The sequence below is a fragment of the Shewanella sp. 10N.286.52.A9 genome (assembly GCF_041468985.1).
Taxonomy (GTDB): Bacteria; Pseudomonadota; Gammaproteobacteria; order Enterobacterales; family Shewanellaceae; genus Shewanella; species Shewanella japonica.
Genome location: NZ_JBFRJQ010000008.1, coordinates 1 through 57,671, shown reverse-complemented (window position 1 = coordinate 57,671; position 57,671 = coordinate 1). Strand labels below are relative to the sequence as shown.

The window sequence follows — 57,671 nt, the reverse complement described above, 5'->3', positions numbered from 1 at the left end:
TGCCATTGTCTTTTTACCTAATATTGTGGGTGTTAAAGTTGAGCTGACCATTTTCCTTGAACATGTAGCGATTTCAATTTGTATTTCTCTTGCCGCATCACTGTTAGTGGCAAAGACATTAATCCCATTATTATTGACCAAATTACATTTCGAAATTGATACCGAGGAAAAAGAGTCTAAGTTACGTCAGTTTTATCAAACAAGCTTAACTTGGATTTTAACGCATTCGAAGGCCTCAGGGGTGTTAGCCGTGTTCCTATTAGCCTCAACAGCATTGCCATTGAGCTTGGTGCAACAGGACCAATCAGATGGTGAAGGTAATGACCGTTTATATATTAATTACCAACTTGAAGGCAGACATAACCTCAAAGTCACTGAAGCGATGATCAATCAAATGGAAGACTATCTTTATGCCAATAAAGACGCCTTTCAAATCGACTCTGTATATAGCTATTACTCAGCTGATAGCATTCAAACCACCATCTTGCTATTAAAAGATATCGAAACCCCAATGTCTGAGTTAAAAGCGCAGATCCGAGAAGGATTCCCTAAATATGCCGCCGCTTCACCACAATTTGGTTGGGGAAATGAAAACTCAGGATTACGCATTACATTAACGGGTCGTTCAACGTCTGAACTTATCAAGATTAGTCAGCAAGTTGTACCATTGCTGAGTGCGATTGACGGCTTAGAAGACGTGCGCTCTGAAGTGAATGCAGCGCAACAAGAGGTTGTGATTAAAATTGACCGTGAAATGGCTGCTAGGCTTGACCTAAACCTCAATGAAATAGCCTCTCATATTTCAATGGCACTTCGAGGCTCACCACTGCGTTCATTCAGACACGATCCTAATGGCGAGTTACGTATCGAATTAGCCTATGATAAAAGTTGGCAACACTCTTTAGAAAAGTTAAAACAACTGCCTATTATTCGCCAAGGTCAACGAGTGTATAACCTCGATAACTTAGCTGAAATCAATATTCAACCTCGTTTTGATACGATTAGACATTACAATCGCCAAACAGCCCTATCCATTGGCGCTAATGTCAATGACATCACTACAGAAGAGGCTCAAAAGCAAATTGAACAAGTCATGGAAACCATTAATTTCCCGTATGGTTATGGCTACAGTTTACGTGGTGGGTTCCAACGACAAGATGAAGACCAGTCGATTATGGCCGTCAATATGATATTAGCGCTAGCCATGATTTATATCGTCATGGCCGCTTTATTTGAATCCCTGTTATTACCAACAGCGATTATCAGTTCAATCTTGTTTTCAATCACGGGTGTTTTTTGGGCACTGTGGATTTCAGGTACGCCAATGTCGGTTATGGCAATGATTGGGATCCTTATCTTGATGGGCATCGTAGTAAATAACGGTATTGTATTGGTGGATCAAATAAACCAAATGACGCCAAAATTATCTGACTTATCAGACACCATTATTGCCATCTGTGTTACACGATTACGTCCAGTATTGATGACAGTCGCGACCACTGTGCTAGGGCTTGTTCCTTTAGCCATGGGAGACACTCAAATCGGCGGCGGTGGGCCACCATACTCACCTATGGCCATTGCCATTATTGGCGGGTTAAGTTTTTCTACCGTCACCAGTTTGTATTTAGTGCCTCTTTGCTATCAAGCGCTATATCGAATTCGTTATCAATCATCAGTTAAATTAGGTTTAGCTGACAAGAGAGCGAAAAAGCTGTTACCTTGGACTGTGTAATATGGATGCCTCATGCCTTTGTGCTAGTTAATCTAGCCAAAGGCGTGAATATTAAAACAGGACACAACAGATGAAACTAAGATTGTTCAGTAAATTAATCGCACTATCATTAATTAGCACTGCAGTTTATGCTGATGATGACCGCTTTAAAGATGTTCAAATCACCTCACAGCAACTTACACCCACAACCTATATGTTTACCGGCTCTGGCGGTAATATCGGTGTATCAGCTGGTGCAGATGGCATATTAATTATCGATGATCAATTTGCACCACTCGCAGATAAAATCAGTCAATCATTAAATAAAATTCAACCAGGACAACCTAAGTACGTCATTAATACCCATTATCACGGCGATCATACTGGCGGTAATGCCCACTTTGGTGAACAAGGGATCATATTTGCTCATCACAATGTACTGAAAAGACTCAGTGCCAAGCAAGATACCCCAAAAGCAGCCCTGCCCGTTGTGACTTATTCCGAGGATGTTGCCATTCATTTTAACAATGACACGTTAACTCTGAAGCATATGGGGCCAGGACATACTGATGGAGACAGTGTGGTGTTTTGGAAAAATGATAACGTTATACACATGGGGGATTTATTTTTTAAAGACCGCTTCCCTTACGTTGATTTAAATGGTGGTGGCTCTGTTATTGGTTATCGAGACAATGTTTCAAAGGTTATATCATTAATAGACAAACAGACACAGATAATCCCAGGTCATGGTTCGCTGGCCACTCAGGATGATTTATTAAAGTTCAAACATATGCTTGATGAAAATATTCTATGGATGGAAAAAGAGCTCACTGAAGGTAAAACACTAGCGCAAGTACAAGCAAGTGGCGTACCTGAGAAATGGAAAGATTGGAGCTGGGGTTTTATCACGGAGAAAAAGTGGATCGATACTTTATATAAAGACTTAAAACCTCGCTAATCATCTACTTATTTGAATAAAGCGATTCATTCTAAAACAAGCCGCTTATCAGCGTAGCAGTGACAAGCGGCTTTTTATTTAATGGTACCTAAAGTGCCATAGCACCCAATACACTGGTTTTAAATCTTTACCACCTATACCTTGAAACGGTTTTGCAAAATAGTATAACCATTGCCAAGACTTTAAAAATTGCTTGGCTTGTTGCCAAATAACCTCACCACCAGCTTGTCGATAAGCCGTTATCGCAGCCGAAATCTTTTCTTTATCATTTATGTAGCGGTATAGGCTATGCACATAAACTAATACATCTCGAATTTGTTGGTTCAACAAGGTGCCCTTTTGCTGATTGGCCTCAAAATCGATAAATTTAACTTCACCGGCATCCCAGCTTATGTCGCGTAAAGCCGGTCTTCCATGTGCATGATCCATCAAATGCAAATGAGCTAAACCTTTACTGGTATCATTCAAAATACGCTGTAATTCATCACTGGCTATATCATCACTTTCAAGCCAATCCCTAACCGTGCGCCCTGCATCTTCAACAACGAGATATCCATCGCCACTGGCATGTACCTTGGGAACTGGTGCACCATCGTTTTGTAAAAGTTTCAAAACTTGAGTTTCTTTGTATAAGGCTTCGGCTGAATCAGATTTTAAAAAGCGCATCGCTCCAGATAACTTTTCAACTTGTTTAAGCCAATAGCGCTTACCTTGATATTCAAAATGACTGATACGCACACCTTCATTTAAAATAAGCATTTGTGCGACTTTGTCCTGAAAAGAATGCATTTGAGTCATTTTTTGTCCGCCATACCAAATTAAGTATTCAGTATCTAAGCTATAAGACATAGACTTCAAATTTTTCGAGGTGAACTGGCTGACTTTTACGTCAGTGTATAAATAGTGCAATTACTCTATAATCAGTACCTACATACTAATAACAACAAGTGCACAATAGTTAACCAACGAATTGATATGTAGCATGGGATTTAAATCAAAAAAAAAGCGCCTTAAAGGCGCTTTTTTAATAATGATTTTTTAAGGCTCTAGCGGTAATGCTCGGTTTTCAAGCAACACAGGAATGCCTTCAGTAATTGGATAAGCGAGCTTGTCAGCTTTACAAATCAATTGATCTGCTTCTTTATCAAATTCCAACTTACCTTTACATACTGGGCAAGCCACAATCTCAAGTAATTTTTTATCGAACGCCATGGAGGTTTCCTTGTTTAACTTTGACGACTTGTTCTAGTCTATTCAAAAATGCTTGATCAAAACTTTTATTAAGCTTCGCATTTACTGGCAGATACCACCAGTTTTGTTGTGCAAAATCGCGACATTTAACCGCATCTTTCTCTGTCATTATCAATGGATGCTCTTCAGAGAGTTGCGCTAATACCTGTTTATCAAATGCCTGATGGTCTTCAAACTCATGAGTTTGAACAATGTCGTACCCTAACGCGCTAAGACTATCGAAAAAACGTTGCGGATTACCAATCCCCGCAATAGCCACTGCGGGTTCAGATTGCCAAGATGAGGTATTAGAAGACGCTGCAGAGTCCACCCTTGTTAATGAACACGGTGCTAATTGCATTGCCACTTCATCATTTTGCGCTGAACCACCATTGTTGATCACCCAATCAATAGTGTTTAATCGCCAAATGCCTTCTCGTAATGGCCCTGCAGGAATTAAGCATTCATTACCGTATCGTCTTTGCCCATCTACAATCGCAAGTTCGATATCTCTGGCTAAGGCATAATGCTGTAAGCCATCATCACTAATAATCACATCAACATCAAAATCAGATAACAACTTCTGCGCCGCATCAATACGCTTAGCGCCAACCACCATGGGAACGTTTGTACGCGCCACAATCATGGCTGGCTCATCACCCACATCTACCGCTTTATCGGTTAAATTAACGGCTTTCACGCCATTAATTTTTACCCCGTATCCGCGGCTTATTACCCCAGGCTTATAGCCATGCTGGCGAAGTAAATCAATTAAGTAGATAACGGTAGGCGTTTTGCCACTGCCCCCAGCTGTGATATTACCCACGACAATCACAGGTACAGGTATAGTTTCAGCTTGTTTTATCCCGAGTGAAAACCCAAGGCGACGCAACCAAGTAATAAGCCCAAATAACCAGCTCAATGGCATAAGCAACCATTTTGCCGGATGACCTTGATACCAAATTTTGTTAACTAACGCCTGCATTTAATTACCAAATTGCATTTTGTACAAGTTAGCGTAAACGCCTTCTTGCTCAACTAGCTCAGCATGCGCACCGCGCTCGACAACTTTACCTTGGTCGATAACAAGAATTTCATCTGCAGATTCAATCGTTGAAAGTCGATGTGCAATAACAATGGATGTACGGTTGTGACGTAAGTTATCTAACCCATGTTGAATGGCTTTTTCAGATTCAGTATCTAAAGCCGAGGTTGCTTCATCTAAAATAAGTACAGGCGCATCACGTAACATAGCACGAGCAATGGCAATCCTTTGACGCTGTCCACCCGATAGCAAAACGCCATTCTCACCGACTTCGGTATCTAAGCCTTCTGGTAGGGTTTCGATAAACTCCATTGCATAAGCAAGTTCAGCGGCTTTAACAATTTGCTCTCGAGTCACTTCACCTGGGTAGGCATATGCAATGTTATTCGCAATAGTATCGTTAAATAAAGTCACTTGTTGTGATACTAAGGCGACTTGATTACGCAAAGACTTCAATTTGTAATCATAAATACTGACATCATCTAAGGTAATATCACCTTCAGAAACACCAGTGTAAAAACGCGTCATTAAGCTGGCAATGGTCGACTTACCTGACCCACTTCGGCCAACCAAAGCAATGGTTTTGCCTTGTTTTACTTCAAAATCAATATTGGTTAACGCTGGCTTTTCAGTGTCTGGATAACTGAATGTCACGTTATTGAATTTCAAGTTACCTTTAACTCGTGCCACTTCATATTCACCCGTATCAGATTCAGGGGCGGTATCAAGTAGCTCAAACACGGTTGTACACGCTGCAATACCACGCTGAAATTCAGCATTCACTCGCGTTAAGTTTTTAATTGGCTGCAGCATCGCCATCATAGCGCCTAAAATAGCAGCAAAAGTACCCGCGGTCAGTTCTTCTTTTAATCCAGGAAATGTTGCGGCATATAATACAAACGCAAGAGCAAATGAGCCGATAATCATAATCACTGGCTGACTGATTGCTTGGGCGACAGCTAACTTCATATTTTGATGACGGTTAGAATCATTCACCTTGAAAAAACGATTAACTTCCGTTTTTTGACCACCAAACGCCAATACATTTTTGTGGCCTTTGATCATTTGTTCTGTCGTCGCTGTGACCCCACCCATAGCTGATTGGATTTGCTTAGAAACCTTGCGAAAGCGTTTACTGACAAGGCTTATAACTATCCCCATTAATGGGCCAATCACTAATATGCACAGGGATAATTTCCAAGAATAAAAGAACATGATGGCTAACATTGCAATGACTGTAATCGAGTCACGTACTATAGAAATAAGTGCACTGCCGGATGCACGGGCGATTTGTTCAGTATCGAATGTAACTCGAGAAATTAAATTACCACTGTTTTCTCGGTCAATATAACTGACAGGTAAGCGTAAATAATGTTCAAACACTTGCTGACGCATATCCATGATTAACTTAGCACTCATGTAGGATACACAATAGGTCGATACGAAATTCGCAATCCCCCGAAGTGTAAACATACCAATGACCACAAGTGGCGCCATTAACATAATGTCTTTGTTGGCATTAAATCCGCCGTGGGTCGGAACTTCTACGCCACCAACGACATTAGGCGTTTGACTAAAGCCTTCATCGATAAAAGGTTTAATGAACGCAATAAAAGCGGCGTCGACTAAGCCGTAAGTTAACAGACCTAAGATTGCTAACAAAAACATTCCTTTCATCGGAATGAGATAAGTAAGAAGGCGTTTAAATACGCTCGACATTTCGTTATTAGTTGTTGTCATTGATTACGTTAACACTTGAATAGCAAACAAAGGGTTATTCTACTCTGCTTTAACTTTCTCACCAAATCTAAACAGGCTGTTATACCAAAATGGCGCAATATCTGAACGATATTCACGAATAGCATAGTTTGATGGTTCAAAATCTATACTAATCTGACCCGCGTCACCGCTAACAAGTGTTTTAGCTCCTTTAAGTTTGTAACGATTTTGAATATCTTCTTTAGGAAATCCATATTGATTCGCGTAGCCTGCGGTAAAAATAACATGCTTTGGTGACACTGCATCGATAAAGTCTAGTGTAGACGATGTTCGACTCCCATGATGCGGTGCAAGTAACACATCAACGGGGGCTAAAACTTCTCGCTTAAGGAATTCATACTCAGTTTCTTTTTCAATATCCCCAGCCAAAAATAGCCGCCGTTGAGTATCAATAATATAAGCAGCACAGGAGCGGTTATTATCATTACTTTCAAGTGTATTAATATGCATCTCAATGGTTAAGTTAAGCCACTTTATTTGGTTATTTTCGCAAAGCAAATGTGCTGGCGCTTCATTAGCCAGCTCAGAGCTTACATTAATACTTTTATCGATAACGGCTTGCTCTGCTATGACAATCACCTCTGGGTAATATTTGGTTATGACATTTAACCCTCCTGCGTGGTCATTATCATTATGGCTCACAATGACGTAATCTAATTGAGTAACCCCTTTTGCCTGTAACATAGGGACAATAGCTCGCTCTGCATAAGAAAAACTCTCCCCATACGCGGCGCCTGTATCATAAAGTACACCACGATTGCCCTGCTGCAGTAGTACCGACATGCCTTGAGCTACATCAATAACATGCGCTTGCCAATGAATCGGCTTTAGCGTTGAATCTGTAATGATTGGCTCATTATCGGCGTGCTGAAATGGATCAATGTGATGTAAAGTCCAATGCTGCACTGTCAACATGACAAAGGGAATACACAATAAACTTGATACGACTCGCCATGTTTTATGCACTGACCATTTTATTAAAAATAGTCCCAATATGAAGAAAGCCACACTAAAGATGAGATTATCTGGCAACCTCACTAAAGCGAGTGGCCAAGCGTCACTAAAGCTAATTAACCACTGAAAAGGGCTAAGTGACAAATCAGCTAATTGCATTACAGTTTCGCCAAGTATGTACGACCAGTTTTGTGGTATGGGCATTATCATCAACAGTAAATTGAGCACCAAAGCAATAATGCTTAATGGAATAACCACAAAGCTAAACCAAGGCACCATAAGGAAATTAACCCAAATACTGTGAAATGAGAAAGTGCCAAACAATACCGCTTGCACCAAACCTAAAGCTAATGCCAACCGCCATTGCACAGCCCAAAATACAACAAAAAAAGCCTTACTTTGACTGGTTAAACGTCTAAACCTGGTTTGGTGATCTTGAACAAAACGCTGATAAAGGCTTAGTTGTTCCCTATTAGAATCAACACTATCTATACAATCAGTGCTATCACTTTCTTGTGAAAGCGCGGTTTGTTGTTGAAGCGAGGTATAGTCAATGGTCAATAAAATAATGGCCAGCGCACTAAAAGACAGCCAGAAACCAGCACTTAAACTCGCGAAAGGATCAATTAATAAAACAGCAAATAACGCCCAAATGAGTCGCTGCCATGTTGAAGCATATTGATTGACCATGGTGAGGACCACAAGTGCAAGCAACATCACCAAGGCACGTTGTGTTGAAATGGCAAAACCAGCTAAATAGCCATAACCCAAAGCAAACACAGTTGCTATGAGCATAGATAAAAGCAAGTTTCTGCGACTAGAATGCGGCCAACATGTAAACAGTATCCCACGTGATAATAATAGAAAAAGTCCAAAAACAACGGATAAATGCAAGCCAGAAATAGCCACTAAATGCCCAGTTCCAGTTTGACGTAACTGTTGCCATTGCGGCTTGGATAATAATGATTTGTCGCCAAATAGTAACGCCTGCATAACAGCGCTATTGTCTAAGCTCCTTAATACAGGTGTTAGGTTATCTATGATTGTTTGCCTAAAAGGCGCAAAATAGGCGACTAACTCCCCTTGCTTCACCGTGCCTTTTGCGACGATATGACGGCTTAATAGGTACTTTTGTTGATTAAAACCACCTTGATTAAGCGGGCTGGTAATCGGTTTAAGTCTGGCATTTAACAGCCAAGTTTGACCGACTTTTAATTCAGGCGGTTGCTGCCAAATGAGTCTATAGTAGTGGTCATAAAAGCGACTTTGTTCAGAAAGCAGCCGAATATCGAAACTTATCCAGTCGCTGTTTTCGCTAACTAGTGATACTATCTCTGCCTTAAATTGTTTTTTGACAGGGATATTTGATTCTTGTGAAGAAAATAGTGAATTAAAACAAATAGAAACTAGCAACACTCCAAAAAGTGTTCCACTGATGAACGACCACTTTTTAAAAGTTACTAACACTATTATCAAAGTGATAGACGCCATCCATATAGGAAGTAGGCTTGGCAGCAAATTGCTAAAAAGCATACTGGCGCAAAAACCATAAATGAATCGATTTATCATTGATTAATTAAAGACAGTAATCGCGTATATGCCAAAAAAATTATTACAAAAATTTATGCCGAAGCCTGAAACAATACGTAATCATAAGTATTTACGTATATTTGGCAGCTTATTAAATGATCCCAATTTATGGACGTTGAATCGAAAATCAGCGCCAGGATCATTTGCTATTGGCCTTTTTGTTGCTTGGCTGCCTTTACCTTTTCAAATGGTTATTGCTGCAGGTATGGCCATTTATTTCAAAGTTAATATTCCCCTCGCCGTTGCGCTAGTTTGGTTAACTAATCCGATTACCATGCCGTTTATGTTTTATGCTGCCTACCTATTAGGTGCAAATATCCTCGGGATGGATACGACTGACTTCGCATTTGAAGCCAGTTGGCAATGGGTTGAAAGTTCAATCGGTACAATCGGTCCACCATTTTTGTTAGGTTGTGTTATTTTGGGGGCAATTTTTGCGTTAATCAGCTTCTTTGTGATTAAAAGTCTATGGAAATATTCGATACTATTTAAGTGGAAAAAAAGAAGCTAACCTAAACCGTGATATTGAATGAAAAGCCAGCATTTAAGCTGGCTTTTTACTTTCTAAAATCGACTTTAAGCAAGTGTGATTGAAACGAGAATACATGAGAGTTAGCTGCACATATTTATTCAGATGCTGATAATTTTCGATAAATCAGTACCACTAAGTGCAAACTTAACAGTCCAGAAAATGCAATGCAGAAAAACAGTAACGCAATCGATTCAACCAACGTCGGGTTATCAGCATAATTCCACCACCACAACGGCCAACAGATAAGACTCAATACAGTAAGTTGCATCATACACGCTCGGCAACGACCTATCTTTTGCTTAAAAATGGACTCTTCACAGTCATTGCAAGACATCACCACTCTCCTTTATATACTTCAAGCAGACTCATAGGAAAGGTGCTCTTTATTTAATAGTGCAAACGCGCATTCATCCCCCCATTTTCCTTTAAAAAATATGTTTTGTATAAAATGCCCTTCTTTTCTAAAGCCAAGCCGCATCAATAGTGTCATTGACCCACTATTTTCAGCATCAGTTGTTGCGGTAATTCTATGTTTTTTCAATACAGAAAATAAATAATCAATCACTGATTTCATCGCTTCAGTTGCGTAACCTTTTTTTTGTGCCGTTCTTGCTAAGGTAAAACCGACTTCAACCTGCTGCTCATCAACAAAATGTAGTGCGATATCACCAATTAACTGTTGCGAGTCTTTTTCAATCAAGGCCAATTGAAACCAAAGGCCTGCAACACCGAACATTTGGTAATCCATATTAGAATAAAACCGCAGGGCATCTTCTTCAGTGTAATCATTCCAGCTTTGGTATTGAGCAATGATGGGATCCGCTCGATAAGCTGCAAAATTAGCTAAATCATCAGATTGAAAAGCCCGTATTGTTAATCGTTGTGTATTCAATTGCGGTACTTGAATGGGCTTTTTAGTTGTCTTCATTCCTAATACCTTACCTTTTGTGAATGATTAATAGGTTAAGCATGTTTAATTCTAGCCACTAAAAAATCCACTGCTGCTTTGACTTTTGGCACATGGTAGCGGTGTTTTTGATAAATCAAATATACGCCAAAATCTTCACTTTGAGTGGCTGACAAAGGTGGCTCAAAGTGTAACTCAGTTAATTCACTACTGGCTAAAAACGGCGATAAAACCCAGCGTGGCATCATCAAAATACCTTGATGTTGTTTTGCCTTTGCAATTAGCCACTCCCCCACATTGCTAATCGCTGCAGCTGGTGCTGATACGTCTTGCCACTGACCATTTATTTTACTCAGCCAAGGTACACGACCATTTGGTGAGCGATAATATAACCCTTTATGATCTTGCAGCTCTGATGGATGTGTTGGCGTTCCCATTGTGTCGAGGTATTGCTGAGTTGCAGCAGGGATAAATTGATTGTCCATTAATCTAATCGCCATAACGCGATCATTTGGGGCATAACCACCTCTAATAGCGATGTCTACATCATCACGACCAACCGAGGACAATTCATCACTAAGCTCAATATCTAAAATAACTTTTGGGTATAAGCGAGAAAACTCATCTAAAAGCGGAATAAGCACTTCTCTGCCGATACCAACCATGGCGCTTATTCTCAGCTTTCCCATTGGCTCTGTTTGATACGTTCTTACTGCTTCATTGCTTTGTTCAAGCTGCAGCAAAAGTTGTGATACTTGTTGATAGTACTCTGCGCCAATCTCAGTCAATGATACGGCTCTAGTTGACCGTTTCAATAACGTCGCACCTAAGCTTGTCTCAAGATCTGCCACTCGCCTTGATAATGAAGAAGCAGGTACCGAAAAGCTTTTGGCTGCGTGAGTAAAACTGCCAGTTTCTACCACTTTGATAAAATATTTAAGCGCTCTTAATTGATCCATACCCCACCCATTATTGTCATAAAAGCAATAAAGAAAGACAATTAGCCCACTATATCTTATTAATAATCAAAGTAATAATACTGTTTATCTTATTCACACCGATACCTAATTATCGATCTCATTGAAGGAAGCAAAATGAGTACATTTACTGCAATTAACTTAGTCAAACGCCCACAAGGCGGACCAATTACTCAAGATATTTTTGAAATCGTATCCTTACCAATGCCAAAGGTTAACCCGGGGGAAATTCTCGTAAAGCAAAACTATATGTCACTGGATCCCGCTATGTTTGGTTGGATGCAACCAGATACTGACAGCTATATCCCCCCGGTAAACTTAGGTGAGGTCATGCGCAGTAGTGGCGTTGGCGAAGTCGTTGAAAGTCATCATCCTGATTTTAAAGTAGGCGATCGAGTGATGGGTATGATGGGTTGGCAAGAGTATTTCCACAGTAACGGAAAAGGCTTAAATAAAGTAGATGCACCTTTACCTGATGAAACTATTCTATCCGTGTTCGCGCTTCCAGGGCTTACAGCAACACAGGGGTTGTTCAATGTTGGCAAACCTAAAGTGGGTGAAACAATAATAGTAACAGGCGCTGCGGGCTCTGTCGGTTCTATTGTTGGCCAACTTGCTAAAGCAGATGGACTTCACGTCATTGGTGTTGTTGGTAGTGATGAAAAAGCCAATTGGATTGTTGATGAGCTGGGATTTGATTCAGCCATAAACTACAAAACAGCTGATTTAGCAGCAGAATTAGACAAGTTAGCTCCACAAGGTATCGACTTATTTTTTGAAAATACTGCAGGTCCAATTCAAAGCCTGATAGTAGACAGAATGAACCCTCACGGACGCGTAATGGTTTGTGGTCTGATTGCTGATTACAGTAAACAGACACCTGCGCCAGGACCAAGCTGGATGAACATTCTAAAAAGACGTATTACAGTGCAAGGTTTTACCATGCCAGATCATTATTCTGAAGTACCAAGCTTACTGGAAAAGCTCACTCCCTACGTGCTGCAAGGTAAAATCAAACACAGATCGCATATTCTGGATGGATTAACGTCATCTATTGAGGGGTTAAACTTATTCTTTAGCGGAGAAAATAAAGGAAAATTGATGGTAAAACTCTAGTTTTACATTAGCTTTCCAAGATAACGATCGCGTCTAACTATCGCGCCTATGTTTAATTAAACATAGGCGTGTTACTAATTAAATTATTTTCTCTAAAACTTATTTCGATTAGGAATAATGTCGATAGTGGAACTGAACTGTTCAAGTAACGTTTTTACGACTCTTTCTGAATCAGAATAAATTTGATCTTGGTGATTGGCTTGCAAATAATACAAGGCGTAACTTAACTGCGATGGTAACAAGCTTGCTAAGCGTTTCGGCGCTTCATAATAATAATGGTCAGGATAGTAATGGCAAGAAAACTTGTCTGCTAACAAGATGGTGTTTTCTTTTTGTAAATAATGAGACAGCAAAGAATGCGACTCTGAACGATATTTAAACTTAAAGCCTTTTGTCAGATCATTATTCTCTAAAATTGGCTGTAAGCGGTTAATGCCCGAAAAAATAATCCCAGCAAAATCATGATCAACAAAGCCAGTCTTTTGCATGCCATCCTCAATCCATTGATTCGGTTTAGCAGAAATAAACACAGCTTGATTAATCACAAGTGGAATTTGTCTGATTTCTTTTGGTGCATTGATTGGAAATAAGTTCAAACCAATGTGCACATCTCCATTAATAATTTGGTCTAAGCTATGATCATTCCAGTGAGTAAAATTAATCTTAGCTTTAGGTAATACCTTCTCAACTGTATCCATTAACGCTTTTGCAATCACATCAATAATCGGACTCGCAATTGAAAAATTAATTTCTCCATCAAAGTCATCTTGATTGAGAAAATCTTCAGGATAGAATCGTTTATCTAATTGAATAAGTTCGCTTGCTAACCCTTCACCTATTTCTGTGGCACGCACAGTCGGCACTAACTGCCCTTGCCCTTTGATAAACAAAGGATCACCTGTGGCATTTCGTAATTTGGACAAAACTTGGCTTACTGCAGATTGGGTTATACCTAATTTGGCCGCCGCAAGTGTTGTACTACGAGAGCGATATAACTCATTAAAAATTCGTAAGTAGTTTAAATTAATTTGTTCTGAATACTTTCTATACACACGCCAATACCAAATCAAAATTCAACACTGATATTAGCATAGCTTATAGCTGTTATAAGTAGCACTCGTCACATATGTTAACTAGGATTTGCGTCGTCTATTTAATAACGTAATCCATTTCACATATGTATCCAGGGGGAAGATAGTGACGACGCAGCTCAATGAAGCAGTTTTTTGCAAAGAAAACTTTGCTACCGTATTAAGACAGTTTCGTAAATCATACCGCTTATCTCAGCAATCACTTGCCGATGATTTAGCGACTAACCATAGCTTATTTAAAAACATCAATCAGTCAATGGTCAGTCTATGGGAAAAAGGCACTATCTTGCCTTCGCTAAATCGCAGAGTCGGTTTAGCCAACTTCTTCAACCAATGTTATCAGTATGACGAACATGAATTGAAAGTGGTTATCAAGGCACGTAAGCACAAAACTGCTATCAATGAAAAACCGAATATTTATAATTATAATATCAATCAAATCAAAGAGTTCTGGTTTGATGAAATGACTGAAGATGAGAAAGCATTAATCTATAACGCACATGCGTCTCAAAGTGGATATGACTTTAATGAAACCATCGAGCACATTGACTGTAAAAGACTAAAAGTAGTCTGCTTTTACTACAATAATTCAATCATCGGGCATTTGGCCTTTTGCGCAGCACAAAACGGTTTAATTAAGTTAGCCAGTGTGGTCGCTATCGATAAAAACATTAAAATGAATATCTTTAAATTCATCCAGACATTGTCATCTGACTTAATGTTAGTTATTCCAAGCTTTATTAAATATTACAGCCATATGCTCAATGATATTTACCTTGAAGAAATTAAAAATGACTCACCTATTACACTGCACGCTGGTAAGAGTGAGGTTGTTTTCAATAACCCGTTTGTTAAGCACGTTTTAGACGGTAATGATGATTTAGCCTTGCTTCGTTTCGAACAGCACAATGACTAATCAACCTGTTTTTCTCTGAACGATTTATTGCTAATCGATTTATAGTTAGTCGATTTATAGTCAGCCGATTTATAAGAATTACGCAAAAAAGTATAGCGCCTTGGATAAACGATGTATCACAAGTCGCTGTCTTTTCTGTGTAAACTTTACCGGTATGAACACTACCCAGATTCATCCAACAGCAAACTTAATCACTGAATTTAAAATTGAAAATACATCAATAACCACTATTACAACTTAGCTTAATTAGGCGTCTACCATCTTATCAGCACTCACATTAACTAAGTCAGCCCAACTTTCTAGAACATTTATAGCCTGGTGACAATGATAACTGCTGCACTACTTCAGATAGATGTTCAGATAGATGTTCAGATATATGACTAACGTGTTGAACTATCTAATGCTGTTAAAGCGAATAACATCTTTATGTAAGCCATAAGCCATATTTACACCTGATGTATGATTTATGAAAAACTGAATCCAACCGTTATTAATTCCAGCTTCCCAGTCATTAATTTCACCGTAACGATTTAAATAGCGATTGACCTTTGAATTAATGCCTTCTTCAGTTTCTCTACCTGCCGAATCGTTATACCAAGTTGAAGTTACGATACCGTTTCTCTCATAGAAACCACATTCCCAATTATCAAAGACGATTTTATAAAATTCACCTTCTTTATCAGTACGCTTTTCTATTTCAGAAGAAAATGACTCAAGTATTTTTAAACCTTCATCTAAACTAATCCCTAATGGAATATGTGGTGACTCTAATTGCATGATACTCCTTACGCATAACGCCACGCCAAGCGTGCAAAAAAATTGTTTGAGGAAATAAGCAAGGAACATACAAGGCTAACTGTATTTGGCCGTTCTTGAGCGCCTTGAATGTGAATTTTATTCGTGATATTTACGAATGACAGCCACTTTTCCATCCTCAATTTCTAGTACTTCCATCATTGTTTGAGAGTACTCAATAGGCTGATTATTTTGAGGGTGAATACCTTTAGCGTAGTCTTTATATCTAATGGCAATAGCTGATTGATTGAAAGTAAATACGTCTAATAATTCAGCTTTGTACTCAGTATGAGCACCTAAATAGAATGTCATCCCTTTACGCATATCACTTTTACCAGACGGTAAGCGAGAATCATCTGTAACCCAAGGCAGATGCGAGTGACCAACATCGTCGGTTAATAATGCTAAATATTCTTCTAATTCTTTTTTTGTAGCTGTCGGGCTTTGCGTGGCGACCATTTTATCAAAATACAACTTCGCAAACGCATCGAGATCTATTTTTGAATCATTAGCTAATAACGAACCGGAAAACAAAATAGTCAATGAAAGTATCAATAGTTTGTTCATAAGAAGTCCTTTTCTAAGATTTACATAGCGCCTACTAATGGACGCATAAATACCTGGCTAAAATTATCGACGTATAAGCGCAAGCCAAGCGTTTTTCGTCCTTTTGGGTAACTTGTTAGTTGCCAACAACACCTATCGAAATCAAATAGACATATAGATACGGAATAACTAAAGAACTAAGAAGAACTAGCACCCCAATATAAAGGTAATAAGCTTCTTTTTCTGTTTCAACATAATCATAATCCTGTTCAACTTCAGCAAACTGTTCATCAGCATCTTTGGGTTCTACACCATCTGCAATTGCGGCTTCTTTCATCTTTGCTATCTCTTTGAGCATATTTTCATGCACTTCCATAGCAGATTTATGAATATCGGACTTAAACTTATCATAATTTAGATAATGCCTATGAGCATGATAAGCCCCAAAAAACCGTAGCAAGTGCACAAAGTACTTAAGAGTTCTGAGTTTTGAAAATCAACAATATTATAGGTAACTAGGAAAATAGAAACAGCAGAAATACCAGACAAGGTTTCACCGGAAACTTATTAAACTGTTTTGATTTTATCCTTATCAAAAAGGTTAAAAATGGTTCCGGCAACGATTAAGCCACAATAACAAAATGCCCAAATTGGCACTAAACTCTCCTTGGCAACTAACGCCCAGGACAGCGGCGAGTAAAACTGGCGCTTGTTTTGCGGCTTTTTGCAAAACAAGTGACAGTTTGACGAGTCTGTTGCTGCTTGTTAAGTGGCATTTGCACGATCTATCTCTTCTAGTTTCTTTAAAGCAAACCGTCCTCTTTCAGATACTGCTTGGGACTTATCTGATGCAAACTTTTCAGCATAATCCCTAGCAATGTCTCCAATATTTGATAGATCTCGTATCAAAATCTCTGCTGAAATACGCCTTACAATTGAAGACCTATCTTCCGAAGTGAGGTTGAGTAAAGTTAGCAATGATGTTTGAACACTTACTTCCCGTTCTGCGACGATAGGTTTTAGCCTACCTTCGCAATACCTTATATCTGTCCATTCCCATTTTCTTCCTTCAATCCATGATATCTTGCCTTCAAATAAGCTACGGTAAGCTTTAGCACGAACCGAAGGCTGAGCTGCTCTACTCGCAATATTTTCAATGTTTTTATCAAGAATTGGTGTTCGACCAAGTTGAGAGAATAGAGAAGGCATTGGTCCAGAGGTAGATGAAATCAACTTTGATCTTAGTGATTCAGCTATTTCTTCGTCACAAATTATTTGTAAGAGAACATTTTTATCTTCTTCCTTAATCCTGCCCCATGAATTCCAATTAGATAGCACGATACAAAGCGCTTCAACAACAAATTCTGGGGTAGTCGCCTTTGCAATCTCAGGAAGCTTTTCCCTTGCGGCCTCTCTAACTTGAGGCACCCAATCATTAAGCCTACGCACCGCAAGAGAAAAAAAGAAAGTATTCGGTGCTGCCCCAGATAGGGCTCGAAGCGCTTTTTCACGCTTGTAACCATCCCAGCTGATAAGATCAAGCCAAGTTACTACTTCCTTGGGTTTTGACCATGCCTTCCATTTAGGGGGAATAGATTCCCTTATAGCTATAGAGAATTCTGAACGGATAAACCGCTCCCAGTAGTCAAAACTCGAAAGAGGCAACTGAGACGTGACTTCAATTAGTTCAGACATATCAGCGACGACTTTGCTACCCGAGTTTATCGAGCTAGCAAAAGTTCTCACTGCTGAAATAATCTTATCTTCCATAATCTGTGATTGTTGCACGTACTATTCTTTGCCTCTTAACACCGTATTAGCGAGAATTCCGATAAACACCCTTAGGTACTTTACCAAAAACTTGATCACTAGCAGCTCTATTTATTAATAATTTTAATAACTTAACAGCCACTATTATCTAAATCAATCAGCTTAATTAAGGATAAAAACGAGAATGGAGTTAACCGAGAATTATTTTGGGTGATTATGTAAGTAGTTTTATTTTAAAAAGCAATTATTTCAGCAACTTAAAAACCTTTAAATAACAACTGAGAAGGTTTATTTATTTTGGATTAAGGCATTTATTATATTTAATGATAAGAACCATTAACAATGGGCGATAATTAATTCAATGACTTACCACATCAAGAAGAAGCAATTCTCGAAAACACGAGGTTTGAGTGGGTTGCAATTCCTTCTGCACTATTAGGTTAATGTCGTGGCTACACTCGCGAGAAACCATGTCTATTTAATAACTCGCTCATTTAATATCATCGGGGAATAATAGTTGCGACACTAACTATACACCTGTACAACCGCCGCCAATTATACACAAACATATACACGTGTAAAGCAAAGGTATTAATCCTTGATTAATGATCAAAGTTTCCTTTACCCAATTTGTCTCCACATGGAAGTCCGCTTTAAAAACCGCTACCCGGTTGCTCTAAAAACCTCAGTTCTTCTTCTGTAGATTCACGGCCTAACAGCATGTTTCTATGAGGGTATCGTCCAAACCTTTCGATAATCGCTAGATGTTTTAGCTCAAATTGATAATTAGACTCCAAGCCATCTTGTTTAAATAACGTTAATGCTTGCTGGTGAATCGATAGTGATTCGCTGTGCATGAAAGGCATATACAAAAAACTTCGCTCTGTCGGCTTGAGCCGTTTATCGTCACCACAATGAATAGCTTCTTGCGCCAATACTAAAGCCAGTGAGTCAGAAGCAAAGGCTTTGGATGAATCTCGATAAAGGTTTCTTGAGAATTGATCTAATACAATGATTTCTGCTAAACGACCTAACGCAGTATTACGCCAATGGAATAACTCTCCGGCTGTAGCTTGACGGTGAAAATGATTAAATTGTTGCTTAATCGTCGCATCAAATTCCTTGTCTTTTTTAAACCATAAACCCGAGTCAATATCAGTAAACCAAAACTGAATAATGTTGGCAGCATCGCCATTCAATTCATGACTTATTATGCAATTACTCATCAACTAATCCTTTATTGTTTTATTCGTCATTTATCTTCATTTTCATGACTAATTTCAGTAACTCAACAAATATATGCTAGGTTTAATTTAGACACTTAGTCATCTTTTACTAAGTCATTTGATAGTAGGAATTATGGACCTAATATGGCTAATACTCCCGACACGTCTTCCAGCAAGTCTATCAGACAAGATCCTCTTATCGAAAAAGTGCTCAAGCGCAGTCCTTCAAATATTGCAGAAACCTTTACTGATGAACAGCTCAATGCAATAAAAATGGCCTTAGGCCCAAATACTTGGGGAGGCCATTTTTTAGATAGTCGAGGAACCTTTAAATTTCCCTTTATCAAATGGCGATTTTATTACGTTTTTTTACTGGGCAAAAACAAGCGTGCTTACACCCGTCGAGAAAAGAATATGTCAATGTTAATGATGTTTGCCACCATCGGAGGGTTTATTTTGATGAGTACCTTATTCGGCTTATTACTTTTATATCTATTGAAGTCTTGGTTAGGTATAGACCTATTTCCTGACACCTCTTTAGGTATTTGGGATGCTGTTAAAAGTCGATTTGAATAGTGAGGCAACAAAATAAACGCGCCTCAGCGCGTTTATTTTTGCCTTTATCGGCCAGCTAAAGCTGTAGCAGGTGCTATTTTTGTTGCTTTATAAGCGGGGTAAATTGTCGCTAATAAACTCATGACTAACCCCATTGCCACAACAACTATGACATCTTGCTGTTGTAGTTGAGAAGGTAAAAAATCAATAAAATAAATATCAGAAGCGAGTAACTGTATTCCTAAAGTTTGCTCTATTGCACTGGCGATAGCACTCAGGTTCGTTGCTAACAACACCCCAATTACAGCGCCGATAGTGCAGCCTAAAAAGCCATTCAACCCACCTTGCATAATAAATATTGACATTATTGCTGGTCGTTTTAGGCCCATGGTCATCAAAATAGCAATTTCAGAGCTTTTGTCCCTGACAGCCATCACAAGCGTAGACACAATATTAAAACAAGCCACAGCAATCACCAGAGCCAGCACCAAATACATTACCATTCTCACAAGTTGAATATCTTGATACAAATGCCCTTGTGAGCGAGTCCAATTATTTAAATGTAAGTACTGACTTTGGGCATAGCCTAAATCTCGAGTAATGCGTGGCGCACTAAATACATTATTAACCGTGATCCTAAGCCCTGTTGCTGAATTGGCTGGCAGTTTAAGAATGTTAGCTAAATATGCCATTGAAACATAAGCCTGTGTTGACTCTATTTCGCCACCAACATCATAAACTCCCGCAACAATAAAGCGATGACTCTTTGCTGCCGACAATGTATTTGATTGGCTCATATCAGGTGTATACATGGATAAGGTATCGCCAATATCTAAACCCAATTTATCGAGTAACGAACGACCTAAAACGATATTATTTTCAGCTACTGATAAGGTATTCCATGTTTCTTCTGGCATAAATTCAGCAAGAGTTGAAACTGACTGCTCATATTTAGGCTCAATACCGTTAAGCACAATTCCTTGGAAACCACCCGGTTTTTGCACTAATCCCTGCATTCTGATAAATGGCGCTGTAGCAACAATATCTGGCATGTGTGTGGCTGTTTCAGCAATCGCTTGCCAATCATGTAGCGGCTCATTAACGCTTAACAACTCACCATGGGAGACCACACCTAACAAACGTTGTTCTAATTCTCTTTCAAAGCCATTCATTGCAGAAAGAACCAGAATTAATACAGCCACACCAAGGGCAATCCCTGCTGTAGAGGCAAAAGAAATAAATCCAATAAAACCATTCGATTGTCTAGCGCGATAAAATCGCCAACCTATCGTTAGCGGTAATAAAGACTTCATTAATGCTTGTCCGCTGCTGTTGGTTGAACCGAAATATCAGCCATGTCTTGTAGAACTCCATCTTTCATGGTTAGCTGGCGATCCATTTTCGCCGCTAATTTATAATCATGGGTTACGACAACAAACGCTGTGCCAAGTTGATGGGCAAGTTCACGAATAAGCTCGTATACACTATCGCCACTGCTTGCATCAAGGTTGCCTGTAGGCTCATCAGCCAAAACAAGTTTAGGTTTGTTGATTAACGCTCTAGCAATGGCTACACGCTGGCGCTCACCACCAGATAGTTGTGCGGGTATATGTTGAAGTCGATGACCTAGCCCTACTCTTTCAAGTAATGCCTGCGCTTCTTGTAACGTTTGTTTTTTATCACGACCTTGAATGAAGGCTGGCATCGCCACATTTTCAATCGCTGAAAATTCAGGCAATAAATGATGAAACTGATAAATAAAGCCTAAATCCTGATTGCGAATTTCAGCTTGTCTTGAAGCCGATAAGGTATACAAATTCTCACCATCCAGTGTCACTTCACCCGATGTTGGAATATCTAAAGTGCCCATAATATGCAGCAAGGTACTTTTACCTGAGCCAGAACTCCCCACAATGGCCAGTTGTTCACCTTTGTAAACACTCAAATCGACATTTGACAGCACTTTTGTTGTCGTTTCACCGTCATGAAACTGTTTACAAACTTGGCTTACTTGCAGGATCACTGGGGTTTTATCATTCATTATTCATATCTCAAAGCAGTGGCAGGCTGAACCCGCGCAGCGGTTAATGCTGGATAAATTGTGGCAATTAATGTCATTGCTAGCGTGCCCACCACAATTATACTAATTTGGCTTAGTGATACCTCAACAGGTAGCATTTGCCCTGCGCCTAAAACTGATATGCCCAGCACATTTAAAATAATATTCAAATTCAACGTAATCATTACACCCACAATTGCACCAAGTGCGAGGCCAATAATGGCATTCAGTGAGCCTTGAACGATAAAAATGTTCATCACTGCTTGAGTAGTTAAACCTTGTGTTTTTAACACTGCGACATCGGTAGTTTTGTCTATCACCATCATCACTAGCGCTGACACAATGTTAAATGCTGCAACGGCAACAATTAGCGATAACATCAGCGACATCATGTTCTTTTCCATTTTAACGGCTGCAAACAAATGTCCGAACCCTTCACGCCAATCACGAGTGGTAATTGATATGCCTTGTTGAGCGAGATCTGCAGTGATTTTCTCACCCACTTGCGGCGCAGAAAACGGATCAGCTAAATACACTCTTAGCTCGTTAATCTCTTTAGGGTTAATTCGCATTAATCGCCTTGCATCTTGGTAATGAACATACGCAAGTGCGGCATCAACTTGTGATCCCATTTCAAATACACCAGCCACGGTAAATTTACGCTGACTAGGTACTGGTCCTAACGGAGAGTAAACCACTCCATCACCGCTTAATAATCTGACTTTATCACCAATATTAATAGACAGTTTACGGGCTAATTCACTGCCTAAAACAATGTTATAACTACCGGCTTGTAGCTGCTCAAACGCACTTGAGTAGGTATTTGCGATAATTGCAGATAAGTCCTGTTCATATTCTGGAAAAACCCCATACACTTGAACAGCACTGATATTTTGATTGGATTGCACCATCGCCTGGGTGGTTACTGATGGGGCAATGCCATGGATACCATTTTGTTGAACAATAATACTGGTATCACCTTGCCAATCATTAAACCCAGCTTCTGAAACTAAAGTTAATTGCGGAACTGCACCTAAAATACGCTGTTTAAGTTGACCTTCTAGCCCATTCATCACAGAGCTAACAATAATCAGTGCAGCAACACCTAAAAAGATACCTGATACGGCAAAAAAGGTAATGAAGGATGCGAACGCATTCGCTTTTCTGGTTCGCCAGTAGCGATAGCCAATGAATAATGAAAACCGAAAGTTCATAAAGGAAACGGCACCCCGAGTGTAGAAAGTAAATATAACGGCTTAGTGAGTCTATTATGCATGAAAAACAGCCGTTTATTTACGTAAGCAGGCTAAAACTTGCTAAATGATAAAGATGGGCATGATAATAGGGGTATTAGTTTGATAAATAAAGAGGCAAACCTTGTTCACTGAATCTAACGCATATTTTACTGTGCCTCATCAATTCAATGTTTATTTGGAAACTTGGCCTGAATCTAACGCTATCCCAACAGAAGAGGATCTTCGCTCAATGCAGTCTGTCGGGCTTAAGCTGCTGTCAGAAGTCAAAGAACTTGAAGCCAATTGCTTATTGCAGCTACGTCAATTAGATAATGAAGCAAAAGCTGTGGTCGACTTTTTAAAATTACAGTCACGTAAAGTCGATTTAGTGTTACAGCATGTGTTAGAAAAAGAAGTGCAATCGGGTGAGCGTTATCAAGGTACCCAATTTGGTGGCAGCGGTATAAGCATCGTCAGCCCTGCTCCCCTTACCATTGGCGATTACTTTAAATCTTCGATTTACATCAGCAGTGAACTCGTTGCGATATTATGTTTATGCCAAGTCAGTCAGTGCCAAAGCACCGAAAACGGCTACCTTGTAACATTCGAATTTAGCCAGATACTCGACTCTGATGTAGAGCAACTCGTCAAAGCCAGTTTAAATGTGCAGCAAAAAATGTTGAAAATGCGAAAACAAAGTCGCCAACAAGCCTCTGACTAATAATATTTGCCTGCAACTTGTTATTGGCTAGCTTATAATAGTAAGCCAATAATAAAGGCAATGAGGATGCTTGCTTTTATTCATATCCGTTACCAATACTTTTACTATTGAGTCCCTTATTAGTATCGGCTGGAACATCACACATTGACAGAAGTAAACTTAATAATTCAATGAAGAATTTTAGCGTTTTAACACCGCCTAGTGTAAAAAAAGGCCAACAATTTCAGACATTAGCAACACTAGGGGGCGTATCTCAAGCCATTACCCTGTCGAGTTTAATTCAGCAACATTCTGGCACAACTCTGATTGTCACAAGTGATACGCCAGCAGCGCTACAACTTGAAGTTGAACTCGGTTACTTATTGTCTCATTACGACGTCAATGTCTGCTTGTTTCCTGACAGAGAAACCTTGCCTTACGACAGTTTTTCACCGCACCAAGATTTGATTTCTCAACGGTTAGAAACCTTAGCACAAATGAGCCAAACACAACACAATGTTATTATTGTGCCAGTTAACACGCTCATGGTTAAACTGCCGCCTAAATCATTTTTAACTGCAAATGTCATGTTGCTGAAAAAAGGCGACACTTATAGTCTCCAACAAGTAAGACAACATTTAACAGATACGGGTTATTACATTGTTGACCAAGTATACGAGCACGGCGAATTTGCGATTCGTGGTTCTATTCTAGACATTTTTCCGACGGGGTCAGATCAACCATTAAGAATTGAGTTATTTGACGATGAAGTCGAGTCAATTCGATACTTTGATGCTGAAACCCAGCGTTCTCAGCAAGAAATAGACGCAGTAAGAATGCTGCCAGCAAAAGAGTTTCCTACTGACAGTGCCGGAATCGAAGGCTTTAGGCAGCGTTACCGTCGTCGATTTGAGGTCATCTCAAAAGAAGCAGAGTCGGTTTACCAGCTCGTGAGTAGAAACCTTATGCCTGCGGGTATTGAGAATTACCTACCACTGTTTTTTGATGAAACAGCCAATCTGTTTGATTATATTCCAGAGAACACTCAGCTCATTACACTGGGTGATATTGAACAAGCAAGTCAGCACCATTTAAGTGAAATCAACAGCCGCTATGAAGACCGTAGAGTTGATCCTTTACGCCCCTTACTCGCGCCACAAGAACTGTATCTGCTCATCGATGAGTTATTTGCACAATTCAAGCGCTATCAGCGCTCGCAATTTGCTCTACCTAGTGATGAAAATGACAAAGCGCAACACGCTAGTGTGTCTGCGCTGCCTGATATCAATGCCAATCACAAACTCAAGCAGCCATTAATCAGTCTGCAAGAATATAATCAAACACATCAACAATTGGTGTTCTGTGCTGAATCAGAAGGTCGACGTGAAGCATTAATTGAGTTGCTAGGCAAAATCGATATTAAGCCTAAGTTGTTCAATCATTTAGATGACTACATCAAGGCAAAAGATCCTATTGGGTTAATTGTCTCGCCACTATCACGAGGCTGTGTTATTCACGATACGCCTAAAGGTGATATCAGCGTTATTTGTGAAACTGAATTATTCGGACAACGGATTTCTCAGCAACGACGTAGAGAAAAACAAAAGCAAGTCAGCTCTGATGTATTAGTCAAAAATTTAGCTGAATTAAAAGTCGGTGAACCTATCGTTCACCTTGAACACGGTGTTGCGCTATATCAAGGCTTAGTCACACTTGATACTGGTGGTTTAGTCGCTGAGTACTTACAGCTTGAATATACTGGCGGCGATAAATTATATGTTCCAGTATCTTCACTGCACCTAATTAGTCGTTACAGCGTGGGCGCCGATGAAAGCCCAACCTTAAATAAACTAGGTAACGAAACGTGGGCTAAAGCCAAGAAAAAAGCCATTGAGAAAATTCGTGATGTTGCCGCTGAATTACTCGATGTTTACGCCCGAAGACAAGCCAGACCTGGCGATGCAATGAAAATTGAAGCTGAAGAATATGCCCAATTTTCTCAAGGTTTTCCTTTTGAAGAAACTGTCGATCAAGAAACCGCAATCGAAGCTGTGCTTGACGATATGCAAGCGCCAATGGCCATGGATAGACTGGTTTGTGGTGATGTCGGTTTTGGTAAAACTGAAGTTGCTATGCGAGCCGCTTTTGTCGCGGTCAATGCTGGCAAACAAGTGGTTGTATTAGTACCAACCACCCTGCTTGCTCAGCAGCATTATGAAAACTTTAAAGATCGGTTTGCAGACTGGCCTGTCGTCATTGAGGTCATGTCACGTTTTCGCTCTGTAAAAGAGCAAAATGGGGTGCTTAAACAATTGTCAGAAGGCAAAGTCGATATTGTTATTGGTACCCATAAATTACTCCAAGCTGAAGCCAACTTTGACAATTTAGGCTTACTTGTCATTGATGAAGAGCATCGATTTGGTGTCCGACAAAAAGAAAAAATTAAAGCACTACGGGCAAATGTTGATATCCTGACATTAACAGCAACCCCAATCCCACGAACCTTAAATATGGCAATGTCGGGGATGCGAGATTTATCTATTATCGCAACCCCACCAGCAAAACGCTTAGCTGTAAAAACCTTTGTTCGTGAGTACGATATTGCAACGGTACGTGAAGCTATACTGCGGGAAATACTGCGTGGTGGCCAAGTTTACTTCTTGCACAATAATGTCGAAACCATTGAAAAATGTGCCCAAGACATTCGCGAATTATTACCTGAATCTCGCGTCGTTACCGCTCATGGTCAAATGCGAGAACGTGAACTTGAGAAAGTCATGTCAGAGTTTTACCACCAACGATTTAACGTATTAGTATGTACAACCATTATTGAGACCGGTATCGATGTACCTAGCGCCAACACAATCATTATCGATCGTGCTGATAAATTTGGGCTTGCACAATTGCACCAATTACGGGGACGTGTGGGTCGCTCGCATCACCAAGCTTATGCCTATTTAATGACGCCACATCCAAAATTAATGAGCGCAGATGCTCGTAAACGACTCGCCGCAATTGATGCCTTAGAAGATTTAGGCGCAGGCTTTATGTTAGCCACACAAGATTTAGAGATTCGTGGTGCGGGCGAGCTCTTAGGTGACGAGCAAAGCGGCCATATTTCTAAAATTGGTTTTAGTCTATATATGGAAATGCTGGAATCAGCAGTTAAAGCATTAAAAGAAGGCAAAGAGCCGTCGCTAGCTTACATGCTAAATTCACAATGTGAGATTGAATTACGTATTCCAGCCCTACTCCCTGATGACTATGTGTCAGACGTTAATATGCGTTTGTCTTTATATAAACGTATTGCCAATTGCGAAACTGAAAAAGTGCTAGATGAACTCAAAGTTGAATTCATTGATAGATTTGGTCTACTGCCAGATCCTACTCGCAACTTAATGGAACTAACCTTATACAAACACCAAGCAACAGCGTTAGGCGCCAGTAAGATTGAGATGCATGCCAAAGGTGGTAGCATAGAGTTTAATGACGACCATAAAATAGATCCTATGTTCATCATTGGTTTATTACAAAGCCAGCCACAAATTTATCGAATGGAAGGCTCAAATAAGTTAAAGTTCACTATCCCTGCTGAAACCAGCAAACAACGTCTAGACTTAGTGAAGACGTTACTAGAACAATTAGCTCAACACCGTATTGGAGAAACCCACTAGTGCTGCGTAACCTTGTTATATCAATTGCCGCTATCACAGCGATAAGTTCGTCAGTAAGTGTTCAAGCCAAGTCTTGGTTTGAAGTCGAAGTTTTCGTGTTTGAAAGACAATCTAACAGCCTAGAACAATGGCAAGAAAATGCCGCAGTTGCGCCTAATCGCAAAAATGTCGACTTAATTACCCCTATGATCAGTAACGACATCACTGGTGTTGCATTAGGGTTATCAGGCTGCACATCAACAGACTGGACGAGTGGTGAAGTTGATTGCCAAGATCCATTGGTCAGTGCCAATAAAACCACCTTCCCAAGTCAGGTGCCTTTTTCTATTGCTGCCGATGAACCTCAAGTCGCCTATTTAGGTGAAGGGCCAATTTTATTAGCTGAGTCCCAGAGCCAATTTGCCGAGATAATCAGCGCTGTAAAGCGTGAACGAGACGTGCGTAGTTTATTGCATATGACATGGCAACAAGATATGCAGTCCCGCAACCGTGCCAAACCGATTCGCATCTACGCAGGTAAAGATTTTTCAGAACAGTTCGAATACGCTGGCAACCCAGTCACAGAACAGCAAAAAGATGAGTTTTCAACTTTTGATTTCAGTTCATCATTTGGCAGCTTTATTGATGAACCCAAAACGACCCCAGTGTGGGAGCTTGATGGCAATATCAATATTTACTTAAGTCATTATTTATTTATCGAAACACGACTGGCGCTTCGTAAACCCATCCAAAAAGAAGTGGTGCAAAATGATTACTATCAATACAGCACCCAAGCGGAAAATGAAAAAGTATTAAGTCCATTTTTGCAATCTATCCCTATGGTGCAAAACAGACGAGTAAGATCAGGTGAAATCCACTACTTTGACCACCCTAAAATGGGGATTGTGATGCAAATTAGAAAAATGGAACAACCGACAACCACTAAGCCAGAAGATCTAGTTTTGGAAGAATCGCTTGAGGAAAGTGCTCAACCACTTAGTGATGATACTCCGACATTGATGACTGAAGGCAATGCAAACCATGAATCATTAAAGTAAGCGCAAAACTGATTGAATCTAATATAGTCTGGTCAGATGTTGAGCAAACGATTCCGTTAGCATGAGTATCACTAAACCGAATGCACATGAACAAATCTGTTTATGTCATTCGGTTTTTTATTGGCCAGTTTACGCTTGTGAGTGTGTTATTTGATTGGCAAGTTGCTGGGCTTTTTGCCAACGCTCCTCACAACCTAAGGCGCTCATGACTTGTTCCTTATTTGCTTTAAGCTTGGTCGCATTAACACTTGGTGGTGTTTGCGGCCATTCAAAATTAGCTAAAAGCGTGTTAACGCCTTCGGGGTCATTACACACTAAAATCATGTCACAACCCGCTGTTAAAGCCGCTTTAGCCCTACCGAGATAATCTCCCGCAAAAGAAGCTCCTTTCATACCTAAGTCGTCAGAGAATATCACTCCATCAAATTCAAGCTCTTGCCTTAATACCTTTTGCAGCCAAAAAGAAGAAAAACCAGCAGGATTGGGGTCTAACTGACTATAAACCACATGCGCTGGCATCACCCCATTGAGTAATTTTTTTCCCATAAGTTGCTTAAAAGGGACCATATCATGTTCAAATATTTGTGCTTGGCTTCGATTGTCTTCTGCCATAGCAACATGGGTATCCGCTTTAACACTGCCGTGACCAGGAAAATGTTTTCCTACTGCGGCCATCCCTGCTTCATTCATTCCTTCAATAAACGATTCAGCCAGCGCGCTCACTTGACTAGGTTTGGCACTAAAACTGCGTTTACCAATCACATCACTAATGCCGTTTACATCTAGCACTGGAGCAAAACTTAAATCAATGTCACAAGCAAGTAATTCAACTGCCATCAAAAAGCCCAGTTCTTTACTCCAGCTTTGCGCAAGTGTTATGTCTCCAGCGGCTGCGGGTAATATATCCCCCATGGCAGGAATAAGTGAAAAGCCCTCTCTAAACCGTTGTACTCGGCCACCTTCATGATCAACAGCAATCAATAATTCAGGACGTATTTGCCGAACAGATTTAATTAAGGCAATCAATTGTGTTTTATTAGAAAAATTGCGGGTAAATAAAATAATTCCGCCAACTTGTGGATGCGAGAGTAAGCTCGCCTCTTCTTCGCTAACGCTATGGCCAGCTAAATCCATCATTAAATAACTCACGAGAGCTCCTGTTTATATTGGCAGTACAACCTCATAATTGTTCATATTTATGAATAGTCACCCTTGAGCTCCCCCTTGCAATAACCTCAACTAATGTGAAGTATGTCGCATAAAAAAATCTAATGAACGAACTCGTAAAAAGTATGGGATACTCAGTAAAATAACTATCGTGATTTGAACCTAGATTATGTTTAAGCCATTAATCTAAACATGTTTAGTGGCGACTATTATGCAGAGAAATCTCCTATAGAGAAACAGTTAATAACGAAAACAACCCGCCTATTACTTGTTTTGTTATCTGCATATAGTGACACATTGGCGCAGGCTCTTATGCTGACAAATCTATCTCAAACGACACGACGAATATAATAAACGACTATAATAAAAAACGACTGAATTAAAGGTTGATAACAATGATTAGTGTATTTGACATGTTTAAAATCGGTATTGGACCATCAAGCTCCCATACTGTCGGTCCAATGAAGGCTGGTAAGTTATTTATGCAGCACTTAGCTGCACAAAATATACTTGCGCAAACCGATGAATTACGCTCAGAATTATTTGGCTCTTTAGGCCAAACGGGTAAAGGTCACGGTACAGGTAAAGCGGTCATTCTTGGATTAATGGGCGAAGATCCTGATACCGTTGATACTGACACCATCGACGCCATTTTAGAGCAAGTATCAGCCAATCAAACCCTAACGATTGCAGATGGACGAACAGTCAAATTTACCCGTGATAACGGGATTACTTATCATCGTCGTAAAAGTTTACCTGCTCACGCCAACGCAATGACGCTATATGCATATAGCGAAGGCAGCTGTATCTATGAACGTACTTATTATTCTGTCGGTGGCGGTTTTATTCTAGATGAAGATGAAATCACCCAAACGAATGCCTCACCTGCAACACCGATAAAATCAGCCCCTTATGATTTTGATTCAGCCACGCAACTTCTTGATGTGTGTTGTGAAAATGGTTTAAGCATTTCGTCATTAATGATGGCCAATGAACTGAGTATTGCTTCTGAAGAAGAGGTAAAACAGGGCTTATGGGACATCTGGCAAACGATGAAAAACTGCATCGAACGTGGTTATCAAAAAGAAGGTATGCTACCTGGTGGCCTTAAACTTCGTCGACGTGCACCCGCTTTATATCGCCGCTTACAAGCCGAAGGCCGTAATAATATGGATCCATTAACAGCAATGGATTGGGTCGATTTATTTGCGTTATCAGTCAATGAACAAAACGCTGCAGGCGATCGCGTCGTCACCGCTCCGACTAATGGCGCAGCTGGCATCATTCCAGCAGTGCTTTGCTACTATCACACCTTTGTGCAAGAAGTGGACATTGATGTATGTTGTCGTTACTTACTCACTGCCGCTGCTATCGGTATTTTGTATAAGAAAAATGCTTCTATTTCTGGTGCTGAAGTGGGTTGTCAAGGCGAAGTGGGCGTCGCTTGTTCAATGGCAGCTGCAGCACTAACAGAAATTATGGGCGGCACTGTAGAGCATGTAGAGAATGCGGCAGAAATCGGTATGGAGCATAATCTTGGATTAACATGCGATCCTGTTGGCGGATTAGTGCAAGTACCATGTATTGAACGTAATGCAATGGGCGCTGTAAAGGCGATTAATGCCTCTCGTATGGCGTTGCGTGGCGACGGTAACCATAAAGTCACACTTGATAAAGTGATAAAAACAATGATGGACACCGGTAAAGACATGCGTAGTAAGTACAAAGAAACGGCCAAAGGTGGCTTAGCAGTCAATATCGTTGAGTGTTAACCTATCCACAATAAATTGTTTTTTGCGGAGTCACCAAAAATGGTTCCGCATCCCTCTCCCAAAGCTCACTTTCGCTTTTTTTGCTCAAATCATGAACGCTACGATTGTTTTTTACATAAAAATGCCTTTATATGATGAAAGCATTCATCAATAAAGAGTAATCAATGAAAAATATTATCTGCGATATCGATGGCGTTTTACTGCACGACAATAAACTGATCCCCGGAAGTGATAAATTTATCCACAGAGTGCTCGAGCAAGGCAATCCACTGGTTATTCTTACCAACTACCCTGTTCAAACAGGAAAAGATTTACAAAACCGCCTTGGCGCTGCTGGCATTAATGTTCCTGAAAGTAGCTTTTACACTTCTGCAATGGCAACGGCGGACTTTTTAAAGCACCAAAAAGGCAGTAAAGCATACGTTATTGGTGAAGGCGCCCTGACTCACGAGCTTTACAACGCTGGCTTTACGATTACTGATATTAACCCTGACTTTGTGATTGTTGGTGAGACTCGCTCATTTAACTGGGACATGATCCACAAAGCGTCCCGTTTTATCGCTGATGGTGCTCGCTTTATTGCTACAAACCCCGACACTCATGGTCCAGCATACAGCCCTGCTTGTGGCGCTTTATGCTCACCAATTGAACGCATTACCGGTAAAAAGCCATTTTATGTGGGCAAACCAAGCTCATGGATAATACGTTCGGCGCTAAACCACATTAAAGGCCACTCAGAAAATACCGTCATTATTGGCGATAACATGCGCACCGATATATTGGCAGGTTTTCAAGCAGGTCTTGAAACGATTCTAGTCACCAGTGGTGTCAGCCAAATGGCAGATATCGACAAAGAACCGTTTAGACCTAATCATGTGTTTAAATGTGCAGGCGATATTGACGTCGTTTAATTTCCGACAAAAACTCCATTTATCTACTCAAGTCATCCACTCAGCTAAAATTAGCCTCTTAGGTATCAAGATCTCTGAGGCTAACTAGCATAATCCCATATTTACATCAGCAAAAAAGTTATTTAACAGTTTAAATAACTGAATATTTCTCTGATTAACATTAGGTAACATAATTTCAAGCCTTCTCTATTGAATGCAATATAGGCTTGATTCATTATGCCTGCTTAGTAAAACCGCATTTCTACTACATTGAGCGGTTTTAACTCGGATTAAGACTAAAAATAACAATAGGACAACCTATGAAGCAATTGCTGCCATTTTGTGCGTTAGCACTCATCACGGCTTGTAGCCCACAAAATGCCCCTACTGCTCCGAACCAAGCGGAAAAAAACACCTCTGCGGTATCTACAGATACAAAAGTAACGTTTGATGAATCTCGTTTTAGAAACGATATCAAGACCTTATCATCAGATGAGTTTGAAGGCCGCGCCCCGACAACAAAAGGAGAAAAACTCACCCTTGATTACCTATCTGCAGCATTTACTGAAATGGGTTTAACAGGCGCTTATCAAGGCAGCTTTTTACAACCGGTTCCTTTGGTGAGTTATACCGCAAGTGAAGACCAAGCTATCAGCTTGGCGGGCATTGATATGCATTATCGCCAAGATATCGTACTGGGAAGCCGTCACGATAAAGGTGGGGTTAATATTAAAGATGCGCCTTTGGTGTTTGTTGGCTACGGAGTTAATGCACCTGAGTATCAATGGAATGATTATGAAAACCTTGATATGAAAGGCAAGATAGCGGTCATTTTAGTTAACGATCCAGGTTTTGCTCACCCAGAGTCAGATAAATTCAACGGCAAAGCAATGACGTATTACGGCCGCTGGAGCTATAAGTTTGAAGAAGCCAGTCGTCAAGGTGCATTAGGTGCAATCATAATCCATGATACGGCTCCTGCATCTTACCCTTGGTCTGTTGTTGAAAACAGCTGGACTGGTGCACAACAAGATCTTGTCTTAAATCAAGCCGAGCAAGATAAACGCGTTGCTGTTGAAGGTTGGATGACTATGGAAAGCGCTAATGCCTTGTTCAAAAAAGCTGGTTTTGAATTGGAGCCATTAATGGCACGTGCTGCAGATAGCGCGATACATCTTGAGTTAAATCAAACCGCAGATATTCAATTTACCAGCAAGGCTGAATACGCAGACAGCTATAATGTGGTTGCAACTCTTGAGGGAACTGAAGCAAGCGATGAACACATTCTATTTACAGCTCACTGGGATCACATTGGTATAGACCCAAGCAAAGATGGCGATAACATCTATAACGGTGCATTAGATAATGCCTCGGGAACAGCTGGGATAATGGAAATTGCACGTCAATTTGCTGCACAAGCCAAAAATGGCCAAGGCGTGAAACGTTCATTAACTTTTATAGCAACAACAGGTGAAGAACAAGGGCTGTTGGGATCGCGTTACTATGCTTCAAATCCAATCTACCCGATTGATAAAACCGTTGCGGTATTCAACCTTGATAGCACTAATGTTTATGGCAAGACGCAAGATTACACCATTGTTGGCAAAGGCCAGTCAGAACTTGAGCGCTATTTAATTGATGTTGCAAATAAACAAAACCGTCACGCTACTCGCGAACGTAACCCTGCATCAGGCGGATTTTTCCGCTCAGATCATTTCAGCTTTGCAAAATTAGGTGTACCAGCGGTATTTGCTGGTGGCGGTAGTATTCCGCTAGATGACGAAACTGCAGAGTATAAAAAAGCGATGCAACAAAAAATGAAAGGATGCTATCACAGTGTTTGCGATCATTATCATGAAGACTGGGACCTTTCTGGCGCTTTACAAGATTTAGCCGTGTATTTTGAATCAGCGAAATCTTTAGCCAATAACGATGATTGGCCTGGCTATTATCAAGGTTCGGAATTTAATTCGCTTAGACCAGCAAAGGACTAACCTTTGCTAATTTTGCAGGAATTAATAACGTATTGAGTTAATCGCACATTGAATTAATCCTGCAATGAATTAATAGCATTGGCCTTTAACAATATAAGTCGTATTAACAAGTATCTTTAATTAATATCCCTTGAGTTTGTATACCTCAAGGGATTTTTTGTATAAAACTACCTCAAGCCTCCCCTATTAAAATACCTGAAAAATTTAATCACTTTCGATTCCACAATCTTAAAATTCTTGGGCTATCTACCCAGTCAAAATAAATATTCATCAATGGTAGCAACAAAAAAATAGATAAACCTCAAAAACAAGGCCAACAAAAACAGATTTAACCAACTAAAAACCCAATAATATTGACGATTATTCAAAAATTACAGTTGAACCTTGAGAAAAATGCTGTCAAAGTAATTTCCAGATAAAGATTATTAAGTGTAGATATAGCGATTCTGGAGCCAAATTATGTGTTCAATTTTTTCAATATTAGATATTCAATCAGACGCAAAAGAATTGCGTCAAGTGGCTTTAGAAATGTCTAAGCTACTGCGCCACCGTGGACCCGACTGGTCAGGTGTTTATGCTGACGATAAAGCAATTTTGGCACATGAACGTTTGGCGATTGTTGACGTTGACCACGGCGCACAACCGCTAATTAGTGAAGATGACAACATTGTACTGGCAGTAAATGGTGAGATTTATAACCATAAACAGCTAAAAGAAGAGCTAGGCGAAAAATACCGTTATAAAACAAACTCAGACTGTGAAGTGATTTTAGCTTTATATCAAGAATACGGCGTCGAATTTTTAGATAAACTAAACGGAATTTTTGCGTTTGTGCTTTACGATAAAGCACAAGATGCATTTTTAGTTGGCCGTGATCATATGGGCATTATCCCGCTTTATTCTGGTCGTGACAGTCTAGGTAACTATTACATCGCATCAGAAATGAAAGCGTTAATGCCGGTATGTAAAACAGTAGAAGAGTTTACACCAGGCCATTACCACTATTCTAAAGACGCAGGATTAACCCAATACTACCAACGTGATTGGCAAGATTTTGAAGCAGTAAAAGACAATGCCGCGAGTAAAGAAGAATTGCGAGATGCTTTAGAAGCTGCGGTTAAACGTCAATTAATGTCAGATGTACCTTATGGTGTATTGTTATCAGGCGGGTTAGATTCATCAGTTATTTCGGCAATTACGCAAACCTTTGCTAAACGTCGTATTGAAAATGACAGCGAAACCGATGCCTGGTGGCCACAGCTACATTCATTTGCTGTTGGTTTAGAAGGCGCACCAGATTTAATCGCAGCTCAAAAAGTAGCCGATGCAATTGGCACGATTCACCACGAAATCCATTTCACCTTCCAAGAAGGGTTAGATGCGATTAAAGAAGTTATTTATCACCTTGAAACCTATGACGTTACGACTATTCGTGCAGCGACACCAATGTACTTAATGGCTCGTAAAATTAAAGCGATGGGCATTAAAATGGTGCTTTCAGGCGAAGGCGCTGATGAATTATTTGGCGGTTACTTATATTTCCATAAAGCACCTAATGCACAAGCATTCCACGAAGAGTTAGTACGTAAACTCGATAAATTACACCTATTTGATTGTTTACGAGCAAACAAAGCCATGGCGGCTTGGGGACTAGAAGCACGTGTTCCATTTTTAGACAAAGAGTTTATGGATGTCGCTATGCGTATCAATCCTGAAGCTAAAATGTCAAAAGAAGGTCGTATTGAGAAAAACATTTTACGTGAAGCATTCGAACATGCATTGCCACATGAAGTCGTTTGGCGTCAAAAAGAGCAATTCAGTGATGGTGTTGGTTACTCTTGGATTGATGGCCTTAAAGACATCGCTGCAGAGCAAGTGGATGATTTACAGTTAGCCAACGCTAAATTTAGATTCCCGTATAACACGCCAGAATCAAAAGAAGCCTATTACTATCGTTGCTTCTTTGAAGAGTTCTTCCCATTAGAGTCAGCAGCAGAAACAGTACCGGGCGGGAAAACGGTCGCTTGCTCTACACCTGAAGCATTACTTTGGGATGAGAGTTTACAAGGCATTAATGACCCTTCAGGTCGTGCTGTTAAAAACGTCCATGACAGTGCTTATTAGTTGTTATAAATAACCTATTGATAAAAAAGCCATCGACTGTCGATGGCTTTTTTATGCTTGTTTTTATGCTATATTTTCAATGCTAGTTTAACAGTTACTTATAAACTCAATATTTAAAGGATTAAATAATGTCAATTAATGCCGCTTTTATTGGACAATTACTCGTGGTGCTTTGGGTGCCATTTACCATTTTTATTACATGGAGCAGTTATAAATTAGGGAGTAAAAAAACCTCTTCACCTAAGTTAGCCACAGCGATTGGCTTCTTACTCGCATTCTTTCCACCTTTAGCACTAATTTATATTGCAGTTTTAGTCATGATTAAAGATAATTCGCCTTTAGAACCAGTAAGTTGATATCTGCAATCTTATAATCACTGCTCCAGCTATTTTTAAAGGTTTTCCATGTCTGATGTGACAATTTTTCATTTAGAAATGACCCATGCAAGTCAATTAAACGCAAAATCAGATGCTAAAGGTTTAATTGTCACTAAAGCCAAGCTTCCCCAGTTTGAATTCAATCGGTTTCTATATCAGTTTGTTGGGGAAGCGTGGGAGTGGACCGACAAATTGGGCTGGTCAGAGCAACAATGGAAAAGCTATAGCGAAGATCCTCACTTACATTTGTACGTTGCTTATTTTGAAGGTTCACCAGCAGGCTATTTTGAGTTGCAACAACAATCCAACGGCCAAGTTGAAATAATGTACTTTGGACTAGGAGTAAGGTTTATCGGTAAGGGAATGGGTGGCTACTTACTTAGTGAGGCTATAAAGCAAGCTTGGGCACTACCAAATACTAAGCGAGTATGGGTACATACGTGTTCTTTAGACCATCCTAGCGCCTTAAAAAATTATCAGGCTCGTGGGTTTAGCTTATTTAAAACTGAGACTGAGCAATAACAATATTTTGAAATAATGAGATAGAGCAATCACTTCGTCGTCTCAACTGCTACTTAGTTTGCCCTCACAAATGTTTGTAATGTATCGGTGGGTTTATCAATTAACCACTTCAGAAGGTAATCATTCGCCTAGAAGACAATTCATTTAGGCGGCGCTAATCGTTGAGATAGCACCTGTATATGCTCTCTTTTTTGGTTGTCGGTCATTTTATGCCACCCCAATATTTCATCTAACCTTCGGTGACAACCCAAACACACATCTTGCTCATCTAAACAGCAATTGCCGATACAAGGTGAATTAACGATCGTATTTTGTTGATTTTCAGCAATGTTATTAGTCTTTAAGTTGGCCATTTTACTCTGACCAAACGGCATATTCGTTGCCATTATTATCACTAAAATGAAACCTTTTCCCACCAGGAAAGCTAAATACAGCTTTAGTAATCAATCCACCAGCAGCCAAAATTTTACGTTCACTGGTTTCAAGGCATTGACTATAAAGCACGATTAACGGACAACCTTTTTCAAGGTTAAAGTGAGTTGATGACAAATAGAAACCACCATCAATGCCAACGTCCAAAAAGCAGCTGTATTCAGGGCCATAATCTTTAAAGTGCCAACCAAAAGCGTCAGAAAAAAACGTTTTTGTTTGAGTAAGGTCGTTAACCGGTATTTCTAAGTAATTGACTTTATGATGATTTGACATAAGAATTCCCTTAGTTATTGGCGAAATGGTCATCCAGCCCAAATTAAGCGATAAGATGTCGAAAAAGTTGATTCTGATTATCCAAAATAGTGGATTTATCAACGGATGTCGAATAACTCAACTAAACTTACTGTCCAGATTGATGAAAATAATGAAATAAAAAGCCACCTTAGTAAAGGTGGCTGAGGTAATATTATAAGCATTTAAATAGCGCCAAATACACACTTAACAGAGGCTGTGAGCGTGTTAAATAACGAATTGTTATTAGGCCTGAAGCACTGCTGCAATTGCCCCGATGACACCGCCAAAAACACCGCCCCACACCACTAGCCAGCCCAAATGTTTACGTATCATTTCTTGAACAATATCTTTAACCATTGTTGGAGTTAACTCATCCAAACGTTGATCGACAATGTTAGATACTTTAGCTTGCAGATCAGCCATCACGTTGGGCTGTTCTAGTTCATTAACTAAAATCTGATTGAATTCTTCACTCTGTGTTAGTTCAGTTAATGACGCTTTCATCTTTTCAATAAAAGGCTCTTTTAAAGGTATTAGGGCCTCAGTACCACCGAACATCGACAGCATTCCGCCAAATGAAGAGTTTTCTACCGTATTAACTAACGCATCAAATGACGGTTCAAGATCAACTTTGTCGATCACTGGCGTTAAATCAATGGCTGATGCACTGTTCTCTGTTAACAGGCGGTCAATATTTTCTTGAGTAAAAAATTGCGACATCATTAAATGCTTAATGCCTGCTTTAAACTCCTCAAACCGTGAAGGGATCACACCAGAACCATACAAACCAGGGACTTTTTCAAAAAGCATATGCACAGCTAACCAATTTGTTATCGCACCAGATAACGCAAATAACCCTATAGTGAACACCATAGGTAAAGCGGCAACATAACCTACCAATACAAATAATGCAGCAATGATGTTAGTGACTAAACTCTTATTCAACCTAAAACCCTCAGACATAAAAAAACCTTTGGCATTTTATCAATTTCCAAAGGCTAGATGCTAGTTTACAAGCTAATTAAATCAACGCTCACTTACATATCGGAATGGTATAAGTACATCCCTTCTGTCTCGGTCATGTTAGTTAAGTTTTTCTCGAGTTCGTTATCGAGCACTTTAGTTCGTTTAACCAAAATAACCTCAGTACCATCAGCTAATAACTTGGCCTTAGCAATGAGTTTAGCGGCAATGCCTTCGCCACGTCTGGCTGAATCAACATAAACATCGTCAAAGTACCAAACAGGTTTTAGCAATAAAGAAGAATAAGACGGGTAAAGTTGGATGAAGCCAAGGCAATGCTCTTGTTCCCAAGCCAAAAATATCATCGAATCATTTTCTTGTAGACGAGTTCTCACAAAATTTCGACAATTTTTTGGTTCAGATTTAAACCCCATACTTTGACGGTATTCATCAAATAAATTGACCAATACATCGGTATCAAACTCTGAAGCCAGGCGGATTTGCATTGTTTCGTCCTTGAAAATGTTGTTGCTGTTCACTTGCCATCCTTTATCGCTACTGAATGATACAGCTCAATTGCGAAATAAGTCAGATGAGAGTTTATTCTACTGTCATAGCAGAACAGTCAGCTCAATTTTAAAATAAAAATCTCATTAATACATTAGCTTAAATTGAAATACTACTTTTGTCCATTTAAAAACAAAAGTGAATCTTTTTTGTAAAAATATTTAAACAAGCAAGTAACTGAACGATAAATTAGATAAAATGTCAAAATATTCACTGTCTAAAACCAAAAGAAGCAGTCGTACTATGATGTCGTTGTTGACTAAAATGAAGCTCGCCTATTCAAATCGCCCTCGTTACCAAAAGGCTGCGATAACAATTTCATTTATTTACTTATTATTTATTTTGACTTTAGGTTTACTGGTTCCGTTTATTGCCTCAAAACAGCTTCCAAAAATTCTTGAGGAACAACTTGGCAGACAAGTAAGCCTTGAAGATATTAAAATCAACCCATTTACTTTTGAAGCCAGCTTACATGGTTTTTCTATTGCGGAGAAAGACAGCACAACTGACTTCATTTCTATCGAAACGCTATCGGTTGATTTTCTCTTTTGGCAGTCGTTATTTAATCTTAACGTTACATTAGATTATCTCACTATTGAAGGAAGCCAGTGGGCAGTCACCCGCCTAAATACCCCTTCAAATCAATTTAACTTTTCCGATATTCTCGATACTTTAGCGGCTAATAACAACAGTTCGGAACCAACAGAAAGCGACAATCAAGCAACGCCGATAGCACTTCACCTTAACCGATTTGAGTTAAACAAAGCGCGTGTTAACTTTGACGATAAGGTAACACAATCAAGCCTTACCTACCCTAATATCACAATTAACGGTCAATTGATTAAAACCGATGCCTTACTGGCTAATTCAGTCGATGCAAATAAAATTAGCCTGTCTATCACTGATGATAAAAAAGGCGTTTTAGCGTTAAACACTCAATTTCAATTGTCGCCTATATTAGCCAATGGTCAGGTTACATTGACTCAAATTACTTTGCCGCAATATTGGTCATTCATTGACAGTATGTTTGATGTGTCATTAACGTCAGCAAACTTGAATGTTTCAACTGATTTTGCCATTTCTGAACCAGTGGCCGCTCAACTTGAGGCAAATGTCGACTCATCAGAATTACCCGTTAATATTGAGCTCACTAATACTGATATTGCACTTGATAATATCGTCACAAAAGATACTGAACGTAATGTCGCAACCATAAGTTTATTAGCATTAGAAGGTCTTAGTGCTTCTTCTAAAGACAAACTCATCGATATCCCATTATTAACAACCAACAATGCTGACTTTTGGTTAACGGTTGCGCCTAAACGAATAAACTTAGTTGAGTTGTTCACTCCTAAACAGCAGCAAGCAGTTAATACACAAAGTAAAGATAACGCACCGGATAACCAAGCTACGGCCAATAATCTCAAGAGCCATGACAATAACAACAGCGCGCAACAATGGCTGGTTACGCTGCATCAATTCAAACTTAATGATTACCAGTTTGAACTCACAGAAAGTGTGGCAAACAAAACGAGTAATTTCTGGAAGATATCCAATATCAATTTATCAACAGGTGTTATCAAATCAGATTTATCTGCTCCGATTGACTATCAACTTGATTTATCGATTAACGACCAAAGCCAGTTCGCCTCACAAGGCCAGATCGATGCGAACTTGATGAGCATTGAAGCTGATATTGATTACCAGAATATGGATCTCACCAAGCTACAACCTTACATTGCTCCTTTTATGAATATCACCTTAGAGGATGGTTTATTTAATACAAAGGGCCACGTAAGTGCCAACAATCAGCAAAAGCTCATTTTTCAAGGGCAAGCATCGGTATTAGATTTAAAAATAAAAGATAACGTATTAAAGCAGCCCTTACTCAACTGGGATGCAATGAAGATAAACCAGCTTACATTCGATAATTTAGCAAGATCATTATTAATCGATGAAATCCAATTTAACCAGTTATTTAGTCGCTTAGTCATTGCTGAAGACAGAAGTACAAATATTGCTGACTTAATCGTACAGCCAGCCAGTAAGGGGGTTGAAGATATTGACCAATCAGACACGGCGTCAAAAGAAGCGCCTATTGATGTCGAACTCAGTTCAACAGGCTCAACTGAGCCAGCTTTCGCTATTAGCATTAACCGTATCGGATTAAAAGAGAGCTCTGCTTTCTTTGCGGATAACTCACTTACACCTAATTTTGCTTCAGGTATTGAGCAGCTAACAGGCGAAATCACCCAAATTTCAACCAATCCACAAACAAGAGCATCAGTGAATCTTGAAGGTAAAATTGATAAGTATGCGCCTGTCACTTTAAAAGGGGATGTTAACCCGTTACTTGCTAATCCATATCTAGATCTTAATCTTGCTTTTAACAAAGTAGAATTAACCTCAATCAATCCTTATTCAGGAACCTATGCTGGATATTATATTGATAAAGGCCAACTCTCATTGGCTCTTAACTACAAGCTTGAAAACAATCAATTAGTCGGTAGCAATCATTTAGTTGTTGATCAGTTACAGCTAGGTAAGCCAAGTAATAGTTCACTCGCGACCTCACTGCCAATCACCCTAGCTATTGCTTTATTACAAGACAGGCACGGGGTGATTGATTTAGGTGTCAATGTAGATGGTGACTTGGATTCTCCAAGCTTTAGTTTTGGCAGCATCATCATGACGGCCATTACCAATGTGATAACTAAAGCGATTACGGCCCCATTTTCGTTACTTGCAGGTCTTGTTGATAGTGATGAAGAAATGGATAAGGTAAGTTTTGAATATGGTCAAGCCATCATTGATGCCAATCAACAATCGACGCTTAGTAAACTAGCAAGTGCACTGAATGACCGTCCATTATTGATGCTAAACATTAAAGGTAGCGTTGATTTAGTTAACGACCAACAAGCGCTGCAGCAGCAACAACTGCACAGTAAACTAGCTGCACTCGCCAAGCTCGATATAAGTGAACTGCCAGCCAATTTATCTGCGAGTCAATTTCCAACTCAAGGTGAGTTAGTGACAGCATTAATGAACCTATATCAAAATGAAACTCAACAAGATCCACAACTCATCAAACAACAAATACAAGCTGAAGCACCAGAAATTACAGCAGAAGAACTAGCAACAAGATGGCATATAGCGCTGTATAACTTAACGCTAAATCAACAAAACGTTAGTGAATCTGCACTGGGTCAACTTGCCCAGCAACGTGCTAAAGCGGTTAAAACCTATTTGGTTGAGCAAGCACTGATTGACCCAAGTAGAGTGTTCATTCTTGAAAGCCGAGTGCATATGGAAGAATCAGAAGCACAGGCAATACTTACTTTAGATGCTAATTAACATTACCGAACACCTAATCCTAGTAATGCAATTGAGCCTTAACCTGCAAGGATAAACACGTTAAGGCTCACAAGTGACTATTATCTGTGAATAACATCACGTAAACTGTCGCTAAATTTGAATGTAAGTGCACTTTTATATGCTGCATTCATCCACAAATATAATTAAATTGATTCATCCAGTTTAAAAAGGAAGCAGTATGTTTGTTATTCGTTGGATCCTCGGTCGTATTATCTTATTAGCTAACTTTATATTTCCAGGTAAAAAACGTCAGCGCCCAGTTGCAGAGCAAGCAAAAATCGATGAGCAAACAAAAGGTTTAGCCCTTTACCAGTACGCGGCATGTCCATTTTGCGTCAAAGTACGCCGTGCGATTCGCAGACAAGGTTTAGAAATAGCGATTGTCGATGCCAAACAAGATGCCAATAAGCAGCAGCTCATTGAGCAAGGTGGCCAACTAAAAGTACCTTGCTTAAAAATAGACAAAGATGGAAAAACTCAGTGGATGTATGAATCCAATGACATTATTGCTTACCTAGAAAAGCAATACGCATAGTCAAAACGTCAGTAAAACCTATGGTCGCAGTTTACTTTTGTAGACTGCGATATAGCTTCTTTACAGGCGGGATAACACCTTGTTAATTGACACTCTTCTCACCAATACCGAAGTGCTCAATTCGTTATAAATAACTATCAATAAAAATAAATTTCGTTTTTAATAGACCCAGTTGATTTTAGAAATAGGTAAAGGGATATTCAGGTGCTAAAGATTTTTGCTATTGCAATCAGTATTGTTTTATTAACTGCATGTACTTCTGCCCCTTTGGAGCCTGAAGCTTATGCAGGACAATTCAAAGATAAATTTAGCACTTCCATAAAAGGTGAAGGTATTAAGCTTTTTACTTACAAAGCAAAAGTTGCAACGGCAAGTGACCGTGGCATTGAAGACCCACTCCCCCATCAACAAAGAATCGATCGCCGCCGCCAAAACGCACGAAGTTATGCCATTGAGCAAGAACAACGTGCAGAACGATTAGAGCTTTGGGGTCAACAAGTTGAAGTCGGTTTACAAAAAACCATCGACATGACTGGTTACTGTAAAGAAGGTTACATGATCCTTAACCGAAGTGTGAGTGAAGGCCGTGGAGAAATCCGTGGCGAATGCAATGACGGCGCAACTGCTGAAGATATTGAAAAATTCAGCCGCAACTTTTAATTAACGCCTTAACTTCAAACACCCATTTAATGTATAGCTAAGTATCCTATTGCTTAATTAAAAGCGGCATTAACTGATTCAACACTGCTTTATTCGCCCACAATAGATTATATAAGTAGTTTAACTATATCCTGCAGCCAGTTTGAGCTAAACTTAGCTTAATCATTTAAAGCAACTATGAGGCACTCTTATAGTTGTGAGTTAGACAGTAAAGTGCCACCGGCACCATTAAGCGAGTTAGCAAGTCCCATGAACAGAAAACAGCAAATGATCAAAAAGACCGCTAAGCGGGCTAAAGCGAAGCAAAATAAAATCGTTAAAGATAACCCACAAAAAAATCCAAAAGTGGGGTATATCTCGAAAGCCGTTCGCGCTCAAATGGAATTAGAAGAGCAGCAGAAATTAGCTGAAGCGGCACAAGCTGAAGCCTCGCCTGAACAAGCCCAAGCTGAAGAAAAGTAACCGCAGTATTTGTTATCTAAATAGATAATAATAAAGCCCAGAAACGTCATAGTTTCTGGGCTTTATTATTTAATAGGCCTTATTTTGAAATATAAGTTACTTATCTTTTGATGATAAAGGGTTGTCTAAATCACCATCTCGAATAATCTCTTCACACAAAGGCTCTTCATTTAACTGGGCTAAATGCACATAAGATGACGATTGCGGTGAAGAGCTAGGACTCATTTCCAGTTCTATTTCACTGTCTTCGGTTTGTTGGGCTTGTTGATGCAGTTTTTGTTCATGCTCTTTATTGGTAATTTTATCAATGAGTCGATAACCAACCCAAACCCCACCGATACCAAATAAAATAGAGCCAACCGCCTGTCCAATAAGTACGCCATACACCCCACCAATTTGGGCGCCAAAATACACAAATGGAATTGTACCTATAGTAGCTTTACCTACATTAAAGAAAGTTGAGTATTTCGCTTTGCCCAAATTGTTAAATGAAGCATTAGCAACAAATAAAATGCCATTAAATATAAAGAAGATAGCGATATAATTACAAAAGAATAAAATCAGTTCCTCAGCCTCTCCTTGCATATCAAATGCCGACACAATTTGATGTTTAAGGGCAAATAAAATAATCGACACACCTAATACAAATACCACACAAAATTGAATGGCTTTTGTTAAGCTTTCTCTAACTCGGCCAAACTCAAGTGCGCCATAGTTTTGGCCGATAATTGGCCCCACTGCGCCACTAAGAGCAAAAATCATCCCAAAACACACAGGAATTAATCGCCCTAACACTGCCCAACCAGCTACATAACTATCACCGAAGTCTGCAATGGCTTTAGTTACCACCGCATTACCTATCGGTGTCGCCACATTGGTTAGCATTGCAGGTAAAGCAATGGCAAAAATAGTTCGAATATCTTCCACAAAATGTTGGCGATTAAATTTACCCAACATTTTATGTTTAACAACAATACCGCGAGCAGAAATAACAAATACCGCAATACGAGCAAATACTGACGCTACAGCTGCCCCTTCAATTCCCATACTTAATGCAAAGATGAAAATAGGATCAAGGACTAAGTTAACCCCACCACCTGCAAGTGTAGACATCATAGAGAGCTTAGCATCACCGATTGCTCTTAGTGCCCCACCAAGCGCCATCGCTAAACAAATAAAAGGTAAAGAAGGAACTAAAATGCGAAGATAACTCTCAGCAAGTACAGCGGTTTCGCCAGTAGCTCCTACCAATGCAAGTAACTCAGGAATAAAAATAAATACAGTAATGGCAACAAATACACTGGTGATTAACGAGACAACGGCACTGTTTAATAGCATCCTTTTAGCCAGAACCATGTTCTTAGCACCAACGGCTCTCGAAACCAGTGCACCCAGTGCTATCGACAACCCTATGCCGATTGATGTCGTAAAAAATGAAATAGCGCCAGCATAGCCAACCGCAGCAGCTAACTCCACTTCGCCCAATAAACTTAAGAAAAAGATATCTAATAAATCGACCACAAACAGCGCTGAAATTCCCACTGCCGCCGTTGAGCTCATGACTAAAATGTGCTTTAAAATCGACCCTTGAACAAACTTAGCTTCGGTCATGATTTCCCTTCTGATTGATGTTGCTCTAATTCACTACCACAGTGATGACAAAATAAAGCCTGTAAATTATGGCCACGAGTACCACAATTGCTGCACTTTCTTAAATCTCGCTCAGCAACCATTTCATGTGATATTTCAGCGGTTAATATTCCTGTAGGAATCGCAATAATTGAATAACCAATTAGCATGGTAAGTGAAGCAATCGCCTGACCTAAATTAGTCTGTGGCGTGATATCGCCATAACCAACGGTTGTGATAGTCACTATGGTCCAATACATCGATTTTGGAATTGAAGTAAACCCATTTCCAGGTCCTTCAACCACATACATTACGACGCTTAATGCCATTATGATCAAGCTCACTGAAAAGAAGAAAATAAACACTTTCCTGCGAGACTGAATCATCGCTTTTAGTAGCAAGTTTCCTTCACTGAGGTAGCGCAATAATTTTAATACTCTAAATACCCTAAATAGCCTTAATATCCTGAACGCTAATGAGACGTTTGCCCCTGGGAATATCAATGCTAAAAAACTCGGTAAAATCGACAGTAAGTCGACAATACCGTAAAAACTACGCATATATGCCCAGCGGTTGATTGAGCCATAAAGTCGCAACAAGTATTCAATCGTAAATAGCCAAGTAAACGCCCACTCAGCATAGTAAATTGCTTGGCCATATTGTTGATGATAACTGTCGATGGTATCTAAAATTATCAGTAAAACACTGAATAAAATACAAATGATGAGTCCGATATCAAACCATCGACCTAGCTTAGTTTCCGTGCCAAATATGACAGAGCGTATATGCCGTTTTAATGGCGTGTCTTGCTTTTCTTCTGACGTCATAGTTCACTCAAAAATGACCATTAATTAAGTACCGCATAATATGAAAAATACGGTATTATCTTTGTAAATAATAAATTCATTATGACAATTATTGATGCTTCTGCTAGATTGCTTAACGAATTAACCTCATGTTAACACTATTAATAATAAACATATCGAAAAAACTGCTTTTGGAGACTTCATGTACTTGGTTAAATACCTCTTTTTGCTCGCCATTATCACGCCTACTTTCGTCAATGCTTCAGTCGATCAACTTATTAAAGCAAAAGTAGACCTCGTCGTGGTGAATAAATCTGAATCAAGTATGTCGATTTACCATCAGGGTCAAAAGCTAAAAACCTACCGCATTGCCATGGGCGATACCCCTCAAGGACATAAGCTTAAAGAAGGCGACCAACGAACGCCTCAAGGAAGATACACGTTAGATTATAAAAAATCTGATAGTGCTTTTTATAAATCTATCCATATCTCTTACCCAAATGAAGAAGATCGCCTGCGAGCAAGTGCCTTAGGGGTCAGTCCTGGTGGCATGATCATGATCCATGGCCAAAACCCCAACTCACCTTTAACACCTGAGCAAGCGCAACAGTTTAATTGGACCAACGGCTGTATTGCTGTAACGAATAAAGAGATGGACGAATTGTGGCGAGTTATCGAAGAAGGAACTCCCATTGAAATTTGGCCTTAGCCAGTTCGTCGTTTTTCCACCTTATAACCATAAAAACACCTTCAGGATCCCTAATGAATTATGCTCAGTTACAGCAAAGCTGGCCTGAATTTAACCAGCGTATCACTCACTTCCTACATCAATTAGGTTTAGCAGACTTATCTCTAAAGTGCGATCATTGCGCCCTGAGAGTTAATAGCAAGGAGAAAGCTGAATTACTTGTTGACGCATTTGAACAAGCTGGTCAAGTGATCTCAAACAATATGATTAACGGTCGTCCTATCCTAATCATAAAATTACATACACCAATGCAATTAAATGGTGCTAGCGTGCCATGTGTCGAGCTGCCCTTTCCTTCAGATAAGGTTTACCCTCAAGAAGGCTGGGAGCATATTGAACTTGTCTTGCCCACTACAGCAACCACTTGTGAAGCACTCATCTCGGATTTATCAAGAAAAGTCCCATCAATAACGGCTATTATTGAAGGAAAAACTGATATCAAAGTGAAGTTAAGCTCACCTCAAGGTGATAATGAGCGATTAGCAAACCCTACGGTTGCTTTTAAAAAAGACGGTATTTGTATTAAAGTTCACCCTCATAGCATTGAAACTATTATTGCTAGTGAGCAATAAGGTCTTACTTTATTCGCCATTAGTCATACAAAAACACTAGCCACAAACTTGTAAGCCTGACCCTGTGGCTAATGTTTAACATGTATTTAATAGGATAGGTTTATTTAATGAGCAAAGTAACCTTGCCAGTTTTTTGTTATGACTTGAAAGTGTTCAATACAAAACGACTTTCTATCAACTCGATAATCCTTTTCAATTTCATTCAGTAATGCCGGATACTTTTCTGGTTCAGAGCCATAGACTAAACACAGGCTTGAAAAGTACCTTTGTAAATCAAAACTATGCTCATCGATATACTCACCTAGCTCATAAAAATCAGGGCGGTGCTCTGATTCTAAAGCAAACAAATCTGCTGCATTGAGTAAGGCATCATCGCCAGCATCAATATAATTAAGCATGATAATAGCGGCAAAGTTATCTGCAGCATCCTCTTCTTTGCCCAATATTGGAATACCATTATCAGCAATATAAGCATGAGCAATCTCATGGAGTAGCGTATGTAATAACGCATCAACTGCGGCTTGCTCCGCTGAGTCAGCAAGCTCGGCCATATAAGCATTTTGACTAAAATAGTCTATTGAATCGACGATAAATGAGTACGGGATGTGAATGGTGTGAGAGTTGGGGTCATATAAAGGGCCATCTTGGCTCCCATACTCAATCTGCAGAGGATTGTTAAAAGTGAAGTAGGTTTCAGCCAATGCTTGTACTAACTGATTAATTTCACTTCTTTTTATTATACCTTGATAACGTAAATCAGCTTTACTTGCAGGCAAATAAGTTACACTCATTTTCGCTTTTTCAGATGCTAAGCTGACACCAGATAACAAATAAATCGGTATTATTAGGGCGAGCAATAATTTATTCATAATAATCTCCTTACATCGCCCTGTGATAAATAGCTACACTTAGCAGCTGCTTAACTTACTATTTATATCAATATCTGTATCGGTAATATTATTCTTTTATAGCTTTCTCAGCAGCTAATATTTCTGACATTGGTGGCACGACGGTGACAGGATCTAAACGCATTTGATACCAATTTATGCGCCAATCAAGGTGTGGGCCAGTAGCGCGTCCTGTTGCACCAATCTCAGCTAAATTTTGCCCTTGTTTCACTACATCACCGACTTTGGCATACAACTTACTTAAATGCAGAAATGTAGAATTAATACCATAACCATGATCAATAATAAGCGTGCCGCCTGAATAAAACATGTCAGGTTCAGCTAGAGTAATCACGCCATCGGCAGGTGAAACAACAACGGTTCCTGTTGGTCTTGCCACATCCACACCATAATGCGGATTGCCTGGTTTACCGTTGTATACACGCTGGCTTCCATAAACCCCTGATATACGCCCTGTAACAGGCCAGATAAAATCCTGCATGAACGCAGTTTGTTCACTAAATGTATTTCTTGCCGTGCGAGTTAGTTTCGCATCTTTAGCAGCGCGTTCTTGTGCAGCTGGGTTCGGCTTCATTATTTTTTTACTGATGCCAGTGACGCGATCAATTTTGTATTCTTTTGCTTTGACCGTCATTGGTTTTAATTCAGTTAATCCGTCCGGATATACCACTTCGAGCATTTGCTCTTTAGCGGCATCTCGTTCAAATCCAAACGCAAACTTGCCTTGAGGCGTCACTTGAATCGCTTCGCCATTAAGTTTTACAACACTACCTTCAGGAACAGCGCCTCGGATCAGTGCACCTTGTTCAAATTGTCCCTGAAGCTGGATTTGAGCATGAGCGGTAAAAGCGATAAAACTAGCACTCAGCAGTGAAAGCACACAAAACTTTTTACATTTATTGTCAGACATGTACGATGCATTCCTAATGTATATGTATTCTATTTAGATTCAGGTCGTTAAAGAATTAACGAATAGGCATCTTCTCAGCCAATTTATACAATAGTATGGTTTTAAACTAATAGATTCAAACTGTTAATCATGAGCGAAAGTTAACCCATTCAAGACAGCACTCTTTTTAGATAAAAGATAGATTAAAAAGAGAATAAAAGGATTCTTGTAAGGCTAAAAAGAACTAATCAGGGGATGTTGATTTGAAAAATGTATAAAGCTTAATAGAGCATCTTGACTCTATTAAGCTTTGTAAAACAAGCTACTTAACAGCAATAGCACCTTTGCCAATACCTTCAAAGGCAATCACTTTAAATTCTGACTCAGGTGACTGTTTTGACATAGACTCTGCTAAAAATTGTGCCAATAACTCCACTGTGGTGTCATGGGGAATGATGTCACAGCTAGATTTAGGCATAGCAAGCTGAAAGTCACCTTGGGGGGCTTGATAGTGAAAGCCGTAATGAGTTGCATCATTCACTTTAGCTTGCTTTGATAAAGACAGAGTGCTGAGATCAACAATATCTTCTTCACTTCCTAAATATATATCTTGCCATCTATCGGCCCAATATTGATCCCATTTAGGTGCTGCAATACCGTTTTCAAATACAGTAATTGGACTACGATGTCCGTGGGCGATACGCTGGCAATTGCCGTCGTGCTTTCTAAGTCCGTGACTGTAATGGTAGTAAGGCGTATCTAACACTTCATTACGAAGCGTTAAGCTAATACCTTCAACATTATCAGGTAAAGCTTCACGTAGCGCTTTGATTAAGAATGAATTAACACTTTCAAAGTCAATCACTTCGGTAGGCACAAGTGCAAATGCTTGTGACGGACACGCGAGATGAATGTCACCTTGTTGGCTTGAAAAATCCATCCAAACTCTGTCACCCTTTTGCTGCCATCTCACTTCACTGCATGCTGTAGGAATTAATAGGCGGTGGTCTGCGACATCATCGATGGTATTTTTAATGGTTTTTTTAACTTTTGAAAAGTCCAAAACCATATTCTGCTCATCCAGACCGCCATCAAGCAATACATCGACAATCCAGCTTTCTCCCACCATGCCGCGAATTGGACACAAATAAGAGAAATCAATAACGGTTAAATCTTTTACAAACAATTGCATTAAAGCTCCTAGGCAGAAAAACAGTCCGCCTCAGTCAACGTATCCCAATATAGCAATGGCTAAAGGGAATAATAAATATTGTTGGCTATTCTAAACAAAACAAGCGCTAGGAGCGAGTAAACAAGCTGAGAATATGAAATTGTTTTCAAAGGGGCTTATTCTATTTTGTAACCCACACCATAAATTGAGTGAAGTAAGTCAATTTGAGTTTGGTGCATTGTTAGTTTGGCTCTTAGGTTTTTAATGTGGCTATCAATGGTACGAGAACTCACTACGCGGTCATCGACATAACAAACTTGCATTAAACTATCACGGCTATGAACTACCCCAGGACGTTTTAACATGGTTTGCAGTAGTCGAAACTCGACAGGGGTTAACTCCACTTCGACACTCGAAACAAAACACTTAAAGCGCTGGATATTGATTAAAATATGTTTATAAGCAATTTCATCTTCACTAATTTTAGGTTCAACATCTATCCGACGTAAAATAGTTTTGACTCTGGCAACGACTTCTCTGGCTGAAAACGGCTTACATACATAATCGTCAGCGCCAACCTCTAATCCGATAAGGCGATCAATCTCATCTACTCTTGCCGTGAGCATTAATAAAGGAATAGATGAGAATTGGCGTACTTCTTTGCAGATCGTTAAACCATCTTTATGAGGCAACATGAGATCTAAAATAACAAAATCAATATTGCCATTTTTAATGGTTTCGACAGCGTGAAGCCCATCATTTAACACCTGAGTCTCGAAGCCTTCTAACTCAAGGAAATCAACGAGTACTTGCGCAATTTTTTGTTCATCTTCAACAATTAACACTTTCATATTAGGGTAATCTGTACTCATTATTTTTTATGACTCTTTTTGCAAAGGTAAAACAATTTCAATACATAGGCCACCTAAATTAGATGGTCTTGCGCTAATCAGCCCTTCATGAGCCTCAACAATATTTCTGCTAATCGTTAAACCTAGACCTGCACCATTATTTCGCCTAACTCGTGAGCTATCTTGCCGATGTAGAGGGTCAAATAAAAGTTCGCACTCTGATACATCGACAGACGGTTTTGTGTCATTAAATACAATCAATAGACGTTCTTTCTCAGTGATGAGGTCTATAGATAGGCGCCCAGGGCTATCAGTGTAGGCAACTGAGTTTAAAATCACATTGGCTAACAATTGCCGAAGCCTCATCGCATCACCAGTGATAAAAATGGGCTCATCAGCGGTAAAACTCACTGCGATGTCTTTTTCACTGATCTTATCTTCTAGTGATAGTAATGTTTCATTAATACATTGGGTAATATTAAGAGACTCAAACTGATACTTTAAGCCACCAACATCAGATAAAGAAAGCTGATATAAGTCGTCAACCAAATGCTTAATTCGCATCACTTCCTGCTCTAGTGAAGTCAGTTGCTGTTGATTAAAAGGCCGGATGCCAGCTTTTATAGCGTCGATTTCACCACAAAGAATGCTCAATGGCGTTCGCAGTTCATGTGAGATATCGGCAAACCAACGATTTTTGGCACTGCGTGTATTTTCTAAAGTCACAGCAAGGTGATCAATATCATTCATTAGCAGCCCCAGTTCGTCTTGACGGTCTAAATTAAATCGTTCTGAGTAATTACCCTTAGATAAATGAGATATCCCTTTTACAACTTCTCTTACAGGCATAAGTAACACCCGTGCCAATAGCCATGAAATAATAATGGCTAACGATAAACAAAGTAGACCTATCCAAATGCTGGTCCATATTTGTTGCTTCGCAAACGCCTTAGCCGAAATACTATTTACTTCAAAAATAGGGTTACTGTATAACGTGGCAACGACCTCATCGTTATATAAAACAGGCATGCTGATGCTGCCATCAATATCGTCAAATGCATCACCAGCTAAACGCTCACCCGCTGGATTATATATTGATGTTGGTGGGCCTAGTCTTCTGGGCGGCCCTGCTTTTCTAGCATCTCGTAAATGCGGTGGTGGCCCACGCCTTACTCTTTCTTCAGGACCCGAATCAACGCCTTTGATAGCATCAACAAAAAGAGGTCTAGGAGGTAATTTCCTGTCACCATTGGTAACTAACTTTAATGGGTCTGCAGAAAACACTCTTAACAAGGTATTTAATTGTTGTACAGAGACGTTATCCCAACTTTGGCCTGATTGACCATATAAAGAAGAAAAAGAATTGGATAATGTATGTAATCGTTCTTCTTCTAAGGAATGAATGTAATTAACAAAGCCTTGATCAAAACTCCACCTCGCAAGTGATAAGGTTGCGATAAGAACAATACTGGTCAGCCCAATGAATGCTAAAAAAAGTTTTTGAGATATCTTCATGAAACCAAACCCAACAAGCTCTATAAAATTACCCTAAATGATTGCATCTACATTTTGAATCAAGCACATAACTTGATAAATTAACGGATAAATTAGGAAACAGTTCAACAGTATATATAGCTTACACAAATCCCACTACCAAACCTTTAAAACTCCATAAAATCTGCACATTTTCTACATACTTGATTGTTACTGTGTTTATCAATTTAAGGCAATAAGGAACTCAAATGATTAAAACACTTAAAAGCTTTACCGTATTGAGTCTGGTTTTGTGCTTCTCATCCGGCTTGATGACTGAAGCTGCTGAACGTCAAATGCGTAAACCGCCACAAGAAGCGTATGACATCTGTGAGGGAAAAAATGAAGCCGATGTCGTCACCATTACAACCCCAGATGGAGATGAAGTGGAAGCAACGTGCCAGCTAATGGATGATGAATTGGTTGCAGTGCCTGATAATCATCCACAACGCGGCCGCTCTAAAGGAAATAGAGGTTAACATGCAATTTGAAGTATGTTTATCTGGCAGGAATGTTAAAGTCAACCAATGGAATAAGACTGATAACCATAGGCGGCTAACGCATCAATTACACATACTAGATATAACAGATGATCATATTCATGCTGCGGTTAACTCGCTTTCTGAGGTTGAGCAAACATCAATCTCAGAAAAGCTTACTTTACTAAATATTGCTCAACAAAGTGGTCTTAGAATGTCTATAGAAGGATTAAAGCCACATGTAAGTAACTTATCATATCAAGACTTGGCCACGGTTTTTGTTGATATTTTAAGGCAGATTAGTCAGCTAGACTCAGATTTATTCATGCCTAACTGACTAAAAAGCGTTCAGAATAATAGAATGACAGCATGGTATTAGTGGCTAATAATGCGAAGATGACACCGATGCAAGACACTATTACATTTGGGGCAGTATTGGGGTCAGGGTTGCTGGTAATTGTGGCTTACTGAAAAAGTAACCTTGTGCTTGGTCGCATCCATTTTCTAACAAGAAAGCAGCTTGTTCTTTCGTTTCCACACCTTCAGCGATAACGGTCAGTTTTAATGCATGCCCCATCGCAACTATCGCTTTAGCAATCGCAGTATTGTTACTGTCATCAGGAATATCCGCGACAAACGATTGATCAATCTTTAGTACATTGATCGGCAATTTTTTTAAATAACTTAATGATGAATATCCGGTTCCAAAGTCATCAACAGATAACTGAATACCCATATTTCCTAATCGCTTTAGATCGTTAATGACTTTCTCAGGCTCATACATCATACAACTTTCTGTGATTTCTAGTTCAAGTCGATTAGCAGGAAAGCCTGTGTCAGCAAGCACCTTTTCAACATCGTCAATAAAACTTGAACGTTGAAACTGCAAACTCGCTACATTTACCGCTAAATGACCAAATTGATAACCTGCTTCAAGCCAGGTTTTACCTTGCTTACAAGCCATCGTTAATACCATTAAACCGATTTGATGAATTAATCCAGTTTTCTCAGCAATCGGGATAAACTCAGCAGGTGAAATGACACCATGTTCTGGGTGTTGCCAACGGATCAATGTCTCTAAACCGACAAGTTTACTATCAAGCAGAGATAGTTTGGGCTGATAAACAAGATGAAATTGATTCTCTTGAATAGCTTCGTGCAGCGCACTTTGAATTTTTAAATGTTCAACAGAATTGAGCGTCATAGTTGAATCATAAAAAGTGACATTGTTACGTCCATTTTGTTTAGCAATGTGTAAAGCTGTATCTGTATTTTGTAATAGCTGTTCAAAGTTTAATGTGTCATTTGGGAATACTGACACGCCCATACTTAGCGTAACTCTTATAAGCGGCCTATCATCGAACTTAAAAGGTTGTTCGATCATAGATTTTAATTTATTAATCTTACGTAAAATCAATTCATGTTGATGAATATCAGTCAGTAGAAGCACAAACTCATCACTACTAAGTCGAGCCACAATACAATGCTCACCACTAAGTTGAGATAACCTTTCGCCTACTTCGATTAATAATTTATCCCCAACGTCATGCCCTAAGCTGTCATTGATATGTTTAAAGAAATCAATATCAAAAAATACGACTGCTAATTGTGTTTGCTGATGTAATGCTTTTTCAACCCGCTTTTGTAGAATTGACCTAAACAATAACCGGTTAGGCAATTGCGTCAAAGTATCGTAATAAGAAAGATTAGCGAGTTTTTCTTCATTACGCTTTTGAGTCGAAATGTCAGCAAAGACTGCGACAAAGTAATTAATTTTATCTTCTTGGCTGTAAATCGCATTAATGGTGACTGACTGTGGGAAGATTTCGCCTGACTTACGTCGGTTCCAAATTTCACCATGCCACTTACCTTTTACAAGTAAGGTATTCCACATTTTTGAAAAGAATAGTGAATCGTGTTTGCCAGAGTTTAAAATTCTTGGATTTTGACCCAATGCTTCACTACGCTCATAGCCAGTTATTTTACTGAATGCTGCATTCACCTCAGTGATATTGCCGTCGCGATCTGTGACTAAGACGCCTTCAACAGTGTTTTCAAATACACTTTCAGCTAATAACAGTTGCGTTTGGGTTTCTTTATGTCGAGCAATGTTACGTGTAATACCAATAATACCGACCAGCTTATCTTGGCTGTCATAGAGCGGCGCTTTTGTGGTTTCTAACCAATGTCGCTTGTTATTTTCATCAACCCGTTCGCATTCTCCGACAACAACAGGCTTTCCTTCTATTTCAGCTTGCCTATCACCTTGAACAAAGGAGTCAGCCGTATCAGAATCAAATAAATCGTGATCATATTGGCCAATAATTTCAGAATGTGATTTATTCCAAGCTATATCCACACTTTGATTACAAACAACATATTGACCAGAGAGGTCCTTAATCCAGATATGTTCTTCAAAAGCGTTAATAAAATTCTGTAAATTAATCCCGTTTAAATGGACATTTTCATCAAATTCACATTGAAACGACAAACTTTGGGCAGCCATAAGCAAAGTCGCATCAACTTGTTGTGAATCATGGGTTAACTCACACACTGAGCAAATAAATGAAATGACTTGCCCTTCTCTGTCATTACCAAAATATACAGGAAGACTATAGAGCTTATAACGTTTGTCTTGGTGACAAAAATCGGAATGGTTTACGTTAAGCAGTGACGTTGAAGTATTAAAATCTTTGATAAGACTTTTGCTTTCTTTAACGACTAAATGGGTAAACTCAGAAACTGAATCACAAGGTAATTCAATCTGATGTTCAGATGTGATCAATAGGCTTTGCTCATCAACAGAAACGACATATACAGATGAATGTAATGCTTTGGCTGCTAGATCGATAGTTTGCTGCCAGCGGTTCACTGCAGCTTCTGTTAATTTATGCATTATATTAGCTAATCCCTACCAAGTGGTAGTCATCAATTCGCAAAGTATATAACCCCAAATTCAAAATTTGAATAACCTAATTCAGTATATGCTAACCAGATCATTATTGTGCCCAAACAAAATAAAACACGCGCAACAAAAGTGCAGCACAAAACTTACAACTACCTATCTATTTACGCTTTTGTGGTGCGGAGGTATCAGTAAAAAATACCTAAACGAACGTGTTATAAATAATAAAGCGACCCAATCTTATAATGAATGTAATGAAATTATCCCAAACATTCATGATCATACCTTAAGCACAAGATTTTAATTCATCTTACTAAAAAGCAAATAGCGTTAAAAATCATGTTTATGTCACTTATTATTAAGAAAACTTATGCACTTAACGATGGTCTATTTGTGCATAGGCATATCGCCCACACTGTATATCGCTACATTCAACTCACTTAACAAACAGACACAAAAAAGCCCGTTACGTGAGTAACGGGCTATCTGCTCTCTTAAAAGAGAAATTAGGCGCTTGGCGATGACCTACTTTTACATGGGCACATTGTCCACACAATCTTTCGCTGTACCAAATTCTATGTACGAAAAAAGCCCTGACTATTAAGTCAGGGCTTTCTCGACTCTCTTAAAAGAGAAATTAGGC

53 protein-coding genes (1 of these 53 running past the window's edge) are annotated in these 57,671 nt (G+C 39.5%); 23 read left to right on the top strand and 30 right to left on the bottom strand.

Annotated features, from left to right (window positions below; genetic code table 11):
- Window positions 1–1,732 carry the 3' portion of an efflux RND transporter permease subunit gene (locus AB4128_RS08265; protein WP_372037422.1) on the top strand. It extends 1,385 nt beyond the left edge of the window, so the window shows 1,732 of its 3,117 coding nt (coding positions 1,386–3,117); the start codon falls outside the window, past its left edge; its stop codon occupies window positions 1,730–1,732.
- 70 nt (window positions 1,733–1,802) lie between these two features.
- The gene (locus AB4128_RS08260) at window positions 1,803–2,669 is read left to right on the top strand and encodes an MBL fold metallo-hydrolase (protein ID WP_372037421.1); all 867 of its coding nucleotides are present in this window, start codon (window positions 1,803–1,805) and stop codon (window positions 2,667–2,669) included.
- 78 nt (window positions 2,670–2,747) lie between these two features.
- Here AB4128_RS08260 and AB4128_RS08255 read toward each other — a convergent pair whose 3' ends face one another.
- From AB4128_RS08255 to AB4128_RS08235, 5 genes are all read right to left on the bottom strand, one after another.
- On the bottom strand, window positions 2,748–3,518 hold the full coding sequence (locus tag AB4128_RS08255; RefSeq protein WP_372037420.1) for a serine/threonine protein phosphatase: 771 nt from the start codon (window positions 3,516–3,518) through the stop codon (window positions 2,748–2,750).
- A 189-nt stretch (window positions 3,519–3,707) separates the two neighbouring features.
- Complete coding sequence (locus AB4128_RS08250; protein WP_372037419.1) at window positions 3,708–3,881, bottom strand: Trm112 family protein; 174 nt, start codon at window positions 3,879–3,881, stop codon at window positions 3,708–3,710.
- Complete coding sequence (gene lpxK / locus AB4128_RS08245) at window positions 3,868–4,884, bottom strand: tetraacyldisaccharide 4'-kinase (protein WP_372037418.1); 1,017 nt, start codon at window positions 4,882–4,884, stop codon at window positions 3,868–3,870. Before lpxK ends, AB4128_RS08250 begins: the two co-directional genes overlap by 14 nt.
- Window positions 4,885–6,684, bottom strand: a complete 1,800-nt coding sequence (gene msbA / locus AB4128_RS08240; RefSeq protein ID WP_055023398.1) for a lipid A export permease/ATP-binding protein MsbA — start codon at window positions 6,682–6,684, stop codon at window positions 4,885–4,887.
- 39 nt (window positions 6,685–6,723) lie between these two features.
- Entirely contained in the window at window positions 6,724–9,210 is a 2,487-nt protein-coding gene (locus AB4128_RS08235) for a DNA internalization-related competence protein ComEC/Rec2 (protein ID WP_372037417.1), read from the bottom strand.
- Window positions 9,211–9,274: 64 nt separating this feature from the next.
- Here AB4128_RS08235 and AB4128_RS08230 point away from each other — a divergent pair, with 64 nt between their 5' ends.
- Window positions 9,275–9,778, top strand: a complete 504-nt coding sequence (locus AB4128_RS08230; protein WP_055023400.1) for a DUF2062 domain-containing protein — start codon at window positions 9,275–9,277, stop codon at window positions 9,776–9,778.
- Window positions 9,779–9,893: 115 nt separating this feature from the next.
- Here AB4128_RS08230 and AB4128_RS08225 read toward each other — a convergent pair whose 3' ends face one another.
- Genes AB4128_RS08225 through AB4128_RS08215 form a run of 3 tightly spaced genes read right to left on the bottom strand, consistent with a single transcriptional unit; the run spans window position 9,894 to window position 11,665 of the window.
- On the bottom strand, window positions 9,894–10,133 hold the full coding sequence (locus AB4128_RS08225; protein ID WP_080915986.1) for a DUF3624 domain-containing protein: 240 nt from the start codon (window positions 10,131–10,133) through the stop codon (window positions 9,894–9,896).
- A 21-nt stretch (window positions 10,134–10,154) separates the two neighbouring features.
- On the bottom strand, window positions 10,155–10,727 hold the full coding sequence (locus AB4128_RS08220; protein ID WP_372037416.1) for a GNAT family N-acetyltransferase: 573 nt from the start codon (window positions 10,725–10,727) through the stop codon (window positions 10,155–10,157).
- A gap of 35 nt (window positions 10,728–10,762) precedes the next feature.
- A complete protein-coding gene (locus AB4128_RS08215) occupies window positions 10,763–11,665 on the bottom strand; it encodes a LysR family transcriptional regulator (RefSeq protein WP_119968686.1) in 903 nt (300 codons plus the stop codon).
- A 135-nt stretch (window positions 11,666–11,800) separates the two neighbouring features.
- Between AB4128_RS08215 and AB4128_RS08210 the strand changes: the two genes are divergently transcribed.
- Window positions 11,801–12,799 carry an NADP-dependent oxidoreductase gene (locus AB4128_RS08210; protein WP_372037415.1) on the top strand — a complete coding sequence of 333 codons (999 nt, stop codon included), beginning with the start codon at window positions 11,801–11,803 and terminating at the stop codon, window positions 12,797–12,799.
- A gap of 92 nt (window positions 12,800–12,891) precedes the next feature.
- Here AB4128_RS08210 and AB4128_RS08205 read toward each other — a convergent pair whose 3' ends face one another.
- The gene (locus AB4128_RS08205) at window positions 12,892–13,851 is read right to left on the bottom strand and encodes a LysR family transcriptional regulator (protein ID WP_055023405.1); all 960 of its coding nucleotides are present in this window, start codon (window positions 13,849–13,851) and stop codon (window positions 12,892–12,894) included.
- A 145-nt stretch (window positions 13,852–13,996) separates the two neighbouring features.
- On the opposite strand from AB4128_RS08205, the gene AB4128_RS08200 reads away from it, so the two are divergent.
- A complete protein-coding gene (locus AB4128_RS08200; RefSeq protein ID WP_055023406.1) occupies window positions 13,997–14,806 on the top strand; it encodes a helix-turn-helix domain-containing protein in 810 nt (269 codons plus the stop codon).
- 393 nt (window positions 14,807–15,199) lie between these two features.
- Here the strand turns inward: AB4128_RS08200 and AB4128_RS08195 are convergent, their stop codons facing one another.
- The 5 genes from AB4128_RS08195 to AB4128_RS08175 all read right to left on the bottom strand — a co-directional run bounded on the left by AB4128_RS08195 (window position 15,200) and on the right by AB4128_RS08175 (window position 19,143).
- Entirely contained in the window at window positions 15,200–15,583 is a 384-nt protein-coding gene (locus AB4128_RS08195) for a hypothetical protein (RefSeq protein ID WP_080915991.1), read from the bottom strand.
- Between the two features lie 117 nt (window positions 15,584–15,700).
- Complete coding sequence (locus tag AB4128_RS08190; RefSeq protein ID WP_055023408.1) at window positions 15,701–16,168, bottom strand: nuclear transport factor 2 family protein; 468 nt, start codon at window positions 16,166–16,168, stop codon at window positions 15,701–15,703.
- A gap of 115 nt (window positions 16,169–16,283) precedes the next feature.
- On the bottom strand, window positions 16,284–16,484 hold the full coding sequence (locus AB4128_RS08185) for a hypothetical protein (RefSeq protein WP_372037414.1): 201 nt from the start codon (window positions 16,482–16,484) through the stop codon (window positions 16,284–16,286).
- Window positions 16,485–16,912: 428 nt separating this feature from the next.
- Window positions 16,913–17,935 carry a hypothetical protein gene (locus tag AB4128_RS08180; RefSeq protein WP_372037413.1) on the bottom strand — a complete coding sequence of 341 codons (1,023 nt, stop codon included), beginning with the start codon at window positions 17,933–17,935 and terminating at the stop codon, window positions 16,913–16,915.
- Between the two features lie 635 nt (window positions 17,936–18,570).
- Window positions 18,571–19,143, bottom strand: coding sequence for a DUF924 family protein (locus AB4128_RS08175; protein WP_372037412.1), 573 nt, complete (start codon window positions 19,141–19,143; stop codon window positions 18,571–18,573).
- 144 nt (window positions 19,144–19,287) lie between these two features.
- On the opposite strand from AB4128_RS08175, the gene AB4128_RS08170 reads away from it, so the two are divergent.
- Window positions 19,288–19,719: a hypothetical protein gene (locus tag AB4128_RS08170; RefSeq protein ID WP_055026280.1), complete on the top strand. Its 432-nt coding sequence runs from the start codon at window positions 19,288–19,290 to the stop codon at window positions 19,717–19,719.
- 44 nt (window positions 19,720–19,763) lie between these two features.
- On the opposite strand, the gene lolE is transcribed toward AB4128_RS08170, so the two are convergent.
- From lolE to AB4128_RS08155, 3 genes are read right to left on the bottom strand one after another with little or no spacing between them, the layout of a single operon-like run.
- Window positions 19,764–21,011 carry a lipoprotein-releasing ABC transporter permease subunit LolE gene (lolE, locus tag AB4128_RS08165; protein ID WP_080916002.1) on the bottom strand — a complete coding sequence of 416 codons (1,248 nt, stop codon included), beginning with the start codon at window positions 21,009–21,011 and terminating at the stop codon, window positions 19,764–19,766.
- A complete protein-coding gene (gene lolD, locus AB4128_RS08160) occupies window positions 21,011–21,739 on the bottom strand; it encodes a lipoprotein-releasing ABC transporter ATP-binding protein LolD (RefSeq protein WP_372037411.1) in 729 nt (242 codons plus the stop codon). Before lolD ends, lolE begins: the two co-directional genes overlap by 1 nt.
- Window positions 21,739–22,971, bottom strand: coding sequence for a lipoprotein-releasing ABC transporter permease subunit (locus AB4128_RS08155; protein WP_119969654.1), 1,233 nt, complete (start codon window positions 22,969–22,971; stop codon window positions 21,739–21,741). Before AB4128_RS08155 ends, lolD begins: the two co-directional genes overlap by 1 nt.
- Before the next feature lie 163 nt (window positions 22,972–23,134).
- Here AB4128_RS08155 and AB4128_RS08150 point away from each other — a divergent pair, with 163 nt between their 5' ends.
- From AB4128_RS08150 to AB4128_RS08140, 3 genes are all read left to right on the top strand, one after another.
- Window positions 23,135–23,713: a hypothetical protein gene (locus AB4128_RS08150; protein WP_372037410.1), complete on the top strand. Its 579-nt coding sequence runs from the start codon at window positions 23,135–23,137 to the stop codon at window positions 23,711–23,713.
- Between the two features lie 170 nt (window positions 23,714–23,883).
- Entirely contained in the window at window positions 23,884–27,366 is a 3,483-nt protein-coding gene (gene mfd / locus AB4128_RS08145) for a transcription-repair coupling factor (RefSeq protein ID WP_372037409.1), read from the top strand.
- Entirely contained in the window at window positions 27,366–28,403 is a 1,038-nt protein-coding gene (locus tag AB4128_RS08140; protein WP_372037408.1) for a peptidoglycan binding protein CsiV, read from the top strand. The genes mfd and AB4128_RS08140 overlap by 1 nt, the downstream gene beginning before the upstream one ends.
- A gap of 129 nt (window positions 28,404–28,532) precedes the next feature.
- On the opposite strand, the gene nagZ is transcribed toward AB4128_RS08140, so the two are convergent.
- A complete protein-coding gene (gene nagZ / locus AB4128_RS08135) occupies window positions 28,533–29,552 on the bottom strand; it encodes a beta-N-acetylhexosaminidase (RefSeq protein WP_372037407.1) in 1,020 nt (339 codons plus the stop codon).
- A gap of 413 nt (window positions 29,553–29,965) precedes the next feature.
- Between nagZ and AB4128_RS08130 the strand changes: the two genes are divergently transcribed.
- The 6 genes from AB4128_RS08130 (at window position 29,966) to AB4128_RS08105 (ending at window position 37,249) form a co-directional block, all read left to right on the top strand.
- A complete protein-coding gene (locus tag AB4128_RS08130; protein ID WP_055026287.1) occupies window positions 29,966–31,342 on the top strand; it encodes an L-serine ammonia-lyase in 1,377 nt (458 codons plus the stop codon).
- A gap of 164 nt (window positions 31,343–31,506) precedes the next feature.
- On the top strand, window positions 31,507–32,253 hold the full coding sequence (locus AB4128_RS08125) for an HAD-IIA family hydrolase (RefSeq protein WP_055026288.1): 747 nt from the start codon (window positions 31,507–31,509) through the stop codon (window positions 32,251–32,253).
- 299 nt (window positions 32,254–32,552) lie between these two features.
- A complete protein-coding gene (locus AB4128_RS08120) occupies window positions 32,553–34,226 on the top strand; it encodes a M28 family metallopeptidase (protein ID WP_372037406.1) in 1,674 nt (557 codons plus the stop codon).
- Window positions 34,227–34,685: 459 nt separating this feature from the next.
- Complete coding sequence (gene asnB, locus AB4128_RS08115; RefSeq protein ID WP_192022901.1) at window positions 34,686–36,350, top strand: asparagine synthase B; 1,665 nt, start codon at window positions 34,686–34,688, stop codon at window positions 36,348–36,350.
- Between the two features lie 128 nt (window positions 36,351–36,478).
- Window positions 36,479–36,706 carry a hypothetical protein gene (locus AB4128_RS08110; RefSeq protein ID WP_055026291.1) on the top strand — a complete coding sequence of 76 codons (228 nt, stop codon included), beginning with the start codon at window positions 36,479–36,481 and terminating at the stop codon, window positions 36,704–36,706.
- Window positions 36,707–36,754: 48 nt separating this feature from the next.
- Complete coding sequence (locus AB4128_RS08105; protein WP_065107788.1) at window positions 36,755–37,249, top strand: GNAT family N-acetyltransferase; 495 nt, start codon at window positions 36,755–36,757, stop codon at window positions 37,247–37,249.
- Between the two features lie 140 nt (window positions 37,250–37,389).
- Here AB4128_RS08105 and AB4128_RS08100 read toward each other — a convergent pair whose 3' ends face one another.
- From AB4128_RS08100 to AB4128_RS08085, 4 genes are all read right to left on the bottom strand, one after another.
- Window positions 37,390–37,623: a DUF1289 domain-containing protein gene (locus AB4128_RS08100; RefSeq protein ID WP_372037405.1), complete on the bottom strand. Its 234-nt coding sequence runs from the start codon at window positions 37,621–37,623 to the stop codon at window positions 37,390–37,392.
- Window positions 37,604–37,954: a VOC family protein gene (locus tag AB4128_RS08095; protein ID WP_119969649.1), complete on the bottom strand. Its 351-nt coding sequence runs from the start codon at window positions 37,952–37,954 to the stop codon at window positions 37,604–37,606. The genes AB4128_RS08100 and AB4128_RS08095 overlap by 20 nt, the downstream gene beginning before the upstream one ends.
- A gap of 264 nt (window positions 37,955–38,218) precedes the next feature.
- The gene (locus AB4128_RS08090; RefSeq protein ID WP_080917476.1) at window positions 38,219–38,920 is read right to left on the bottom strand and encodes a DUF445 domain-containing protein; all 702 of its coding nucleotides are present in this window, start codon (window positions 38,918–38,920) and stop codon (window positions 38,219–38,221) included.
- A 92-nt stretch (window positions 38,921–39,012) separates the two neighbouring features.
- Window positions 39,013–39,444, bottom strand: a complete 432-nt coding sequence (locus AB4128_RS08085) for a GNAT family N-acetyltransferase (protein WP_055026295.1) — start codon at window positions 39,442–39,444, stop codon at window positions 39,013–39,015.
- A gap of 304 nt (window positions 39,445–39,748) precedes the next feature.
- Between AB4128_RS08085 and AB4128_RS08080 the strand changes: the two genes are divergently transcribed.
- From AB4128_RS08080 to AB4128_RS08065, 4 genes are all read left to right on the top strand, one after another.
- The gene (locus tag AB4128_RS08080; protein WP_372037404.1) at window positions 39,749–42,859 is read left to right on the top strand and encodes a DUF748 domain-containing protein; all 3,111 of its coding nucleotides are present in this window, start codon (window positions 39,749–39,751) and stop codon (window positions 42,857–42,859) included.
- Between the two features lie 199 nt (window positions 42,860–43,058).
- A complete protein-coding gene (locus AB4128_RS08075) occupies window positions 43,059–43,415 on the top strand; it encodes a glutathione S-transferase N-terminal domain-containing protein (protein ID WP_055026297.1) in 357 nt (118 codons plus the stop codon).
- Between the two features lie 204 nt (window positions 43,416–43,619).
- Window positions 43,620–44,075, top strand: a complete 456-nt coding sequence (locus tag AB4128_RS08070) for a hypothetical protein (protein WP_055026298.1) — start codon at window positions 43,620–43,622, stop codon at window positions 44,073–44,075.
- 249 nt (window positions 44,076–44,324) lie between these two features.
- Window positions 44,325–44,537 (top strand): DUF2986 domain-containing protein, encoded by a 213-nt coding sequence (locus tag AB4128_RS08065; protein WP_055026310.1) that lies wholly within the window; start codon window positions 44,325–44,327, stop codon window positions 44,535–44,537.
- Between the two features lie 96 nt (window positions 44,538–44,633).
- Here AB4128_RS08065 and AB4128_RS08060 read toward each other — a convergent pair whose 3' ends face one another.
- Both AB4128_RS08060 and AB4128_RS08055 read right to left on the bottom strand, forming a co-directional pair.
- Complete coding sequence (locus AB4128_RS08060) at window positions 44,634–46,148, bottom strand: MATE family efflux transporter (protein ID WP_282167876.1); 1,515 nt, start codon at window positions 46,146–46,148, stop codon at window positions 44,634–44,636.
- On the bottom strand, window positions 46,145–46,993 hold the full coding sequence (locus tag AB4128_RS08055) for an ion transporter (RefSeq protein WP_055026300.1): 849 nt from the start codon (window positions 46,991–46,993) through the stop codon (window positions 46,145–46,147). The genes AB4128_RS08060 and AB4128_RS08055 overlap by 4 nt, the downstream gene beginning before the upstream one ends.
- Window positions 46,994–47,174: 181 nt before the next feature.
- Between AB4128_RS08055 and AB4128_RS08050 the strand changes: the two genes are divergently transcribed.
- Window positions 47,175–47,681, top strand: coding sequence for a murein L,D-transpeptidase family protein (locus AB4128_RS08050; protein WP_065107784.1), 507 nt, complete (start codon window positions 47,175–47,177; stop codon window positions 47,679–47,681).
- A gap of 53 nt (window positions 47,682–47,734) precedes the next feature.
- Window positions 47,735–48,292 carry a VOC family protein gene (locus tag AB4128_RS08045; protein WP_372037403.1) on the top strand — a complete coding sequence of 186 codons (558 nt, stop codon included), beginning with the start codon at window positions 47,735–47,737 and terminating at the stop codon, window positions 48,290–48,292.
- Between the two features lie 104 nt (window positions 48,293–48,396).
- Here the strand turns inward: AB4128_RS08045 and AB4128_RS08040 are convergent, their stop codons facing one another.
- The 5 genes from AB4128_RS08040 to AB4128_RS08020 form a co-directional block, all read right to left on the bottom strand.
- Window positions 48,397–49,161: a DUF4344 domain-containing metallopeptidase gene (locus tag AB4128_RS08040; RefSeq protein ID WP_144430231.1), complete on the bottom strand. Its 765-nt coding sequence runs from the start codon at window positions 49,159–49,161 to the stop codon at window positions 48,397–48,399.
- A gap of 88 nt (window positions 49,162–49,249) precedes the next feature.
- Window positions 49,250–50,110, bottom strand: a complete 861-nt coding sequence (locus AB4128_RS08035) for a M23 family metallopeptidase (RefSeq protein WP_055026303.1) — start codon at window positions 50,108–50,110, stop codon at window positions 49,250–49,252.
- Window positions 50,111–50,411: 301 nt separating this feature from the next.
- Window positions 50,412–51,281 (bottom strand): 6-carboxytetrahydropterin synthase, encoded by an 870-nt coding sequence (locus tag AB4128_RS08030; protein ID WP_372037402.1) that lies wholly within the window; start codon window positions 51,279–51,281, stop codon window positions 50,412–50,414.
- A gap of 155 nt (window positions 51,282–51,436) precedes the next feature.
- Window positions 51,437–52,132: a response regulator gene (locus AB4128_RS08025; protein WP_055026305.1), complete on the bottom strand. Its 696-nt coding sequence runs from the start codon at window positions 52,130–52,132 to the stop codon at window positions 51,437–51,439.
- Window positions 52,133–52,138: 6 nt separating this feature from the next.
- Window positions 52,139–53,626 carry an ATP-binding protein gene (locus AB4128_RS08020; RefSeq protein WP_372037401.1) on the bottom strand — a complete coding sequence of 496 codons (1,488 nt, stop codon included), beginning with the start codon at window positions 53,624–53,626 and terminating at the stop codon, window positions 52,139–52,141.
- 227 nt (window positions 53,627–53,853) lie between these two features.
- Here AB4128_RS08020 and AB4128_RS08015 point away from each other — a divergent pair, with 227 nt between their 5' ends.
- Entirely contained in the window at window positions 53,854–54,123 is a 270-nt protein-coding gene (locus AB4128_RS08015; protein ID WP_282167873.1) for a hypothetical protein, read from the top strand.
- Window position 54,124: 1 nt separating this feature from the next.
- Window positions 54,125–54,460, top strand: coding sequence for a hypothetical protein (locus AB4128_RS08010; RefSeq protein WP_282167872.1), 336 nt, complete (start codon window positions 54,125–54,127; stop codon window positions 54,458–54,460).
- A gap of 81 nt (window positions 54,461–54,541) precedes the next feature.
- Here AB4128_RS08010 and AB4128_RS08005 read toward each other — a convergent pair whose 3' ends face one another.
- Entirely contained in the window at window positions 54,542–57,019 is a 2,478-nt protein-coding gene (locus AB4128_RS08005) for an EAL domain-containing protein (protein WP_372037400.1), read from the bottom strand.
- Window positions 57,020–57,671: the final 652 nt, after the last annotated feature.

Excerpts from the sequence above, each read along its gene's own strand:
- AB4128_RS08185 (WP_372037414.1), bottom strand. The coding sequence starts at position 16,484 with ATGAAAGAAGCCGCAATTGCAGATGGTGTAGAACCCAAAGATGCTGAT.
- AB4128_RS08120 (WP_372037406.1), top strand. The coding sequence starts at position 32,553 with ATGAAGCAATTGCTGCCATTTTGTGCGTTAGCACTCATCACGGCTTGT.
- asnB (WP_192022901.1), top strand. The coding sequence starts at position 34,686 with ATGTGTTCAATTTTTTCAATATTAGATATTCAATCAGACGCAAAAGAA.
- AB4128_RS08095 (WP_119969649.1), bottom strand. The coding sequence starts at position 37,954 with ATGTCAAATCATCATAAAGTCAATTACTTAGAAATACCGGTTAACGAC.
- AB4128_RS08125 (WP_055026288.1), top strand. The coding sequence starts at position 31,507 with ATGAAAAATATTATCTGCGATATCGATGGCGTTTTACTGCACGACAAT.
- AB4128_RS08015 (WP_282167873.1), top strand. The coding sequence starts at position 53,854 with ATGATTAAAACACTTAAAAGCTTTACCGTATTGAGTCTGGTTTTGTGC.
- AB4128_RS08065 (WP_055026310.1), top strand. The coding sequence starts at position 44,325 with ATGAACAGAAAACAGCAAATGATCAAAAAGACCGCTAAGCGGGCTAAA.
- lpxK (WP_372037418.1), bottom strand. The coding sequence starts at position 4,884 with ATGCAGGCGTTAGTTAACAAAATTTGGTATCAAGGTCATCCGGCAAAA.
- AB4128_RS08210 (WP_372037415.1), top strand. The coding sequence starts at position 11,801 with ATGAGTACATTTACTGCAATTAACTTAGTCAAACGCCCACAAGGCGGA.
- AB4128_RS08220 (WP_372037416.1), bottom strand. The coding sequence starts at position 10,727 with ATGAAGACAACTAAAAAGCCCATTCAAGTACCGCAATTGAATACACAA.
- AB4128_RS08045 (WP_372037403.1), top strand. The coding sequence starts at position 47,735 with ATGAATTATGCTCAGTTACAGCAAAGCTGGCCTGAATTTAACCAGCGT.
- AB4128_RS08025 (WP_055026305.1), bottom strand. The coding sequence starts at position 52,132 with ATGAGTACAGATTACCCTAATATGAAAGTGTTAATTGTTGAAGATGAA.
- AB4128_RS08230 (WP_055023400.1), top strand. The coding sequence starts at position 9,275 with ATGCCAAAAAAATTATTACAAAAATTTATGCCGAAGCCTGAAACAATA.
- AB4128_RS08005 (WP_372037400.1), bottom strand. The coding sequence starts at position 57,019 with ATGCATAAATTAACAGAAGCTGCAGTGAACCGCTGGCAGCAAACTATC.
- AB4128_RS08225 (WP_080915986.1), bottom strand. The coding sequence starts at position 10,133 with ATGTCTTGCAATGACTGTGAAGAGTCCATTTTTAAGCAAAAGATAGGT.
- AB4128_RS08110 (WP_055026291.1), top strand. The coding sequence starts at position 36,479 with ATGTCAATTAATGCCGCTTTTATTGGACAATTACTCGTGGTGCTTTGG.
- AB4128_RS08260 (WP_372037421.1), top strand. The coding sequence starts at position 1,803 with ATGAAACTAAGATTGTTCAGTAAATTAATCGCACTATCATTAATTAGC.
- AB4128_RS08105 (WP_065107788.1), top strand. The coding sequence starts at position 36,755 with ATGTCTGATGTGACAATTTTTCATTTAGAAATGACCCATGCAAGTCAA.
- AB4128_RS08055 (WP_055026300.1), bottom strand. The coding sequence starts at position 46,993 with ATGACGTCAGAAGAAAAGCAAGACACGCCATTAAAACGGCATATACGC.
- AB4128_RS08050 (WP_065107784.1), top strand. The coding sequence starts at position 47,175 with ATGTACTTGGTTAAATACCTCTTTTTGCTCGCCATTATCACGCCTACT.
- AB4128_RS08085 (WP_055026295.1), bottom strand. The coding sequence starts at position 39,444 with ATGCAAATCCGCCTGGCTTCAGAGTTTGATACCGATGTATTGGTCAAT.
- msbA (WP_055023398.1), bottom strand. The coding sequence starts at position 6,684 with ATGACAACAACTAATAACGAAATGTCGAGCGTATTTAAACGCCTTCTT.
- AB4128_RS08100 (WP_372037405.1), bottom strand. The coding sequence starts at position 37,623 with ATGCCGTTTGGTCAGAGTAAAATGGCCAACTTAAAGACTAATAACATT.
- AB4128_RS08190 (WP_055023408.1), bottom strand. The coding sequence starts at position 16,168 with ATGAACAAACTATTGATACTTTCATTGACTATTTTGTTTTCCGGTTCG.
- AB4128_RS08215 (WP_119968686.1), bottom strand. The coding sequence starts at position 11,665 with ATGGATCAATTAAGAGCGCTTAAATATTTTATCAAAGTGGTAGAAACT.
- AB4128_RS08010 (WP_282167872.1), top strand. The coding sequence starts at position 54,125 with ATGCAATTTGAAGTATGTTTATCTGGCAGGAATGTTAAAGTCAACCAA.
- AB4128_RS08030 (WP_372037402.1), bottom strand. The coding sequence starts at position 51,281 with ATGCAATTGTTTGTAAAAGATTTAACCGTTATTGATTTCTCTTATTTG.
- AB4128_RS08130 (WP_055026287.1), top strand. The coding sequence starts at position 29,966 with ATGATTAGTGTATTTGACATGTTTAAAATCGGTATTGGACCATCAAGC.
- AB4128_RS08035 (WP_055026303.1), bottom strand. The coding sequence starts at position 50,110 with ATGTCTGACAATAAATGTAAAAAGTTTTGTGTGCTTTCACTGCTGAGT.
- lolD (WP_372037411.1), bottom strand. The coding sequence starts at position 21,739 with ATGAATGATAAAACCCCAGTGATCCTGCAAGTAAGCCAAGTTTGTAAA.
- lolE (WP_080916002.1), bottom strand. The coding sequence starts at position 21,011 with ATGAAGTCTTTATTACCGCTAACGATAGGTTGGCGATTTTATCGCGCT.
- AB4128_RS08020 (WP_372037401.1), bottom strand. The coding sequence starts at position 53,626 with ATGAAGATATCTCAAAAACTTTTTTTAGCATTCATTGGGCTGACCAGT.
- AB4128_RS08195 (WP_080915991.1), bottom strand. The coding sequence starts at position 15,583 with ATGCAATTAGAGTCACCACATATTCCATTAGGGATTAGTTTAGATGAA.
- AB4128_RS08235 (WP_372037417.1), bottom strand. The coding sequence starts at position 9,210 with ATGCTTTTTAGCAATTTGCTGCCAAGCCTACTTCCTATATGGATGGCG.
- AB4128_RS08170 (WP_055026280.1), top strand. The coding sequence starts at position 19,288 with ATGGCTAATACTCCCGACACGTCTTCCAGCAAGTCTATCAGACAAGAT.
- AB4128_RS08175 (WP_372037412.1), bottom strand. The coding sequence starts at position 19,143 with ATGAGTAATTGCATAATAAGTCATGAATTGAATGGCGATGCTGCCAAC.
- AB4128_RS08075 (WP_055026297.1), top strand. The coding sequence starts at position 43,059 with ATGTTTGTTATTCGTTGGATCCTCGGTCGTATTATCTTATTAGCTAAC.
- AB4128_RS08040 (WP_144430231.1), bottom strand. The coding sequence starts at position 49,161 with ATGAATAAATTATTGCTCGCCCTAATAATACCGATTTATTTGTTATCT.
- AB4128_RS08255 (WP_372037420.1), bottom strand. The coding sequence starts at position 3,518 with ATGTCTTATAGCTTAGATACTGAATACTTAATTTGGTATGGCGGACAA.
- AB4128_RS08060 (WP_282167876.1), bottom strand. The coding sequence starts at position 46,148 with ATGACCGAAGCTAAGTTTGTTCAAGGGTCGATTTTAAAGCACATTTTA.
- AB4128_RS08080 (WP_372037404.1), top strand. The coding sequence starts at position 39,749 with ATGATGTCGTTGTTGACTAAAATGAAGCTCGCCTATTCAAATCGCCCT.
- AB4128_RS08155 (WP_119969654.1), bottom strand. The coding sequence starts at position 22,971 with ATGAACTTTCGGTTTTCATTATTCATTGGCTATCGCTACTGGCGAACC.
- mfd (WP_372037409.1), top strand. The coding sequence starts at position 23,884 with ATGAAGAATTTTAGCGTTTTAACACCGCCTAGTGTAAAAAAAGGCCAA.
- AB4128_RS08250 (WP_372037419.1), bottom strand. The coding sequence starts at position 3,881 with ATGGCGTTCGATAAAAAATTACTTGAGATTGTGGCTTGCCCAGTATGT.